A 57,671-nucleotide genomic window follows, 5' to 3' on the forward strand; every position below is an offset into this window, starting at 1 on the left:
CCGGCTTGACGTACAATCAGGTGAAGCAGCTGTTAGGTAAGCAGTATACGGATAAAAAGTAAAAGAAAGCGTCGACTCAGTCGGCGCTTTCTTTCTGTTTGTCTTCTTTTGCTTTTGTTTCCCTTTGAACGTTTAGCTTCTCTTGAATCTTGTTGATTTCCTTACAAGGCTGAGTCAGGCTTACAATCACATCTCCCTGCTCGATCTTCGGTGATGCACCTTCCGTAAAGAATTCTATTCTTCCGGTTGGTTTATGGGCAAACATCAACAGGTTATTTTCATCCCGCTCTTGTAAATACTCTTCAAAGGTGTATTTTTCCGTAATATTCGTTTTCCTGAATACGTCTCCACGCTCGACACGTTTATTCAACTCTTCCCATGTGACATGATTTTGAAAGAGAATGCGTCCACCGATTGTATGGACCATATCTTCCAGGTCATCATCACGCTTGCTTCTAAGGCTCAGCTGGAAGAGGTTGTTCCGTCCGACCTCAGGTACGAATGTCGTACAAACGAGGGCGTTATAGGAATCGAGTTCCGTTGCTGCGATCATATATTCATAAGGGGTCGTATCCAGATGGTACTCGGTTTGCTCAGATAAAATCTCTCCCCTGTAAAACGGGATCCCGGCTTTTCTGACCGAAAACAATCGCTGCCAGGAAGAATCCGTGATCAGTACCGGAATCTTCATATTCTGAAGGGTTTTGGCGAATTCGGTACTGAATTTACTTCCTCCGACAATCATGACACCAGGCTGATCGCTGATGGCCAGGTCAAGTTTCTTAGCCAGCCATTTAATTGAAAATCCGTGTGCACATACGGTTGAGAATACAAGGGCAAAGGTTAGGGATGTAAGGATGGATGCGTCCTTAAAGCCCTTCTCCAACAATACCGACGCAAAGTAACTTGAAACGGTCAAGGCGACGATTCCCCTCGGTGCGATCCATCCGACAAGGAACTTCTCCTTGACGGAGAGGTCCGTCCCTATCGTCGAAAGCCAAATCGAAATCGGGCGTACGATGAATAGCATGAGCAGGACGAATGCTATGATATTCCAATTGAAGATCTGGAACAGGGTGTCGACGGTTAAGGATGCAGTCAGCATAACAAATATAGTCGATATGAGCAGCACCGAAATATTTTCCTTGAAGTGACGCATATCACCGATGGATGAGATATGCATATTAGCCAGCGTCATACCCATGGCCGTTACAGCAAGAAGGCCGGTTTCATGTGTGATTTGATCTGATATCGTGAAACAGGCAAGGACCAGTGAAAACACTACAGGTGACTTAAGGAATTCCGGAACTTGTCCGTTTTCAAAGATAAAGCCGGTGAACTTCCCGAGTGCCCATCCGAATACGACGGCAAATAGGGAAGCGGCAAAGAAAAGCAGTAATGATAGTCCTGTTACATCGTCACTAATCAAAAAGTTGATGATTTCAAAGGCAAATACAGCAATCAATGCGCCGAATGGATCGACCACAATCCCTTCCCATTTCAGGATCGCTGCAGGTCTCGGTTTAAGCTTCGCCTGCCTTAAGAGCGGCAGGATGACCGTAGGACCCGTAACGATGAACAATCCACCGATCACGAAGGCAACCGCCCATGATAATCCTGCAACATAATGGGCTCCGAGGGAACCAAGGATCCAGGCGAGGAGGGCTCCGAACGTCACGATCCTGAAGAGCGGTTTCCCGAGTCCCCTCACTTCGCGGAAATCAAGATTCAGGCTTCCCTCAAAGAGGATGATGGCAACAGCCATCGATATGATGGGTTTAAACACTTCCCCGAAATCATCCTTTGGATTGATGAGGCCGAAAATCGGACCTACGAGCAGTCCGGCAATTGACATGATGACGATGGCCGGCAGCCTGAATCTCCAGGCAACCCATTGGGAAGCGATCCCGAGTACTCCGACTAACATGATATTGAATAAAATAGAATCGATCATAGATTTCTCCTTTGGAGGTTATGAAATCAGCCATCATAACAGCAGATTGGTATGTAGGTGTTACATATTACAAATAGAATAAAAGGTCCGTCCCTCCTATTGCAAAACAAATGCCTCACGCTCGCACATTTGTTTTGTATAGTTTACATTTTTATGGCTGATTTTAACCAAAGAGTCGTTTCCAATTCCCTGCAGATGGTCACGTAGTGGAGCATGGTAATCAAGACGGCTCCTGCATTCATACCGAGGATGACGCCTTCCATTCCAAAACGGGAACCCAGCAGGTAAATGAGTGAAAACGAAAAGACACTCGACCAGATGGTATGAAGGAGAGCATCCTTCACCAGTCCCAGCCCGATCAAAAAAGCTTGGAGAGGAAATACCAAAAAATGAAACAGGAAGTACGGCCAGAGCAGCTTTAAATAATAGGCGGAGGAAACAGAGTGAAAAAATGTCTCTGTTATATAGTCCCCGAGAGTATAGTAAATCAGCACGGCCGGAACACCGTAGCCCAATGTCAGCCACATCACTTGCTTAAGATGGGTCAGGATCCCAACAAAATCCTTCGATGATACTTTTTCCGATACGGTCGGGATCAAAACGATCAACATCGAAAAAGCAATGAACGAAGGAAAGAACCCGATGGTGAGGGCAATTCCCGCCAGCATCCCGAAATGTTCATTCGCATCCACTGCCCCCATCCCCGAAAGGACGAGCGCCCATTTAATCAGAAAAGGCTGGATGGCATGGGTCAGTGCATGAAAGATGCGAAGGACCGTGGTCGGAATCGAAACAGATAGCACTGACTTTCTCATTTCACCTGTTGATAGTCTAGCATGGCTGTTCTTTCTTTTACCCTTAATTTCAAGAACGTAAGCATGAATCAAATATACAAAAACCACCACTTCACTGGCAATTAACGTTCCAAGGGCAATGAAGATGGATGTATCGATGCCAAAGGATAAGAATTGATAGATTGACACTAATAAAAATAACTGGATTCCTTTACGCAGAAAATTAGCGGCCGCAATTTTCCCCATCTGCTGGATCCCCATGAAATATCCTCTTGTTATCGAAGTGAAGGCCACAATCGGGATTACAAACAGGACAAGCCAGCGAATCCCTGAGTGATATCCTTGAAATAAAGGAGTCCAGGCATAAACCATCACCATGATCACTAAAAGAATACACGTCGTGATCACCGCAAATCTGAAAGCATAGTGAAGCATCCCCCGGTGATACCTTTCCTCTTTTTCCGCAAAATACTTCGAAAGGCTGATCGGCAGTTCCATGCTCGATAAAATGACGATCAGGAATACCGTCGGGAGAATCGACATGTATGTGCCAAGCCCTGCTTCCCCCAGCTCCCGGGCCAGGATCATATTAATGATAAACTCCAGACATTCCCCTAAGAAGGCCGTCACCACCAACACCAATGTACCCCTTAAAAACAGACTCATATGCTTGTACCCTGCCTTTATGTAAGATGGTCTATTCTATGATGGTTGTCCGGGGAATATGAGGAGGGGTGTGGATGGATCATGGGGGCGTGCTTAATACACAAAAAAGCAGTCCCCCAAAAGGACTGCTTTCCAACTAACGAATAATAAAGGTGGCAATCGAATGCAATGGGAGAGTCGTATTGAAATTCCCCTTATCTATTGCAAGCGAGATCTCTTCCTCACGGTCATTCGCATTTATCACAATGACGACGATCTCCCCGTCTGGATTTTCAAAGGAAGTAGCCGATACAGTGTCATTGGAAATCCGGCATCCGATCCGTCTTGCTCCCTCTTTGATATATTTGCTGAAATGCCCGATGTAATAGTACGAACTGTTGTAACGGACGTCGTCATTCACAGTGTCGACGATCACCGGTGCATCGCAATAATTCCCGACATGATTCGGTCCGCCTTCTTCGTTCAGTACGATATTCCAATCGATCCACGCTTCAAGATAATTATTCAAATCACCGATGATATTACGGCCATAGCGTTCACCAGTATCCCAGGCGCCGGGCCTGACCCCGCCTTCGATACATCCTTCTGTAAAGATCAAATGCTTATCAGGGAAGTCGTGATGCACCTTAGAGAGATTTTCAAATTCCTCTGATACGTACCAGTGCACACCCGTCCCCCACACATACTTGGCCGCTTCCGGGTCCGATAACACTGCCTTCGCACGTTCATGAATCACATCACGATTATGATCCCAGATGATGACCTTCACATCCCCGTGGCCATGTCCAACGAGGGACGGACCCAGATGATTTTTAATGAAGTCCCGTTCTTCTTCTCCGGTGTACAGGCATGAATCCCACACCTGCTTCGCTTCCGGTTCATTCTGGATCGTCAATCCCCAGATTGGGATCCCCTCTGCCTGCATTGCCTCTATGTACTTCGAGTAATAGTCTGCCCATACGGATTGAAACTCGGGCAATAGTTTTCCTCCGTTGTTCATTTCACCGTTCGTTTTCATCCATGAAGGAGGACTCCACGGAGAAGCCACGATGGAAAGTTCCCCTCCGGCCACTTCCTTTGCTTCCTGAATAAGGGGAATCACGAGCTTCTTTTCCCGATCGATGGAGAAGCTTTCTAACGAAGTATCCCCATCTTCCACATACGTATAGTTCTCCAATGAAAAATCACAGCTGTTGATATGCGTCCGGCCGAAGCGGTAACCAAGTCCTTCTGACGGATCGAAATAACGGTGAATGATTTCTTCCCTTTTTTCGGGGCTGATGAGGGAAAGGCTGTGAGCCGCCGCTTCAGTGAATGCACCGCCAAATCCCAACATTTCCTGATATTTGCGCTCCGGATCGAGTTGGATGTGGGTAGAAGCACGCCCACCCGAAAAAGAAACCGGTTCTTTTTCAGAGAACCGATCTCCTGTTTCTTTGGCTGTCAAAATCACCTTCATATTCATTGCGTTACTTCCTCGGCATTGGTATGAAGGCCATGCTTCTCTTTATGGTCCCGGATGACTTCAGCATAACGGAAGGCACTGTCTTTCCAGATCCGCTCCTGCGTATCGAAATCGATATAAAGGATACCGAAACGTTTATCATACCCGAAGCTCCACTCAAAGTTGTCCATCAGCGACCATAGATAATATCCTTGAATGTTCATGCCTTCTTCATTAAGGTCAGAAACCGCTTGAAGATGCAGATTCAAGTAGTTGACGCGTTCGTGATCATGTACTCTTCCATTTTCAAGAACATCGTCATACGCCGCTCCGTTTTCCGTGATATAGATTGGCAGATCCGTATAATCTTGTCTCAGGCGGCGGATGAGGTCTTTGAATTCATTCGGCGCGATGTCCCAGCCCATGCCTGTTTTTTCATAATCGGAATAAGCTCCCTTATGCATGAAATCATTGGCGGCACTGAACTCGACGATTCCTCGGCTATAATAGTTGATGCCGAAGAAATCACATTCCGTTGAAATCAGTTCCATATCCCCTTCTTTAATGAAGTCATACGTATGAACATATTTCGAGAACAGGTTCATCATGTCTTTCGGGTATTCCCCTTTGAATACTGGATTTAAGAACCAACGATTCGAATAGCCGTCCGCATTGTTGGCAGCAAGAAGATCATTCACTGAATCCGTGTTTGGATACACAGGTGACAGGTTCAATGTGATGCCGATGTCGGTTTGAGATTTGAATTCTTTCTTCAGCAGCTCAACCGCTTTTCCGTGGGAGAGAAGCATATGGTGGACCGCTTTCACCGCTTCATCCAGATTGGTATGACCCGGTGCGTGGACCCCTTGATGATAGCCAAGGAACCCTGCACACCAAGGTTCATTATGGGTGATCCATGAATCAACGACCCCATCAAGTTCCGCGAAGCAAGCTCTTGCGTAGTCCAAGAACCATTCTACAGATTCACGGTTGACCCATCCGCCTTCTTCATGGGCCCACATCGGCAAGTCCCAGTGATACAATGTCACAGCAGGCTTGATGCCTTCTTCTTGAAGTCTTGCCGCCAATTTTTTATAAAAGTCCATCCCCGCCTGATTATACTTCCCCTTCTCAGGAAAGATTCGTGGCCAGGCAATGGAAAAACGATAGGTGTCTACACCAAGACGCTTGATATGCTGGATATCTTCTTCGAATCGGTGATAGTGGTCACATGCGACATCACCATTATGCTGCTTATATACTTTCCCTGGAATGTCACAGAACATATCCCAAATGGATGGAGTTCTTCCTCCTTCATTATGTGCACCTTCGATTTGATACGATGATGTGGCGGTTCCAAAGGTAAATGTTTTATCAAATTTCATAGGTCATTCTCTCCTCTATTCTTTGATTGATCCTGCTGAAATGCTGTTGACGATATATTTAGACAGGAATAGGAAGGCAATCATGATTGGTACGACTGAAATCGCAATCCCTAAGTACATTGAACCTAAATTTTGCGCTACTTGGGATCCCTTCAAGAATCCCATCAAGACTGGCAGCGTATATTTCTCAGGTGAGAACAGGATGACGAGTGGCATGATGTAGTTATTCCATGATCCGATGAACGTGAAGATCGACATCGTCGCAACTGCCGGCATCATGATCGGGATCGCCACCGTATGGAAAATCTTGAACTCACTTGCTCCATCGATGCGGGCAGCTTCGATTAAACTCGGATGAAGCGTCGTCTGGATGTATTGTCGTAAGAAGAATACGACGAACGGACTTGCAATTGCCGGAACGATCAGTGGAATGAAGGAATCGAGGATCCCCAGATTCTTACTCAGCTCGTAGAAGCCGATCAGCCCCAATTGTCCTGGAACCATCATCATTACAAGCATGAAGACGAACATGAAATTCTTCCCCTTGAATGTGTAAAAGGCAAATCCATAAGCAGTCAATGCTGAGAAATACCCTGATAATAAAGTCGTAAGGACAGAGATGATCAGGCTATTCTTGAACCCCGACCAGATGTTTACGTACTCCATCATCGTCGTGTAGTTTTCAACTAAAGAACTCCCCGGTATCAAGGTGAATCCTGACAGGATCGCTTCATTTGATCTTGTTGCATTCACAAGCATCATCAGGAATGGAATGAAGCAGACAATCGCCATCAACACAAGTACGATGTAGATGATGCTCTTCACAATGGTATTTCTGGTCTTCAGTTTGGACTCATGTGGCAGAAGTTCAGGCTTTGACTTTTCAACCTTTTGAGTCGGTACATTTTTTTCTACCGCTGTTTTTCCCAACATGCTTTACACCTTCCTTGCTTGTTTGCGTTCATTTCCATACATCCCTTTGAAGACAATCGCCGAGAAGATCAAGGTAATGACGAACAATCCATATGCGACAGCTGAAGCATATCCATAGTTATTGAACTTGAATGCCTGATTGTACAGATACAGTACCATCGTATTCAGTGATCCATCGGGAGAACCGATTCCATCTGTCAAAAGCATTGGCAGATCAAATAATTGAAGACCGCCGATCAGGGAGGTGATCATGATATAAAGCAAGATCGGTTTTAATAAAGGAATCGTGATTTTCGTAAAAGTCTGCCATCTGTTTGCACCATCGATCAAAGCAGCCTCATAGTAGTCCTTCGAAATTCCGGAAACCCCCGCCATGACGACTATGAACGAATGACCGAACCACATCCAGGTAAGGATCAGGGATACAGATAGCTGTGCAGTCGCAGGCTCGTTCAGCCAATTAATCGGTTCTGATATAAGACCTATATTTAATAGAAGCATATTTAATGATCCGTGCTGCCAGTCCAGTAGGATACCAAACAACAGGGCGACCGAACTAATCGTGATTAAATTAGGTAAATAAAAGATCGATCTGAAAAACGCCAAACCTCTCAACTTCATTCTCATATCAGAGAAGATTAATGCGAGTACAAGGGCAAGACCAATTTGCAGGGCAAAGTTGATTCCCCATATTTTCCATGTGTTAAAAAATGCTTCCACAAAATAACTGTCCGTGAGTAAACGGGTATAGTTGGCAAGACCGATGACTTCCGCTGTCCCGCTTCCTGAATAGTTTGTAAAACTGTAATAGAATGTAAGAGCAACAGGATAAATGCTAAATATTAAAAAGATGATCCAAAACGGGGCGATAAACAGATAACCAAATCGATCTACTTTCTTCATTCCCCAGCCCCCCTAGTTGATTAATAGATTATCGGCAGGCGACATGAAGCCACGCCGCCTGCCAATGAATTTTTACTTGTTTAGTTTTTTGGTACTTTTATGTCAGGATATGCGTTTTGTACTTTTTTATAGAAGTCTTTGATGGCATCGTCTTTGGATTTCTTTCCGTCCACATACTGCTGAACAGCGTTTCCATAGAACGTGTCAAGCTGTTGGTCATACTTCGTTACAATACCAGGCTCGATTTCTTTCGCCTGCTCAAGGAAGAATTGATAGTTGTTCTGTCCGCCAAGGAATTCACTGCTAAAGTCATCCTTGATCGCATTTGTTACAGGATTGTAGGCGAGGACATCGCCCGTTTCTTTCGCCCAATCTGTCAGGAATTCGTCATCCTGAGTCATCATTTTCACAAAATCATAAGCAAGTTCTTTGTTTTCAGATTTGTTGTAAACCCCTAACCATGTTCCACCCCAGAAGTACGGGCTTGGTCCACTTGTAACGGCCCAGTCACCAGCTGTTTCCTTTACATTCGTTTTCAGAACGCTGTGAAGCCCCCAAGTCGGAAGAACATAGGAGAATACTTGTGTTTCTTTCTCTTTACCGTTTTCTTTCATTTTGATCGGCTTATCCATCGCTTCGAACCAAGATGGAGACCATTCAGCAGCAAGAGCTGTATAGCTGTTTTCACGAAGTTTCTTCGCTGATTCCATATATTCGATCTTTTCATCTGTCAGTTGAAGCTCATTCTTATCGTTCACCCAAGGTTGTGGATTATCTCCTTGAGAGAACCAGCGGATAGAACCCTCATCCGGGAACATGCTGTACCCTTTTTCCTTCATCTTGTCAGCCACTTTGAATACATTATCCATTGAGTTCATCATGTTTCCTACTTCAGTTGGATCATCTGTACCAAGTACTTCTTTCGCGATGCTCCTTCTGTAGAAGATTCCACCAGGAGTCGTTTGCCATGATAACGCTCTTACATTTCCGTCTTTATCTTTACCTAAGTCGAATACATAAGGTACATATTTATCTTTGATTTCATCTACATTGTATGGTTTTTCTGATAAGTTTTCCCAGTAGCCTGCGTCTACCCACTGCTTAAGGAACGCGATTTCTCCTGTGAATACATCAGGTGCCCCAACGCCACTTTCAAGAACAGGCTTTAATTTCGTCGGGTAATCGGCAATCGGTACAATCGTCAATTCTACTTTCACACCATTTTTCTCTTCAAATTTCGTGATCGGTTTCTTCAGTTCGTCCGTGAAGGACCATATCTTTAAATCTACGTCTTTATCTTTTGACTTGCCCGATGACTTGGAATCTCCCGAACAGGCCGAAAGTACCCCCGCAACCAGTATAACCGTCATGAATATTGCCAAAATCTTCTTCATCTTAATCCCCCTTTTTCATTTATAAATATAGAGACGAAAGCGGTTTCGGTTTTCTTCAATTAAAATTTCGAAACCGGTTTCGAAATCCCCAAAAAAATATAAGATTATTTCTTTTTTTCTTTTTTTACCATTGTACAAGATTCCCTGATAATGAGTTCTACCGGGATGACTTCTGTGGTTAACAGTTTCTTCTTCTGGATGATTTGTTTCATAAGCAATTGACCCGCCCGTGCACCGATCCGGTCAGTGTCCTGTCTGACCGTGGTCAGCTTGGGAGTGAGGTACGATGACATTTCGATATCGTCATACCCGATGATGGAGATATCCTCAGGAATTCTTAATCCCTTCTCTTTGATGGCTTCCATGGCACCGATGGCCATGTGATCACCTGCAACGAAGACTGCTGTTGGGACTGTATCCAGCGCGAGAAGCCTTTCCATTGCAGCCTTTCCTTCTTCAATCGAGAACATCCCGCCGTTAACAAGATACCCATCAAGAATTGGGAGATTCTGCTCCTCCATACCCTTCGTGAAGCCTTTGATCCGCTGTGCTCCCGCATCAATTGACGGATCCCCTGAAATATGAGCGATTCTGGTATGGCCCAACGAATGCAGATGTTTGACAGCCAATTTTCCACCCTCAATATTATCGGAATAGACTACACTGCAGTTCTGATTGCTCATATCGATCACGACAATCGGCAGGTGACTATTGATCATATCTTGAACCTGCGGGTCGTTTGGATCTGAGCAGATCACGACGATTCCATCTACGGCACGATATAAGAAATGCTCAAGATAACTTGTGTCCCGATTCCGGAGGTTCCGTGAAGCAAAGATCAAATCATAGCCTTCCCGCTCCACATACTTGCGGAAACTTTCAATAAGGGCGCTGAAGAAAGGATGTTTCAATCCGACCTCATTGTCCTCTGCAAACATGACCCCGATCGTCCAGGATTTCTTCGTTGATAAGGACTGGGCATGAGCATTGGGTAAATAACCCATTTCAGCCGCTGCATCGAGGATTTTTTGCTTCGTCTTTTGACTCACATCTGTATAATTGTTAAGAGCTTTTGAAACGGTCGTACTGGAAAACCCAGTGCGTTTTGCTAAGTCATAGATTGTAACCATTGCTGTCTCCTCTTCATCGAAAGCGCTTTCGTTAATTGTTATTATAGTCCAGACTTTTGATGGAATCAATACTATTTTTAGAAAACTTTAATAATTTTCTGAGATTTCCTCTTGCCGCAGAGTTAATGAGGGTGGGGTGAACGGAAACCAGCCGATATGGGTTGTAATCCCGCCGTTTCGGGTGAAATTCCAGCCGATATGAGCAGAAATCCGGCCGAAACTGGACGGAATTCAGCAGAATTAACAGATTATCCAGCCGTTTTACATATTTTGGAACCACCAACCATCATCCTCTCGCCCACAAGCGCTCACAAATTAAAAAAACAGCCCCCTGGAGGACTGCTTTTCTCTCAAACTATTCTTTCACTGCTTTACGCTTACGCCTACCGATCTTCCCTTTGATTTTCATCAGGATTTCATACACGATCGGTACGATGACGAGCGTTAAGAGGGTCGAGCTGGTCAATCCTCCGATAACGGTGACACCGAGGCCTTTCGAAATCAGTCCGCTTCCTTCAAGACCGAGTGCCAGTGGGAACAGAGCTCCGATTGTGGCAATGGCTGTCATGAGGATCGGGCGGAGTCGGGTTGAACCGGCTTCGAGCAATGCTTCCCGTGTGGACAGGCCTTCGTTTTCCTTATGAATCACACGGTCGACAAGAACGATGGCATTGGTCACAACGATACCGATCAGCATCAGTGCCCCGATCATAGAAGAAATACTGATCGTTTCTCCTGCAATCAATAGCGCTACCAACGCTCCGATAATCGTGAATGGCAGTGAGAACAGGATGGCAAATGGTGCAAGACCGCCACCGAATGTGACGACAAGGATCAGGTAGACAATCGCAATCGCTGCAAGCATCGCTAATCCGAGTTGTGTGAAGGATTCTTTGATGTCTTCTGTTACCCCGCCCATGTTCACGTCAATGCCGGACGGAATATCCATATCCTTGATTTCTTTCTGGATATCCTGAGATGCTTTCGACACATCATCGGTGTTCAGTTCTCCACTCACTTGAGCAAACACTTTTCCGTCCCGTCGTGAAACGGTATCGGACGTTTTACCTTCCTGAACCTCAACGACGTCTTTAATCGGAACTTCCATGCCCAGTGGTGACTGGATGGTTTTATCCGTTAAGTCGTTGATGCTTTCATACTTTTCTTTTTCAACATCCAGATAGACATTCACTTCTTCCCCATCTTTTTCAATGGTCGTGAGGACCGGACGCTGACGTGTCTGACCAAGTTCCATGGCGATTTGACCTGCCGTCAGGCCAAGCTCGCTCAGTTTATCCTGATCCGCGACGAAGGAGTATTCGTCATAGGATTCGGAAATGCTTGATCCGACTTTTTTGAAATCTTTCTTGTCTTTCATCATGTCTTGAATATCGTTGACAACAGGTTCGATGTCTTTCAGGGTTTCCCCGTACACGTAGACGACAATTTCATTGCTGCCGGCACTTGCGGAGAAGTCCTGTGATGCCCATTCGCCTTTGTCAGTTGATTTCTGCAGGTCTTTGATGACCTTTTCTTTTTCTTCAGAGAAATTTTCTGTATCGTCATTATACTGAACGTAGAAGATCGCATTGTTTGAACTTCCCGGACTCATCGGATTTTCCCCGCCGACAGAGTATTGAATCGTATCAGCGTCTTTACGTCCCTGGAAGTATTCCTCTGCATCCTGTGCGATTTTCTCCACATCTTCTTCGGTTTGACCGGGATCTGGTTTATAGGTCGCCATGACCATCTTCTCTTCATCGGATGGAAGGAAACTTACCCCAATAAGCGGAACAAGGAACAAGCTTCCGACCAACATGGCGATGGCAAGGATCGACGTGATGATCTTATGGTTCAACGTCCAATTCAATACACCTTTATACCAAATCGCTAAACGGCTCTTCTTTTCTACATGTTTCTTCCCTACACCCTTTTTAAACATGGAGTGGGCAAGCATCGGTACGATTGTGACCGCAACAAGAAGTGACGCTAATAAAGCGAATACGATCGTTAAGGCGAACGGTAGGAATAGCTCACCGATCATGCCTTGAACCAATCCTAATGGAAGGAACACGGCAATCGTGACGATCGTGGAGGACGCGATCGGGACGAACATTTCTTTCGTTGCTTCCCGGATCAGGTCTTTCCCTTTCAGCAGTTCACCTTTCAGTGACATCCTTCTATAGATGTTTTCCACGACGACAATCGAATCATCGATTACCCTCCCGATGGCCACGGTCATCGCTCCAAGGGTCATGATATTCAACGTGATATCCATTTGTTTTAAAAGTAAAATCGCGATTAATAGCGATAACGGAATCGATACGACGGAAATCAGCGTCGATTTGATATCCCGTAAGAACAGGAGAATAATGATGACCGCGAACACGGCACCGAATAATGCCTTGTTCAGCATCGTACTGACTGATTCCTCAATCGGCTCCCCCTGGTCGAAAGTAGAAATGATTTCTACTCCATCGATGTCTTTTTCGAACGTTTTGACTTCTTCTTTTACCGCATTAACAACGTCCACCGTATTGGCGTCCACTGTTTTAACCACTTGAAGCCCGATGGATTCTTTTCCATTCGTTCTTGAAATCGATTCTGCTTTCCCGATCAGTTTGATATCCGCAATGTCCGATAATTGAATCGTCGGGATCTTCATACCGGCGGGCGCTTGTCCGGCCGGAGGCGCTTCTGGTGTCTTGGCTTGTCCTTGAGGCTCCTGTCCCTGTGCTCCAGCTCCACTTGGCGTCACTGGAATCTTCATTTCTTTTAAATCTTCAATCGTTGTAATATTCCCATCTACCACAACGGATTTCTGACTATCTTTAAACGTATACAATCCTAACGGAGTTGTCACATCCGAGCCTTTAATGATGTTCTGAACCGTTTCTTCCGTCAATCCATTTTGTGCAAGCTTGTCTTGATCAAAAATCAGCTGAGCTTCTTGCACTTGCTGGCCTGATGCCTGGACAGAAGCTACCCCGTCCACTCCCTCAAGCTGGGGAATGATCGTATCTTCCACCGTTGAAGTCAGCTGGGCTAAAGATTGGTCTTCATTCGCTACACTGAGAGCGATGACCGGGAAGGCGTTAAAGCTCAGTCGTGATACTTCCGGCTCGTTCACCCCGTCTGGAAAAGAGAGATCCGAAAGAGCCTCTTCGACCTCGGTCTTGGCTTCATCCATATCTTTAGAAAACTTGTATTCTATCTGAACGGCTGAAGCATTCTGGTAGGAAGTCGAACTGACGACATTGACCCCATTTAAATTCTGCAACCGTTTCTCAATTGGTTGTGATACCTTGTCTGCTACATCTTCAGGCGTAGCCCCGGGATACACAGTGGTCACACTGACAATCGGGGTATTGATGTTAGGCAGGGTTTCGAGTTTCATATTAAATCCTGAATATAAGCCTGCAATAATGACGATAATCGTCATCAGCCACACAGCAAACTTATTCTTAAGTACGAAATTGATAATACTGTTCACGTCGTATTCATCCCTTCTCTCTTTATCTGACCGACTAGTCATAACATATTCTAATATAACTGACCGAACAGTCATAAGTCAATGAACTCATAAAGAAAAGGTTTATTTTTTGTGACCAATCGGTCATAATATAGAGAAGGAGTTTATCAAGGAGAGGAACGTATGAAGGAAAAAGAAAAATTAATCATAGAGACATCCATTAAACTGTTCGCCACGAAAGGATTCAACGCCACCTCCGTTCAGGAAATCGTGAATGAATGTGATATATCGAAAGGTGCCTTTTATTTGTATTTCAAATCAAAGGAAGCTCTGCTGCTCGCCATCATGAACTACTATTTTAAAATGATCACCGACAAAGTGAACGAAATCGAAAACGAGGATCTTCCTCCTTATGAGAAATTCCAAAAGCAATTAGAATGTCAGCTCATTGAAATCTGCAAGCATAAAGAGTTCATCATCATGCAGATAAGAGAGAACGCCATGCCGTTCAACGATGAAATTCATGATCTCCTCAATGAAATGAAAATGAACACACACCGCTATTATAAAAGAAGACTATTCGGGATTTACGGTAAAAAGATCGAGCCCTATTTCTGGGATATCACGATGATGATTCAAGGCTTTTTCCATTCTTATTTAGAGTTAGTGATGCTGGATAAAATCAATCTGGACTTTTCTTATTTATCCCATTTCATATTGAAACGGACGGATGATTTAGTGGAAGGTTTGCTAAGGAGTGGAGATAAGCCGGTTCTTTCCTTTGAAAAGCTGGATGATCTGGTCAAGGATTTCACCACTTCCACCAGAATCAATGAGTCGACACTCATTCATATGATCCAGGATGCGCTTGAGGTGGCAGAGGAAGAAAATATCCGGATTTCCCTGGAAGTCATTAAAGAAGAACTACAAAAAGACGAAACCCGTCCCGTCGTCATCAAAGGAATGCTTGTGAATTTAGATGAAGACCCTTCATTGAAACATCTTGTGAATGCCTTGAGACATTTCTATCAAATACAATCATAATGAAAGACCCGCTTCTGTCGCGGGTCCTTCATTGTTTCCCCTACTTCCTAAAACTCTTGAATCTGTTCCGATTCATGTATGGTGACTTCTTCACTGTACGTACCTATCGCCGCCCGGTACATGCCATAGGCAACCTGTTTGCCTGGAATGCTTCTGTATCGTTTCAACCTGCCTACCATGACAGGGCGGACCGCTCTCGAGAAGATTTCTCCCGCTTTTTCACCCAATCGGAACTCCTGCCTCTCCCCCAATAAAAGGGATGGCCTGAATATATGGAGGGAAGGATAATGAAGCTCCTTCAATTCCTTCTCCAAATTCCATTTGACCTGACTATAAAAGAACGGTGATTCCGGCTTTGCACCGATCGAGGAGATGACGAGATACTGTCTTGCTCCATGTTCTTTCCCGAGCTTCCCGAGTTGAATCGGATACTCGTAGTCCACTTTCTTAAAAGCATGTTTCGTCCCGGCTTTCTTAATCGTGGTTCCGAGGCAGCAAAACACATCATCAATTTCTTCATGGGGTAAAAGCTTCATCCCATCAAATGAAATGATCCGTTCATCCAGCTTCTCATGCTTCATCCCACTTTCTCTTCTTACAAAGGAAATCACCTTGATATACTCCGGGCTCTTAAGGAGTATTTCACTCAGATGAGAACCGACCAGGCCCGTCGCCCCTGCGATTAAGGCTACTCTAGACACATGATTCCCTCCTTTCTTTATGATGCTCTTTCTTTAGTATAATGCATTTTCGTATAAAATCCTTATGTAACCACTACTAGTCTTTTCCCTATAACCAGGGGCCGGTTCTAACTGCAAAGGCGTTAATCAACGTTTGGTGATTAACGCCTTTCGGTTACCCCTACAGCTCTTCATCTTCAAAAAACTGCTGAAATTTTTCTTCTTGTTCAGGACTTGCTTTCTCTGAGGCATAGGGGTTATCCTTGACCCCTCTAGTATCCATATTTGTTTTGATGGCGAAAAATGGACCTTTTGGTTCCTCGGCTATGACACGGTCATTCAATTCATTGAAGTCCGGCATATCTTTATTTCCTTTATCCATCTTATCTTGCCCCTTCCCGGCTTCTATCCATATTTTTATAAGCAATCAAAACGATGTCCTCCGCAGATTGCTGACGAAGTTCACTTTCCATACTCTTCACTTTATTCAAGGCATCTTCCGACAAATCTGCTACGGGATATTCTTTCATATTCAAAGCTGACCCCTCCTATCCATTCTCATTCGATTGACCGATCACTTTCTCTGCGATGACCCCGTTCCCTTCTTCAACGGCATGATGTTCTTCCAACGATTCTCCCGGAACGTACACCTGGCTCGGATTGCGCAGCCGGTCATTCATAATGAATTCAGGATTCAACGGAGTGTCCATAAATAGATCTTCTGATTTCTTGTCGTTACTCATTTGTACCACCTCCACTATTTAGTATGGCTAGTGGCAGGGGAATCATTCCAATCAAAAAAGCGTCGAGCAACCACTGTTGCTCAGGCGCCATTCATCATGTTAAACCCATGTATAATCCTTCCCCCAACTTTCCCCTGCAAGGATCTTGATTTCGTCGACAATGTCATTCTCCACTGCAAATGCATCACCCTGCTCATACGGATTGTAGTGGAAGGCATAGAGCCGGGAGACAAATTCGTGGAACGGAAGGGAACATTCTCCTTCCAGTTCCCCGTTTTCCATGACGGAAGGTTCAATCCCCTGGCCCCAATTCTGTGAACCGTCGTTGTTCGGATTATAGAAATAGATCCGGTACTCACCCTTGGGATCCTGTGTGATCCGGAGAATGGATACGGCGTGGAATCCAAGGAGCTTCCCGTGGACATTGGTAATGAAAATGCCTACTGGATTCGGATAAATCAAACCGTAATCATCATTGTATTCCGGATGATGGGTAGCGTAAAACAGCCTGACAAAACCATGATAATCAGATATGAGCCCGGTCAACGGATCGATCACCGTGCTAAACCCCTTTTGGACCCAGTCACCATAAAACTCCGGATTCACCCAACGATGTCCATCTTCCCCTCTGAGGGAAACCCTTCTCATCATTTCACTATAGATACGATCAAGATGCGGGACAAGAACGAGTGAAACGGGATCAAGCTCCTGATGAAGCTCTGGCGCCAGTCCTCCGCTCAAGTCCTTGGAATGAACGGGTGTACCTTCAAACATGATATCGATGTCTCCGTCCCTTGCCGCCCTCGGGATCAGTTCAAGCAGATACCCGGGAGCATGCTGCGCCCACAGGCTGATTCCCCGCGCTGTTTGACAGGTTGGGTTCAGACCTTGTCCGATACCGATGGGCTGCCCGAGGACATTGATGACACCGGCCAGAAGTACGGAGTTTGCTGTAATGCCATCTCCCGTTTTACATGAATTCAGAAGCGTCTTTCTTACTTCGGCCCTGATATCGAGTTCGATCAGCCTTTTGAGTCCCGGGGAGACAGGGGGATAGGAAAGAACCCCTCGTTCAAGCATGAGAGCAAGGCCGTATACAGACTGCTTCGTGGCCGGATAGATCGCAACTTTCACAAGTTGAAATACAAGCTCGGTGTTTTCATCCAAGTTTGCTTTACCTTTATCATTTAACTGAAGAGCGGTCGGTACAACACCCGGAAACTTTCTGCATAAATATCTCAGAAGAATGGCGTGCTGGGGAGCCACTAATCCCGTCTCACGCATGGACCCGGCAAAATGCACCGCCTCCTTCTCCAGTTCTTCTTGGGATAGTTCCAACAACTTTTTGCGGTATTCCGCCGGTTTCACAATACTTTTACTCAACGGGGTCGGGCCTTCAATCGCCGATACGTATTTCTCCAGCACCAGACGTTCCGCGGCACTAAGATCGGAGTGAAGCATTTTCTTGGCTGTCTCGATCATGGAAACGGTACGCTTCACCATGATGGGGCGCTGAGCCGTCAACCGTTCGATTTCTTTGATCAGCGTAGTGGTAAGGGCTTGGTAAGACAACTTATCTGAAAGAAAATGAAACAACTCTGTAGCCCTTTCACTCTGCTCCCCACCTTCAATCCGCGCCGCTTCCGTCGCTTCAGGGAAAAGCAGGTTCAGGTTCAGCACCATTACTTCGTTCAGGAAATCCTGCGCCATCTCTGCCGTGACATCAGTATGCTCATATTGAGCTTCTGCAATGGAAAGCATCCTGAGCTCACTCAGGATTTCAATAATCGAAGGCAGACCCTTCGCCTGCAGGGATCCCGCCACAAGAGGCGGTTGAAGCTTGGATGCTTTTTCCCATGGTCCATCCTGGAATACCCCTGCTTTTTCAAAGCGGCTTGCGCTTTGGTATAAAATCCCGAGCCCTTCGTCAGTGTCCAGTAATCGTTGAGCTTCCTGATAGACGTCTGTTTGATACATTGATTTCGCAAATGAAGCTGCACTTTCCAATTCATTCAGCGCCAGCAAAAATCGTTCTTCCAGCTTAGAAGTTAATTCAAAAGCCATTTCAAAACTCCTTTATCGAGCAGAATATCGGATAGGTTGTTCAGGCAAAAGACCAGCCTATATATAGAAATTAAATTGTTCGTATTCCTTTAAGAGGTCCCTCATCACTTCGCTGTCTTCCCCATAGAAGAAGATGGTTCCGTAATGGTTCCCAAAGCCGATTCGCTGAGCCACTTTTCCCTGTGCCGGACTGAACATATCATGTTTTTCGAAATAAGGATGATTCTCAAGCTCGTCAGGTACCTCGAGCTTTTCTACATAATTGACATGTGGGTGAACCATTAAACACCCGGCATGAGCCTTTGCTTTCTCACCTGTCGAAGGGAAGAATTCTCTCAACTCTTCTTCCGTTGTGTTCGGATCTCCGCAAAGAATCTGAGCCTGGTACGCATTAAAACCGTAAGCCCGTTCAATCAAATCAAAGATATGCCCGCCAGGCACCCTGGCAGCGACTTCACCGAAATGAAGGGTCCCATCGGAGGTGATGAAATATTCAGGATGGATCACGCCATATTCGATTTCAAATGCATCAATGAGCTGTTGAATCGCCTCACGGATGATCGGACGTTTTTCTTCAAGTGTGGGAGATGCCGGTACGAAATTGGAATATCCCAATCGCACATACTCCGTTATATTTAAAAATTGGATTTTCCCTTTATGAATGAACGCTTCGCATGAAAACTCCTGCCCGTCTAAATGACTTTCCATCAACAGAGGGAATTCAGACTCGGTGAGAGCATCGATATCCTCTGGATTCTCAATGGCACGATGACCGACAGACCCTGCTTTATCAAGGGGTTTAACATGGATGGGATCGTTCTTGTCTCCTTCCACTTTCAAAAGGGCTTCATTTACTCGTTTCAGAAAGCGTCTTACATCCTCCTTATCCCTTGCTTCTTCAAATACGCCTACTTTGATTCCCGCAATTTGGGCTTTACGCTTCATCATCCCTTTATCCCTTAAAAGGAGAGAGCGATTGAAAACGCGCGGCTCGCTGCGGAAACGGGAATTCAAAGCCCCCGCCCACTCCACACATTCTTCATATAGTGGGATGTCCACCTCAGCACCGAGTGACTTCAGCTGCTTATAAAGATGATCTGAACCTTCATTCAAGCGGTCGAAGTCCCATCCGATAAAAGCGATATCATGCTTCTCCGCATATGCTTCGAAATCAGGCGGTCCAACGACGACGAAGGGTCTGTTCAGCTTGGTACACGCCTCGATCGCCGGCAGGCTCCAGCCGATGAGTGCCGTCAAATAAGGTTTGGTTGCATCCTTCACGCTCTGTTCTGCTTGCTGCAATTCAAGTTGATCTAGTCCCATAGTTTCCTCTCCCTCTTTCACGTATTTATTCAGATTCTCCCCTAGCATACCAAAGCACCTTATGATAATGAAGTATTATGCTGAATTTTCAGTCATTTCGACAAATAAAGTGATAAATTGACATAATTAATGATAATCAAAACCCCCGACGCATCCAGCATCAGGGGTCACTTCTACTCTATTATTCACCTAGATCAACGTTATGATATACCTGCTGCACATCTTCCAGGTCTTCAATCGCATCAATCATTTTCTCGAATTGAGCTTGATCGTCTTCAGAAAGTTCCACATCATTCTGAGCAAGCATCGTTAGTTCTGCCACTGTAAACTCGGTGATACCGGCACCCTTAAATGCTTCTTGAACAGCATGGAATTGATCCGGCTCGGCATAGACGATCACAGAATCGTCTTCTTCGATCATATCACGTGCGTCCACGTCCGCTTCCATCAGGATTTCCATTACATCTTCTTCAGATTTTCCTTCGATGCCGATGACGGCTGTCGCATCGAACATGTATGCTACAGATCCACTCACACCCATATTCCCGCCATTCTTACCGAAAGCGGCACGCACTTCGGATGCTGTACGGTTTACATTGTTCGTCAAGGCATCCACGATGACCATGGATCCATTCGGTCCGAAGCCTTCATAGCGCAGTTCATCATAATTTTCTTCTGAACCGCCCTTTGCCTTTTCGATGGCGCGATCCACGATGTGTTTCGGTACGCTATATGTTTTCGCACGTTCAAGAACGAATTTCAACGTTTGGTTAAGCTCAGGATCCGGCTCACCCTGCTTCGCCGCCACATAAATCTCACGGCCGAATTTTGCATATATACGACTCGTATTGGCATCCTTAGACGCTTTCTTTTCTTTAATATTATTCCACTTACGTCCCATATCGTTTCACTCTCTTTCATTTATCTATGGATAGTTTCTGATCATAAAAGGTATATTCGTTTCTATTATACATGAAAAGGACATCTTTTGGCTAAGTGATTCCCTTCCATCCCATCTCGAAAAAAAGCCGACTCAGATGAGTCAGCTTCTTTCCTGGTAAGCACTGATGGCTTCGTATTCTTCTTCCAGCAATCGTGGTACACGAATGAAGATTGGCATGAGTTTAGTATAAGCTTCCGTTGCTTTCGGGTCGGGCTGATGGGAATGGACGGAGCCGACCATTTCCTTCACTTCTTCAAGTGAGTCGATCATTCCGCTGCCGTACATTCCAAGCACCACTGCACCAAGGCAAGAGCTCTCGAAGCTTTCCGGCACTTCCACTTCTTGATCGAACACGTCGGCAAGCATCTGGCGCCACAGCTCAGAGCGGGCAAATCCACCCGTTGCCTGCACCCGTTTCGGCGTACCGATCAATTCCTCCAGGGCAAGTAATACACTGTACAGGTTCATGACGATTCCTTCCAGGACGGCACGGATCATATGCTCTTTTTTGTGATGCATCCCGAGGCCGAAGAAAGAACCGCGGGCTTTTGCATTCCAAAGCGGAGCCCGTTCACCGGCCATATAAGGATGGAACAGGAGTCCTTCTGATCCCGGCTCTATTTTGGCAGCAATATCCGTGAGTACTTCATAGGGATCCTTCCCTAATCGTTTCGCCACTTCCACCTCTCCGGAAGCGAGTTCGTCCCGGACCCATCTGAAGATCATTCCACCATTGTTCACGGGTCCGCCGATCACCCAGTGCTTTTCCGTTAGGGCATAGCAGAAGATCCGTCCTTTCGGATCGGTCACCGGCCGGTCCGTCACAGCACGGATCGCACCACTCGTGCCGATCGTCACAGCGACCACTCCGGGCTCGATGGCATTCACGCCAAGATTCGATAGAACGCCGTCACTTGCCCCTACAACAAATGGTGTATCTGCAGGTAAGCCGAGCATTTCAGTATATTCAAACTTTAACCCAACGAGACTTTCCGTAGTGGATACCGGAGTCGACAACTGATCCTTTGAGACGCCAGCCACTTTCATGGCTCCCTCATCCCAAGTCAGGTTTTCCAAATGGAACATCCCTGTAGCCGATGCAATGGAATAGTCCACGACGTATTTCCCAAACAAACGTTGGAAAACAAATTCTTTAATTGAGATGAACTTTGTTGCTTTTCCGAACAATTCCGGCTTTTCGTCCTTCAGCCAGGCAAGCTTCACAAGGGGTGACATCGGGTGGATCGGTGTACCGGTCCTTCTATAAATCTCCATCCCGTTCATTTCTTTCTTGATTTTCTCCGCCCATGCAGCACTTCGGTTATCCGCCCATGTAATGGAAGGGGTCAACGGCTGATCATTTTCATCCACAAGGATCAAACTGTGCATGGCAGAACTGAACGACACAAACGAAATCGTTTCTTCCGTACTTGAAGCGACTTCCTTGATGCACTTAATGACAGCCTGGAAAATTTCTTCAGGATCCTGTTCAGCCGTCCCGGGCGTTGGTGTATGTAATGGATATTCGATCCCGTGACGCTCGATCGCTTTTCCTTCTTTATTGAATAGTACGGCTTTTGTACTCGTGGTCCCGATATCGACACCAATCATGAATTCTGACATCTTCGTTCCTCCTAAATAAATAGAGAAAAGGAAGAAGCGACATGGCTCTTCCCTCTTCTGCTATTATTCTATCCTAATTTAGCTAATGAATATCCCTAAAATGAACACAACGGCAAATCCTACAAAACCGATGAGTGTCTCCATCACGGTCCAAGATTTTAACGTATCTTTTACATCTAATCCAAAGTAACGGTTCACTAACCAGAAACCACTATCGTTTACATGAGAGAAGACTGTCGCCCCTGAAGCGATGGCAATAACCATCAAACCAAGAACGGGACCCTGCATACCAAGAGTTTCGATCAGCGGGCTCATCAATCCTGCCGCTGTTACCATGGAAACAGTCGCTGATCCTTGAGCGACACGAACGACCATGGCGATCAAGAAGGCAAGGGCGATCGGTGGCAGGCTTGAACCAGCCATCATATTTCCTAATACTTCCCCAACCCCGGAGTCTATCAATACTTGCTTGAAAACTCCACCGGCACCTGTTACAAGGATGATGATCCCTGCAGGTTCAAGTGCTTTCGTTGCAATGTCCTGAACTTCCTGGCGGGAATATCCGCGCTTCGTTCCTAATAGAACGAACGTCAACAATGTTGCAATCGTTAAAGCTACGAACGGATGTCCCAAGAAAGTCAGGATGGAACGAATCATGTTTCCTTCATCCAGGATAACACCCGAAAGCGTATTCAATAGAATCAATACTAATGGGATCGAGATAAGAGAAGCAATCAAAGCGAAACTTGGAAGCTCTTTATCATACTCCATTTCTTCTGCCTGCATATAGTCAGGAACCACTGCATGAATTCGTTTTGAAATCCATTTTGCAAAAAGTGGACCAGCGATGATCATGGATGGAACACCGGCAATCGCACCAAACAGGATGACCCATCCAAGATCCGCCCCGATCAAGTCAGCAACCGCGATCGGTCCCGGAGTCGGAGGGATGAAGCTGTGTGTTACGGCAAGACCTGCAAGCAATGGAATTCCATAGTACAGGAGTGACTTGCCTGTTTTTCTAGCTAAACCGTATACAATCGGTACAAGAATGATGAATCCAACATCAAAGAATACGGGAATGGCAACCAGGAAACCTGTGATCCCAAGGGACCATTGTGCCTTATCTTCCCCAAATTTGTTAATCAGTGTCTGAGCCAGTCGTTCCGCTCCCCCTGATACTTCAAGCATGCGTCCGAACATCGCACCTAAACCAACGACAACGGCGACAAACCCGAGGGTCCCGCCCATACCGCTCTGTATCGATGCCACTACTTCCTGCAGCGGCATGCCGGCAGCGATCCCTACGATTAAACTTACTAATAATAGGGCAACAAAAGCGTGAAGCTTTGTTTTAATAACTAAAAATAATAAAAGAAAAATTCCGGCCAGTGCCACTAAAATGAGCATTTGATCTGACATTGTGTATCCCTACCTTTCTTCCCTCACGGCAGCCCTGCTGCCAATATTTTATTCCATATGATCCTGCTTCTTTGTTCCCGACGGATTCGTAAAGCGTTTGCAAAACACTTTATGTAACTATTACTCTCTTAATTCAATAAGAGAACAGCCTTTTCGAACGAACAAATGATTAGGAAAATTATTTTCTGTCTATCTCTATTATAAAAAATATTTTTCTTTTTGCAACCGTTTACAGAAATTATTTTTATTTTTCTTCGAATCCTTGTATAATGAAACTATGAAAACCCTTACAGGAGTGGTGTCAATGAGTCAACATCAACATTGTTTAGCAAGCATCCGTTCACACTATCCCCAATTCAGTGTGACGGAGAAAAAAATTGCCGATTATATATTAGAAAATCCGAACGAAATCATCCATTCCACGATCAATGGTCTGGCAGAAGATTTAGGAGTGGCCGACTCCACCGTTTTTCGTTTTTGTAAACGAGTCGGCTTTAAAGGCTATCAGGCGATGAAAATCGCTCTTGCCTCAGAAATCGTGACTGGACTTAAGGACATCCACGAACGCATCGATGAAGGCGACACGGCACAAACGATCGCCACAAAGGTATTCAGGTCCAACATCAAAACCATCGAAGATACTTTGATGGTGGTGGATGAGAAAAAGTTAATGAGAGCCGTGGACATGATGAGCACCGCCCGTTCCATCGAGTTCTTCGGAAGCGGTGGGTCCGGTGTCATCGCCCTTGATGCGTATCATAAATTCATCCGGACCGGTCTGCGTGTGCATGCGGCAAGTGACAGCCATATTCAGCTTATGACCGCTTCCCAGATGACGAGTGACGATTGCGCCGTTTTCATATCCCACTCAGGTTCGACAAAGGATATTCTTCAGCTTCTCGACATTGTGAAAGAAACCGGGGCCAAGACCATATGCATCACCAATTTCGCCAAGTCGCCGTTAAGCCAGAGGGTCGACACACCTCTCTTCACCGTTTCAGAGGAAACCGACTACCGTTCAGAAGCTTTGTCATCCCGCATTGCTCAGTTAACATTGATTGATGCTCTCTATGTGAACTTAATGATGATGAGGGAAACAGAAGGACAAGATGCCCTCAGGAAGATGAGGAAGGCCATTTCGGTTAAAAGACTATAAAAAAAGGTTGATCAGTTCTGAACTGATCAACCTTTTTTATTTTAATCCAGGTGACTCATCAGTGATGCTTCGTACTCTGTCACCGCTTCATCCAGCATGTGAAGACCGGCGTCGATCTGCTCTTTTGTAACGGTAAGGGGTGGAATCATGCGGATCACTTCGGAGTGATTTCCGCATAGATAAAATAAAACCCCTTTTTCAAGCGCCCCGTCAAGGATGTCCATCAAGCCTTCCTGATTCGGTTTACCCGTCTTTGGATGGACGATTTCAATCCCGATCATCAAGCCAACCGCCCTGATGCTTCCGATCACAGGATGTTTTTCTTTCAACTTCTCGAGCCTCGAAACGGCGTATGCACCCATCGTCTTCGTATTATCAAGGAGTCTTTCCTCCTTCATGACCTCAAGGGTGGCAAGAGCGACAGAGCATGCGATCGGGTTCCCGCCGAATGTCGTCCCATGGCTTCCAAGCGGCCACTGTTTCATCAGCTTATTGGACGCCACCGTCGCGCTCAAAGGAAGACCCGAAGCAATTCCTTTCGCGATCGCCATGATATCCGGCGTCACATCGAAGGTTTGCGCGGCAAACCAATTACCGGTACGTCCGAATCCCGTTTGGACCTCATCGAAAATCAGTAAAATATCATGCCTGTTGCAAATCTCCCTTACCTTTTTAAGCCAGGCTTTCGGAGGGACGATATATCCCCCTTCCCCCAATACCGGTTCTAAAATGACACACGCCACTTCTTCCGGGGTTACCTGATGATCAAAAAGTGTTTCAAAATCCTTTTCAAGCTTGCTGACAACATACCGGGCTGAATCCTCTCCCTCTGGACACTCCCGTTCATTCGCGTACGGAATCTGATACGTTAATCCTGAAGGCTGCATGAACTTTCGATACTTACTTTTTGAAGTCGTTACACTGAGTGCCCCCAATGAGCGCCCATGAAAACATCCCGTAAAGGAAATGACATAAGGACGCTTCGTTACATATTTAGCAAGCTTGATCGCCCCCTCGATCGCTTCAGTCCCGCTGTTGGCAAAGAAGAAACTATCCAGGTCCCCGGGTAGGATCTCTGCCAGTTCATCAGCCAGGCGAAGGATCGATTCATACATGATGACGCCTGAAGGACCGTGCATCAGACCGTCTGCTGCATCTTTGATCGCCTGTACGATTTTCGGGTGACGATGACCCACATTCGTCACGGCGATGCCAGAGGTGAAGTCAAGATACTTCCTTCCGTCCAGTCCGTAGTAGTAGCACCCTTCCTCTTTCACTACCGGTAAATTCGGATGATCCTTTGCCATGCTCGGTGCCAGACGATCCGGCATCCCCTCAATAAGCTGTTCAAACGTTCGTTCCATTTCAGTACCCCCATTTATTCTTATAGTATAATGCTAGATTGTCGAGGTTTTACTTAAAGCAGTTGTCATAACTTTGTTGTTAAAAGGAAAGTGCTGGTTGATTTCCGCTGCAGGTGCTCGCTTTCCGCGGGGCGTGAGTTGAGCCTCCTCGGGCTTTGCCCTGCGGGGTCTCAACTTTCCCGCAATTCCCGCAGGAGTCGAGCACCTTCCGCTTCAATCAACTTTATAAGCTTACGTTTCTTAAATGACTAATTTCAAAACCGACTTTCCACGTATGGAATTGTTATTAGCATACGACAGTCAAAAGTTTCTGTAATCGAAATCCTGTTCTTTCCATTGATTTTCATCACTACTGAGCTCTGTCACACTCACCTTGTTTAGATGGTGGTGGGAACTGCGTAGACTCCTGCGGAAAACGGGCGTGCCGAGACCCCGGAAGCGAAAAGCTGAGGAGGCTCGGCCGTACGTCCGCGGAAAGCGGAGCAGTTCCCATCACCATCCTGCACTTACAAGTTGACAGAGCTTAGGCATATTCTGATTTCGACGTAACAACATCTGCGAAAGGTGTCCTACATAAAGAAAAAGTGCGCCAGTAATGCGACGATTGGTAGCGTGATGATGGTTCGTTGGATGAAGATGATAAAGAGATCCAGGAAGCTGATGGGAATTTTGGATTTGATTAATAGGATCCCGATTTCAGACATGTAGATTAATTGAGTCAAAGACATGGCTGCGATCACAAATCTCGTTAACTCGCTTTCGATCCCGCTACCCACCACTGCAGGCAGGAACATATCGGCAAATCCGACAATCATCGCAGGGGCAGCATCAGCAGCCTGCGGGATTTGCAATAGCTCAAGAAGAGGTACGACCGGGTAAGCCAGCACATCAAACACTGGGGTATACTCTGCCACGACTAAAGCAAGCGTTCCAAGGGCCATGACGAGTGGAATGAGTCCGAACCAGATATCAAATACGTTCTGCAGTCCTTTTTTGGTCACTTCACCGACACTTTTCACTTCAGATGCTTTTTCCACGGCTTTTTCGAAGCCCCATTGAAGACGGGAAACATTTTCAGGTACCGTTTCAGAGATTTGCATTCCGACCGGCTCATAATACGTATCTTTTTTGCGGGAAAGAGGCGGGATGCGCGGGCAAATCACCGCTGCTGCGATCCCGGCAATGACGACCGTTCCGTATAATTGCACAAACATGGATTCCAAACCTATGAAACTGACGATCACGAGACTGAAAGCAATCGATGCAACGGAGAAGTTTGTGGCAATGACCGCGGCTTCCCGTTTTGTGTAATAGCCTTCTTCAAATTGTTTCGTTGTAATGAGGACACCGACTGTCCCACTCCCCATCCAGGAAGCCAGGGCATCAATGGAAGACCGTCCCGGCAGCTGGAATAAAGGCTTCATGATTTTCTGCAGCAGGGTCCCGAAGAAATCCATAAGTCCAAAATCTAATAAAAGTGGCATCAATAAACCTGCAAATAAGAACCATGTGGTCAGAACAGGGACTAACGAATACAGCACCGTTCCCCCTGTATAGTCGGATATGATCCACTCCGGACCGATCCCGTTGACGGTCATAATGGCAAAGACTGAACCTATGACACGGATCGTGATCCAGAACGCACCTACATCAAAAAGCCCTTTTAAAAATGGTTGCGTGACGATCCACTTAGGTTGAAGAAGTTTTGTATAAATGGCCATGAGAGCGGATATCCCAAATATGATCGTCATGAATAATGGCAATACTCCTTCTAACATCCCCTGAAAATAAGAAGCAAAGATCCCGACCCCGATGGTCATGTTCCCTTCGTATGTCACAGGGACCAAAAACAGCAATACTCCTATCAAGGAAGGAATGATAAACTTCATTGCTTCCCTGGCTGATCTCCCGGACCGGGTTTGTAACTGACTGACATTCTGTTTTCCAACCTCCATTGTCAAACACCCCTTTGAAATGATTCAATTATCCTTCTACTCACTAAAGAACTTGCAAATATCATGCCAACTTTTTATCCAATGTTGTACTTTTTCATTTTTCTGACTACTGAAGGCTGACTGATCCCAAGGTTTTGTGCCATTACAGTCGTCGTTTTATACTGCTGCCTCGCTTTCTTCAGCACCTGCTCTTCCACCGCTTCAAGGATGTTCTTCAGTGATTGTCCTTCACGGTCCAACCCGGAAAGATCCCCACTATGCTTTATGTATCGCCCTGGAAGGTTCTCCATTTCAATGATCTGCCTGGAAGATGTGACAATCAGTCTCTCGATCAGATTCATCAACTCCCTGACATTCCCTTTCCACTCCTGAATGAGAAGCTGATGGATCACCCCTTCATCCAATGTCCTCCGGCGCTGATATTTTTCACAAAAATAACCTATAAAATAATCGATCATCGTAATAATATCCGATGTCCGCTCCCTTAAAGGCGGGATCGTTATGGGAACGACATTCAGACGAAAGAATAGATCCTGCCTGAATTCCCTGTTCTCAACTGCCATCTCCAAATCCCTGTTCGTCGCTGCCAGGACCCGGAAGTCCACTTTCCTTTGCTTCGTACCGCCGACCCGATAAAATTGTTTCTCTTGGATGAATTTTAAGATTTTCACTTGATTAGGTTGTGACAGCTCCCCGATTTCATCGAGAAACAGAGTACCGCCTTCTGCAAGTTCAGCCAATCCTACCTTCCCCTTGCGATCTGCCCCGGTGAACGAGCCGGGTTCATAACCGAAGAACTCAGCTTCAAACAAGGATTCCGGTATGGCACCGCAATTGACCTCAATGAAAGGTCCCCCTTTTCTTTGGCTTTTATTATGGATGAATTTCGCAATATGGGACTTACCGACACCTGATTCCCCTAACAATAGGACATTCACATCCACTTCTGCCACCTGCAGGGCAATCTGGAGAACCCTCTTCATCTCATCACTTGTGGCAATGATCCCTTCCGAATAATAATGACGGCTCCTGAGGATTTCGAGTTCACTTTTCACCCTTTCCATCTCATCTTCCATGTCCTCTAAATATTTCTTCATATTCAATAATTCTGTTACGTCATGTGAATAGCTGACGACCCGCACAAGTTCTCCATTTTCATGAAAAACCGGAATCCCTGTAACCAGGAGCTTTTTTCCTTCTTTACTTGTCTGAACCAGCGTAATTTTCTTTTTTTCCTTTAATACCAATGGAGTTAAAATCGGAGTGAAGATTCCCTCTTTCTCAAGATCATAGACGGATTTCCCTACCATATCCTCTGATTTCACATTATAAATACCACCAGTCGCCTCACTGACTTTCAAGATGATTCCATCTGTATTCGTTACCAAAATATCGTCCTGCAATGAGTGAAGGATTGCTTCGTTTTCATTCCAACTTTTTTTCGTCTCAGTCACCCTGGTCACTCCTTTCATCTTCACCGGATTATTCAATGATGAATAATCTCACTGAATTTTATTATATTAATCCATTTATACCAGACTATTTTGACTTTTTATACATTTTTGAATAATTTATTTAAAAATGCATAAAAACCACCCCTCTTACAAAACAATTATTTTACTATTCAAATCATTTCGATTATCATTTTGGTAAGACTGTTAAAGGTGGGATAGGGATGACACATGCATTAACGTTGAAACACGCCAAAGAGATGGATAAACGGGATACGCTTGCCCATTTCCGAAAGGAATTCTACATAAAGGAAGATCATTATTATATGGATGGGAATTCCTTGGGCCTGCTATCGAAGCGAGCCGAGGAATCGCTTTTGACCTCATTGAATGATTGGAAGGAACATGGAATCGATGGCTGGATGGACGGGCAGGAGCCGTGGTTCTATTATTCCGAGAAGCTCGGAGGAATGACAGCTCCTTTAGTGGGTGCAGAAAAGGAAGAAGTCATCGTGACGGGTTCCATCACGACGAATCTTCATCAGTTACTGGCCACCTTCTATCAACCTCAAGGAAAACGAACGGGGATCCTGGCAGATGAACTGACTTTCCCTTCGGATATTTACGCGGTTCAAAGTCAGCTTGAATTAAAGGGGTATTCCCCTGACGAGCATCTGGTCCAGGTGAAAAGCAGGGATGGGTATACCCTGCGTGAGGAAGACATTATTCATCAAATGACCGATGAGATCGCCCTTATCCTCCTACCGTCCGTCCTTTACCGAAGCGGGCAGTTGCTGGATATCAAAAGGTTGACGGAGGAAGCCCACAAACGGGGCATTGTCATCGGATTCGACCTCGCCCATTCGATCGGAGCCCTTCCCCATCAGCTGCACGAAGACGGTGTGGACTTTGCGGTGTGGTGCAATTACAAATACTTAAACAGCGGACCGGGTGGTGTAGGGGGATTGTTCGTTCACAACCGGCACAGGGGGAAGAAGCCTGGTCTTTCCGGCTGGTTCAGTTCCCGTAAGGATGCGCAGTTCGATATGGATCATACGCTCACTCATGCTGATTCTGCCGGAGCATTCCAAATCGGGACCCCCCATATTTTGAGCAGCGCCCCCCTCCTCGGCTCTCTTCAGTTGTTTGAAGAAGCCGGGATCGAGAATCTGAGACAGAAATCCCTTTCTCTTACAAGGTTCATGATGGACTTATTCCAGCAGGAGCTTAACGGCTATGGATTTACCATCTGTAACCCCCTTGAAGATGAACGCCGGGGCGGACATATCAGTCTGAAGCATGAGGAAGCGGCAAGAATCTGTAAAGCCTTGAAAGCAAACAGGGTGACACCTGATTTCCGGGCACCGAATGTGATCCGCCTGGCACCCGTGGCTCTTTATTCGTCGTACGAAGATGTATGGGAAACGATTCACATCTTGAAAAACATTATGGAAAAAGAAGAATATAAGCAGTTTGAAAATACACGGAATGTGGTCGCTTAACACAGAAAGGATGAGGCAATCATGAAAATGATCGATATTTCAAGACCCCTGCATAATGAAACTCCTGTTTGGCCCGGAGACACGCCATTTTCCTTTTCCTTGAATTGGACGAAGGAAGAAACGGGATCCGTCAATGTCGGCCAGCTGACCATGAGTTCCCATACCGGGACCCATGTAGATGCCCCCTTCCACTTTGACAGTGACGGGAACCGGATCCTTGATATGTCCCCGGAACGTTTTATGGGACCGGCCATCGTCGTTTCCTTGGAGGGTGCGCCTGACATCAGTCCTGAACGATTAATGAAGATCGACTTTACCGATGTCAAAAAAGTTCTGTTTAAAACCAATGCCTGGAGTGATCCAAACCGATTCCCCGGGCATATTCCCCCTATCACGAAAGAACTTGCCCCTTTTTTAAAGGAAAAGGGCATTGATCTGATCGGGGTGGATCTTCCCTCTGTTGATCCTTTGGACAGCAAGGAATTGCACGCCCATCACTCACTGCGGGAACATGACATCGGGATTCTCGAAGGGATCGATCTTACCCATGTAAACCCTGGTATATACGAGCTGGTGGCCCTCCCCCTTCCCCTTAAAGAAGGGGACGGATCTCCGGTTCGTGCCGTTTTGATTGACCGAACGTAAAATAGCGAACCTTTTTGTCCTTCGGGTCGAATATATCTCCACTCCTTTTTCATAGACTGATAGTAGACGTATAGAATCATGTACAGGAAAGAGTCAGAAAAAAGGAGTGGGGCTTATGGGAATCACCATCACCATCGGTTTTATTGTGATCCTTGGAATAATCATGGGTATTCTTATTTATTTTTTAAGACAGGCTTTGGATTCGAATGATTCGAAGAAGGTTGATTCACGTGATGATCATTTTTCGCAGTGAGGGATCGGTTTATTGATTGACATGTGTATTTGCAGCATTTGTTGATTTTTTGTAGAACGGTCTATAAACCGCAAAAAAGCCCCGGCGTCCTTCACTTTCCAGGACGCCGGGGCTTTTTTTATTCGATAATGTCCTTTTCTCCCAGTTTCATCGGGCTTGAACAAAGGGGACAAATCTTGGATCCGGTATCTTCATGGGTTTCCGGCCTCTGCCAGGCAATGCACTCAGAGCTTGTGCACACCCAGGCAAGAATCTTACTCACCTTTCCACTTCTCACCTTTTTAGATGGTTTCGGCTCCGCGTGTGGTGTCTGTTTGAATAGATCCGCAATAAAACGCGAGCTCTTCCGCTGTTCCCCTTGATAATAGGCCGGGGAAGAAATGAACAATTTCTCTTTTGCCCTTGTGATGGCTACATAGGCAAGGCGCCTTTCTTCCTCCACTGCACCCGTTGCCTTCTCTTTTTGGTTCGGGTCCTTGTAGACCTTATCCTCGAGCTTATTGGCATTAAGGGCTGAACTGTGGGGAAGATTCCCTTCGATGGCCCCGATTAAAAACACGACGGGGAACTCAAGGCCCTTTGACCGGTGAATCGTCATAAGGGATACACTGTCCGTATCCTTGCTTCCTCTTTGATTCGAATAGATTTCCTCATACTTCGCTTTCATCTCATCAATAAAGGTAATGAAGCTTGAAATCGTATCAAAGCGCTTGGCCGAGCCTTCAAGCTCGTCCAGCATTTCTTTAATGAGCTCCTTCTGTTCGGTCACCACGTGAGATTCCTGGGCGTCGATGTACTGGTGATAGAATTCCTTCCTGATACGTTTGATGGCACTTTCCGGAGATTGGTCACCGATCTCCTTCAGGAACTTCATCCGTTCTTTCACATTCTTCACCTGAAAAGGCTTCAACCCGGATAAAGTCGTTAAGTGAATGAGGGGATACTTCTTCCGCTCTTTCTGTTCTTCTTCCAGGATGTGAGCCATTCCCCGGTCTCTTCGGATAAAAAGTGTGGGCAACAGCGATTCCATGGCTGAGAAATTTCTTGGGACGATCGATAATCTCAAGTAATCCACCACGGGCTTCACGGTCCAGTTATCATAGAAAAGGGAATCCTTCTGATTGTATGGTGTGAAGGGGATCTCCTTTAATAGGAGTTGCTCAAAGACGGCACGCCCACTGCTCATCGTACGGTGGAGAATCGTCATATCTCCATAACCATAGCCTTCATCTCGTAATCTCTGAATCTCCTCTGTGATCCAGACGGCTTCTTCATCAGCTGTGGCGGGTCTTGAATAGAGAGGCTTCTGTCCCTCCACTTTTGTAGCGATCAGCTCTTTCTTCCTCCGGTGGTCATTCCGCCCGATGACTTCATTCCCGAGTCCGATGATATAAGCGTCTGACCGGTAGTTTTCTTTTAAGGTCACGACTTTGGCATCGGGAAACTCCTCATCAAAATCCAAAATGAATTCGTTCCGTGCGCCGTTAAAGGTGTAGATCGTTTGATCATCATCCCCGACCACGAACAAATTACGATGAGCCGCTATCAGTTTAATAAGCTCATATTGAACCAGATTCGTATCCTGGAATTCATCGACCATCACATACTGGAAACGGTGCTGAAGGGAAGTCAGCAGATTCGGATTTCCCAATAGTAATTGATACGCCTCTGTCAAAATATCATCAAAATCCATCTTATGATTCATGCGCTTCCACTCTTCATATTTTAAGAGGATGCTTCGTACTTCTTTTTCTGACTTTGACTTCTCAGGGAGCTCCCGTATATCCTTTTGATTCAGCTTATAATGAGAAAGCTTGGCAAGGAGCGTCTCGGCGTCATACGGATCATAAATATTCATTTCTCTCTGGATCTGTTTCAAAATGATTTGTTTATAGCGCTCGTTCCCGATCACTTCCTGTGTGTAATGACGGGATCTGAGTAAATAAAGGAACAGGGCATGAAACGTGCTGGCATGAACCTGTGCACCATGCTCTGCTCCCGGAAGTCTCGCGATCCGCTGTTTCATTTCTTCTGAGGCTTTCTTGGTGAAAGTGACCAGCAAAATATTTCTCGGCTGAATATCTTTCACAGCCATCAAGTAGCCTGCACGGCAAACGAGAACCGTCGTCTTTCCCGTGCCCGCACCGGCAAGGGTCAGGCAGGGTCCTTTCACATGACGGACCGCTTCAATCTGAGCCGCATTCAGATGAATGCCCGCTTCTTCCATCGTCCGAAAGAAAAAAGCATCCTCGTCATGGGAGGATATCAGCTGCTTCGTGGTTTCTCCCCTATGGAGCGGGGCCACGGGGATCTCCTTCTTATCTGCTTCATATGGATAAATGGAATAGTTGGATAATACTTTATTCAAAGCTCATTCTCCTAGCTTTTCTTTGCGATTCATAACCTTCTCATCATAACAAGAGCCCTTTGTGAATAGCAATGACAATCTCAGGACGAAAGAGATGCACGACTGGATATGTAAATACTGTTAAACGATTGTTTAATCCCCCGAACCCTAGTAAAATAAATGTTTTGAAACATTAAACAAACGTTTGTTTAAAATTAATCAAACGTTTGTTTAAATCGGATATGCTCCCGGAGGATTAATATATTGAAAGAAAAGGTAATAGAACATTAGGTGATAAACAATGAAACTAACAAAATGGGGCTTTACCCGCTTCAACAGCATAAAAGCAGAATTCGACCAATTCCCCCACTCCCTGGTAATACTAAGGAAAATCAGAAACTACTACTTCGTCAACAAAATCCACTGGTCTGCACTCGACCCCGTAGTAGAAACCCATCATCTAGAACAAATGGAATTGCTGGTGAACAGGGAAATGGATCTGGAGGAGAATTACCTTAGGAGGAGATTGGATTAAAAGCTGTTACTTTCTCAATTATTATTTTTCAAAAAGAAAATGCTTTGCCAATGAAAAAGCACAGAGTGGATTGAAGCGGAAGGTGCTCGACTCCTGCGGGAGGTGCTGGACAGGTGAGACCCCACAGGGCAAAGCCCGAGGAGGCTCACCGCCAGCCCCGCGGAAAGCGAGCACCTGCAGCGGAAAGGAACGGTCTCCGTCTTTTTGGAATCAGATTTCCGAAGCTACTACTCCAAAGATCTTTTAAAAAAACAAGAAAAATTAAGATAAAGTAAGATAACCGCCCATTTCAATTCAAAAACCAGCCAAAATCGCACTATATTGATTATTCTGAACATTTGCATTAATTTTATAATTTGTTAATATATAATTAATAAATGATTCACAAAACAATCTTTAAAGGAAGGCGTGATTCCAATGAAGTGAGTTAGCAAAGCATGTCAGCATCACATCTCGCTTTTGAGATCGGCCCGTGAAAACTGATTTCAAGATGTGTGGATATGCGGGAATGCGCAATCTTATTTCAGGAGATGATTCCAATGAAGAGTGTAAGCGAAGCATGCTAACATCATGGTACGCAAGGAGATAGCCCGTGAAAACTATCTTCGTAACATGTGGGCGTGTGGGAAAATCAGCGGCAAATGAAAATAAACTAATAAACCATGCAAGACCATTAATTTAATGTTAAATGAATGTTAAGTATGTGTATTAGTAAGAAAGGATAGTAAAGTTAATTGAATAAGATTTACTTAAGTTAAGGCGCTGTTTATGTGGTATAGGCATAAGCAGCGTCTTAAATTTGTGTTCAATATTCTTCTTTTAATAAAGAGCAAACAGCCGCATCACAAAAAACGCCTTTTTCAAATGCTGCTTTTCGCAATACGCCTTCAAACGTAAAGCCGGCTTTTACGAGGCTCCTCTTCGATGCCACATTTTCCTGATCGTAATACGCTTCAATCCGATTAAGATTCATTTCTTCAAAGCCGTATCTCAGGATCGGCTGTAATACCTCTGTGATAACCCCTTGTCTCCAATAGGATGGATGAACCTCAAACCCCACCTCGGCTTTAAAATGTTCTTTCTCCCATTGATGAAACCCGCAGCTTCCGATGATCCCGTCGGATTCTTTCAGAGCAATCCCCCAACGGATCCCTTCATTTAAATGAAACCTCTCGTTCCACTTCTCGATGATCTCTATTGCCTGTTTTTCCTCTTGAAACGATTCCAGATCATAATATCGGGTGACTTCATCTTTTGAGAAATAATCAAAAACACGGGGAGCATCCCCTACTTTCATCTGCCGTAAGCGAAATCTTTCTGTTTCCAGTGCCGGAAAGGTTCGTGTCAACATTCTCATTCTCCTTTTCTTCTTGTTCTCCTTATGTATTCAACACGGGATTTTCCAATGCCTTCTTGTCAGGTAAAGTTTTTATTCATTCACCGTTTGTGTTCTTTCCTTCATCTGGTTACAATCGATGTAACAGATGAAAAAGGATGGGGATGACGATGAAGGCCCATAAAATACTGGTAAGCACTGCCCTATTCACCGGGAATGCAACTTCTCCCATCGACGGCTTCGTGGCAGTAAAGGATGATGTGATCATTGGGGTCGGTCCCCGTTCGGAGATGGAGAGTTTCATAGGACCCTCTACGGACGTGAGGGATGCCGGAAACCGCCTGGTGACGGCAGGGTTCCATGACTTTCATCTTCATTGGTTTTTAGGAGCGATGTTTGAGGGGTTTTGTCAACTGACTTTTGGGACCACAGAGGATATGACGGCGAGAATGGTGGCTGATTATGCCCGGGAACATCCCGATGAGGAGTGGGTACTTGGATTTGGATGGCATCATGTCCGCTGGCCGGACCAGACCATTCCCACTCGCCACTCACTGGATCGATACCTGCCTTACCGTCCCGTCGTTCTGCTCAATGAAGAAGCACATAGCGCATGGCTGAATACGGCTGCCCTCGAAAAATTGGGGATCCACCGGGATACTCCCGAACCTCCTTTCGGTAAAATTGAAAAAGATGCAAACGGTGATCCAACCGGATTTTTATATGAGACAGCAGTACAGTATGTAGCGGAAGCTTTTACATTTGAAAAGAAAATAAAGGACAGATTGATGAACGGAATGCTGAAGAAGACAGCATCCTACGGGATCACTTCCGTTGCTGACATGCTGCCTCTTCCCGGTTATACATTGGGAGATCCCGGATTTTATAGGGAATTTGAAGAAAAAGGGGAACTGACGACACGCATTCACTTCCTGGACGTGCTGGATGGTGATCTCAGGCGTGGTATTCAATTCAGGGAGAAGTATCAATCGGATAAGCTTCAGTTTTCAGGTTTGAAGCAGTTCCTCGATGGTGTCCCCCTGACGTATACAGGCTATTTGCTTCAGCCATACACGGACCGGCCGGCAGAAATTGGCGGGACCATTTATGAACCACATGTATATCAAAAATGGATCGAGGAGGCTGACCGGGAAGGGTTCAGGATTCGCCTGCACGCTTGCGGGGACGCCGCTGTCCGTTTGGGCCTGGATGTCTATGAGAACGCGAGGAAGGTCAATGGTACAAGGGACTCAAGGCATACTATTGAACATATTGAAGTATGCGACCCACAAGATTTCGAGCGATTCAGGGAGCTCGGAGTCATTGCATCCATCCAGCCGGAGCATCTCACGTCGGGTTCGATGGATTCCCATGCGTATCTGGACAGACTCGGTATGGAGCGGGCACGCTATACATGGCCGATCGGTTCATTGGAGAAGCATGACGCAGCCATTGCATTCGGAACGGACTTTCCGATTGTAGACTTGAATCCGATGCTCGGCCTGTACAGGGCCGTCACACGGAAGCACGAAGACGGTTCTCCTCAGGGCGGATGGAATCCTCAAGAGAAAATTTCGTTGGCCCATGCCCTGATCCATTACACGAAAATCCCTGCTTACGGAAACTTCAGGGAACATGATTTAGGAACGATCGAAGTCGGGAAGAAAGCTGATTTAGCCGTTTTAGACCGGAATCCTTTCGAAGTTGATACGGAGGAACTCCTTGAGACGAGTGGATGGATGACTCTGATGGACGGCAAGATTGTGTATGAAAAATAGCGGCAGCTTAAAAATAAATAGAGGTCCGTCCCTCACATCCGGGGACGGACCTCTATTTTTATTTGGTTTCCGGTTGTTGCAGTCCGCCACCGCGGATGGTTTTTTCCTTGAATGGGAGGTTGAGTTCGTTGCTCAGTTTTTCAAGGAAGCTCAGTTCACGCTTGGATACGAGGCAGATGACGGTACCTTCTGCACCCATACGTCCGGTTCTTCCTGAACGGTGGATGTACTGCTTCGTGTCACTCGGGAAATCGAAATGGATTACGTGTGTGACATCCGTGATATCGAGTCCGCGTGCAGCCACATCCGTTGTCAGAAGCATGGACACCTTCCCGGAGCGGAAACGGTCAAGGGATTGCTTACGCTCCATTTTGTTCGAGTCTCCTGCGAGTACTTCAAGCTCGACTCCCTTGTATTTAAGCTTCTCTTCCATTTCAGAGAGTTTCTCTAATTGATTGAAGAATACAAGAGCCTTGATTCCTTTGAAGTAAGAGATGCTTCTGAGGGCTTCCATTTTGTCCCGCATCTCACTATAAACAAAGACATGGTCGACTTTTGGATTGTCGAGGTTGGCTTCCATTTTGACAATTTCATGGTTCTGTAAGAGAGATTCTGCTACTTGTTCCGTTTCATCTGATAAAGTTGCAGAGAAGAAAAGCACCTGACGCTCTTTCAAGGTCGATTTGATGATATCCTTTACTTCCCGGATATGTTCTGAAGAAATCATTAAGTCAAATTCATCGACGACGATGGTTTTCACTTCATGCATCTTCAGTTTTTTCATTTTCATCAGTTCGATCAGGCGACCTGTTGTGCCGACTACGATAAGCGGCTTTTTCTTCAGCTTTTCGACTTGTTTCTTGACGTTCGCCCCACCGATGAACGCAGCACTCGTTATGTCCGTGCCCTTGGCCCATTTCTGAATTTCCTGGTGGATCTGCATGACCAGCTCTCTTGAAGGTGCAAGAATGACAGCCTGTGCCTGTTTTCTTGATGGATCGATTGTCTGGATGATCGGCAGTAAATATGCCAGGGTTTTCCCCGTCCCCGTTGGTGATTCACATACGACATCTTTCCCCTCCATGATAAGGGGTACGACTTTTTCCTGTACGGGAGTGAATGCAGTAAACCCGGATTCTTCCCAGTTTTTCTGTAGTAATGGTGAATGGATGATGCTTGAGATTGAATTCATTCGTTTCGTCCTTTCTTAATCGGCAAAGGCAGAAGGATTCTCATCTTCCGCAGGTGGGTAAACTGATTTCAACTGCCGTTCCTTTTTCTTTTTCACTTTGAAAATGTATATGTCCTTTATGGCGCTGGATGATTTTTTTGCATACGGCAAGTCCGAGGCCCGTACCTTTTTCTTTCGTCGAGTAAAACGGTTCTCCCAGATGTTCGATTCTTCCTGGCTCCATGCCGACTCCATTATCCTTCACGATTACCTGTGCGTTTTTGCCCTGCTCTTCCAAAGTGATCGAGACCTTCCCATCCCTGGATGGGGGGATGGCTTCCACGGCATTTTTAATGATATTGATGAAAACCTGTTTAAGCTGATTTGACTCGCCTAACACATACAAAGGTTTTGCAGACAGGTTCTCATATGTAATGGACACATTATCAAGGTTAGCCTGTGCTTCCATCAGGACAAGGACCTGCTGAAGAATCTCATCGAGTCTTTCATGACGGAAGTGGGTTTCTTGTTGTTTTCCAAGAATCAGCATCTCACCTGAAATCAAATCAATTCGATCCACTTCAGAGAGCATTATATCCAAATGATCGTGGTTGATGGTATTGGTCGTTTGCATAAGTTGGATAAATCCCTTGAGAGATGTGAGCGGGTTTCGAATTTCATGGGCAACGGCAGCAGCTAACTGACCAATGACGGAAAGTTTCTCCGATGCGACGACCATTTCTTCGTTTTCCCGATTCAATGTGATATCCCTTGCGATTGCGAACATTCCTGTCACCTCTCGATTAATGAGAATCGGAACAAGGGAGCACCTGAGGATCTTTCCTTTATTATCGCCGATATGGATCTTGGTTTCAAAGGTAGATGCGATGCCTTTGAACGTAGCGAAAAAATAGCCTGTCACCCGCTTCATTTCTTCTTCATCCAGGAACTTGCTGAATTTCACTTCCTTTAACTCTTCATGGGTGAATTCAAGCAATCCCTCGGCTTCTGCGTTTACAGATACCACATGCCCATCTAAACTCAGCTCTAAGACGGCATCGGGGTTTTGTTCGAACAACGAATGGTAATGCTGATTCCTTATTTGCAGCTGCTTCTCTTTTTTTGAAAGTTTATCGTTGGAGACAATCAGCTCATTGGTCCGGCGGTATATCAGGAAAAATATGATGATACCTGTTACAAACGTAAATAGCCAGCCCTTATAGCGCTGAAAATAAATATACATACTAAGCTTTTCATGTGCAATGATCATGGAAACATAATCTGAAAACACAATCCATAATGCGCCTAATAATACATAGGTGACGGATATTTTTAAGGCAATATCTTTAGCTTGTTTCATGATGTGAAGTTCACCTAAATTCCAATAGTCTTTTCCCCTATGATTTCTCAGTTCTTACTCATTTATCAAAAATACTCATAAGACTGAAATATGAGAGTATCTTCATCCGTTTCATTTACTTTCACAACACACATAATAATAACATAGGGAACCTGTATGAAGAGAGTAAATAATAAGATGGACCAACGGATTTCACAGGATTCTTTCCTTCTATAAGCCCCCTCCACCCTATCACACTGCTGACAATCTCCTTTTCATCCTTCTATCCTCCCTATTCCGTCCAAGAACCCCCGCCATTTTTCCTAATTTTTCAAATTGGTGTTTATTTTTCTCAGGGAAGGTAAAAAGAGAACAATATGATAGTGAAGGCAGGTGATGCGAATGTTAAGTATGATGTATGAGAGCAAACCTTTCAGTAAAAGCGGTACAATCACTCTTCCCCATAAGTGGAGGGAGAAGTTTGGACTGCTGCCGGGAAAACTTGCAGAGCTCGTCTATCAAAATAATTGCCTCTATATTAAGCAGGCCACGCGGGACTCCACCCATAACAAACGCTACATCTCAGAAAAAGGAACAGTCCACATCCCAAAGGAACTCCGGAAAGAAATGGGCATGACGTATCCATCCTCCTACTGCATGCACGTCAACGAAAAAGACAACTGTTTTATGATCACAACGGAGAAATAATAAAATGAGGTCCGTCCCTCTCCGCTTTAAAGCGATGAGGGACGGACCTTTGGTTGTTGGGTGATGATGCTGCTGCCCGTTTGGGAGATGGATAGTTTGCGGACGTCCATGGTCGGGAATGATTGTTCGAGCTGGCGGAAGAGCCATTCACTTGCTTCCCGTTCCACAAAGCAGGCAACCGTTGGGCCGGCCCCGCTTAAAGCGACGCCGAAAGCACCGAATCGATCCGCCACCTTTTCAACAGCATCGTAATGGGGAAGAAGCTTTCTCCGGTGAGGCTGGTGATACCGATCCCGCTTCATCATCTTCCCGACCATTTCCCAATCACCGGTCAGGAACGCCGCCACTAATACATTCGATATCGCTCCGGCCCCAACTGATTCTGAAAACGATAGAGTGGACGGAAGGACATTTCTCGAATCCGATGTTTTCAGCTCTGCTTTCGGGATGACACATACCACATCAATCGGAAGGTCAGGCACCGTTATCAAGTTGACACCCTTCTCGTGCTGACAGCTGACGACAAACCCTCCGTAAAGCGACGCCCCGACGTTATCGGGATGACCTTCGAAACGATTTGCCAGAACCAGCTTCTTTTCCTGAGTCAAGTTGAGGTCGCATAATGCATTGGCGAGCTCGACCCCTGCAACGACGGCCGCTGCACTGGACCCCAGCCCCCTCGTCAAAGGGATATCACTTGATACGTACAAATGACACGGAGCAGGCTTCCTCCCATATTCAGCTGCCACTTCCTTGACGACTTCTACAATGAAATGCGACTCATCTGCAGGGAATACCTCCAGGGCCGCTGACAGAGGAATCACCTGCCAATCGTCTGCTTCATAAGTCTCCACCGTTAAAAAAACATCCAAAGCCAAACCTAGTGAGTCAAACCCGGCTCCTAGATTAGCTGTGCTTCCCGGGACGATGATTTTCCACGAGCGCGGTTCCCGGCCCTTCATACCCCGATCGTTCCCTTAATATAGTCCTTCACCATTTCACGATCGTTTGGCAGCTTAACAGGCGTAACCGGGCTGCACTCCATGGCTGTAACCGGATCTTTCAAGCCATTCCCCGTCAATACCGCTACTACCTTCGAGCCTTGTTCAAGCAGCCCTTTTTCCAATGACTTCTTAATCCCTGCGATGGAAGCGCATGAAGCCGGTTCTGCGAAGATCCCTTCTTTCCTTGCCATCAGCTGATAGGCTTCCAGGATTTCTTCATCCGTCACTTCATCTATATGTCCGTTTGATTCCTTCAGCGCATCGACTGCCAATGTCCAGCTCGCCGGGTTCCCGATACGGATGGCAGTGGCAATCGTTTCGGGCTGGGGAAACACGCGGTCGTGGACGAGAGCCGCTGCCCCCGATGCCTCAAAGCCGAACATGCGGGGAAGCGATGAAGCGCTGCGTTCTGAATATTCCTTGAATCCTTTCCAGTATGCTGAAATATTCCCTGCATTCCCGACAGGTATCGCAAGCACATCAGGGGCTTCCCCTAATCCTTCTATCACTTCGAAAGCCGCCGTTTTCTGTCCTTCCAGCCGATACGGATTCACAGAATTCACAAGTGTGACGGATTCCGTTTTACTCAACTCCCGGACAATCTCCAGAGCTTCATCGAAATTCCCTTCGATTGAAATGATCTCGGCCCCGTACATGACGGCTTGAGCCAATTTCCCTTGAGCGATTTTCCCTTCCGGAATGACGACGATGCATTTGATTCCCGCCCTTGCCGCATAAGCTGCAGCTGATGCAGAAGTATTGCCTGTCGAAGCGCAAATGACCGTCCGACTGCCGGACTCCACCGCTTTCGCTACGGCAAGGACCATTCCCCGGTCCTTAAAGGAACCTGTCGGGTTCGCCCCCTCCACCTTTGCATAAAGCTCGATGCCCCATTCCTCGGACAACGACTTCAGCTCGATCAATGGAGTGTTTCCTTCATTCAAGCTTAAAAGGGGAGTATCTGCATTTAATGGAAGATGTTTTCCATACTGTTCCAGTAGTCCTTTCCATCTCATCCTTTTTCTCCTCCTTCTACGCGGTATGAGCTTTCAATCGAATGAACCGCTTCATAATCCTTCAGCTCCATCAGAATATCTTCGTAATGTTCAAGAGATGCCTTATGAGTCACCAGTACGATTTCAGCAAACTCATCACTGTCCAGGGGATTCTGAAGTATTTTCTCGAAACTGACACCGTGACTTGAGAAGATGGAGGTCAGTTTGGCTAATACGCCCACTTCGTCCTGTACATGAAGCCGCAGGAAATATTTCGAATAGATTTCATCAGGTTCTTTCAGTTTCTTCGGGAACTGCGGGTTCACGGCACTCTTCCCATTCACCCCCAGTCTCATATTCTTCATGATTCCCACCATATCGGATACGACAGCAGTCGCTGTAGGAAGACTCCCTGCACCGGGACCGTAAAACATCGTTTCTCCCACCGCTTCGCCGTACACGTACACGGCGTTATATTCATCATGTACAGACGCGAGGGGGTGCTCATTTTGCAGCAGGGTCGGCTCCACGCTTACCTCGACCTTCTCCCCTTCCCGGTGGGCATAACCGATGAGTTTCATCGTGTAGCCGAACTGCCCCGCATATTGGATGTCCTCACCCGTTACTTCCGTGATGCCTTTCACCTTCACATCCGCCAGGTCCACATTCATGGAAAATCCCAGGGTGGACAGGATCGCCATCTTCCTCGCTGCATCCAATCCACCGACATCTGCCGTCGGATCCGCTTCTGCATAGCCGAGGTCCTGCGCTTCCTTTAGGACATCATCGAAGGTCCGTCCCTCTTTCGTCATCTTTGTCAGAATGAAGTTCGTTGTCCCGTTGACGATCCCCATCATTTTCGTGATGCGATCTGAGGCAAGTCCGTCTACCAGACTTCTTAAAATCGGTATGCCTCCTGCAACGCTTGCTTCGTAGAATAAGTCACAGCCATTTTCTGAGGCAGCTTTTAATAATTCAGGTCCATGGAGGGCCATGAGATCTTTGTTTGCCGTGACGACATGTTTACCCTCGTTTAAAGCATGAAGGAGATGCTCCTTCGTTGCTTCGATTCCACCCATGACCTCGACCACAATATCAATTTCAGGGTCAAACAGGACTTCCTCAGGATTTAAGGTCAATATGCTGTTTTCGATCTCCAGTCCTCTGTCTTTTTCTAAATCCTGAACGAGGGCTTTTTTCACCGTCACCGGGCAGCCGATCTGATGAGACAATTTATCCTGATGATTCCCTACGATCTTCACCACTCCGGCTCCCACCGTTCCGAGTCCTAAAAGTCCGATTGAAATTGATTCCATAAACCGAAAACCTCCATTTGTTTATTTCGTGTGTACATTTGTATTTACATAGTGGACATTATAATTGAAAAAATTACCTATTACAATAGGTTTTTGCGTATTTTCAGAATGTAAGAGCTTACAATATTTATTGATTGTGATGGTTCTGGATCATTCTAGTTATCTCCACGAATGATTTATGCTGGATTTGTACTTTTTCTAGGATCACCTCTGATTTTTTGATCTTTTTTTCGGATTGTTGTGGTGCTTTTATCTGTTATGGCGGCACTTCCTCCGGTTGTTGCGGAGCTCCCTATCCCGACGTGTAGATAATTGCGTCATTTTAGTGAGGAATCGCGTCATTATAAAGTTTATTGCGTCATTTTCTCGATAATTGCGTCATTTAACATAGTAATTGCGTCTTTTACCATTTATAGGAAAACTAAGCAAATCCCATAACAAATGGCTAAAAACAGAGGACCGCCCCCAACTACTCACGCAGTTAAGAGCCGTCCCATCTTTACACAATATGATGCACCTGTCTGGCCATTTTGGACAAGTCACGATAAACAGGGATTTTACTCGGATCGGCGTTCCCGCCACTGATGACGCAGCCCACCTTCTTACCCTGCACCTTGACTTTTTGACACATGGCTGCCGCCAAGGATGCGGCACCCGCTCCTTCGACCAGAGTTTTCTCCCGTTGAAGCATGAACATGATGCTATAGGAGATTTCTTCATCCGTCACGGTGACCATGTCGTCCACATATTTCCGGATGATCGGAAACGTAAGCTCCCCAGGTTTCTTCACAAGAATCCCGTCTGCAATGGTATGAACATGCTCAAGGGATCCTTTATTGCTTCCCGTGAAAAAGTTATACGTGGCCGGTGCTCCAAGAGCCTGCACGCCAACAATTTGTATGCGGGGATTAAAGGCTTTCACGGCCAGTGCCATCCCTGCCAGGAGACCCCCTCCACCGACGGGGACGAGAATCATGTCTAAATCACTGAGCTGTTGAAGCATTTCCAGTGCGACTGTCCCTTGTCCAGCCATCACTTTATGATCATCAAATGCATGAACATACGTCGAGCCTTTTTTGATTTTCTCCTCAAGTGCTGCCCCGTAGGCTTCCTGATAGGTATCTCCTGTCAAAACGATTTCAGCTCCGTAATGTTTCGTTGCCGCAACTTTAGTAGAAGGCGTCCGCTTTGGCATGAAGATCTTCGAAGGGACTCCGCGCTTAGAAGCAGCCAGTGCCACTCCCTGGGCATGATTTCCTGCCGACGCGGCAATGATCCCCTTCCCTGCTTCTTCTTCAGACAATGACATGATTTTATTCATGGCGCCCCTTACTTTGAAGGAACCTGTCCGCTGCAGGTTCTCCATTTTCAAATAGATATCTCCACCAGTGAACGCATTCAGCGTCGATGATTGCTTTAACGGTGTTCGATGCACCTGATGACTGATTCTTTCCATTGCTTCTACCACTTCAGTGTTATCCATTAAATTCCCAAGTCACTCACCTCATATTTTTTTTCGTAGTCTTCGATATGTTCACCATAATGCAACGTTAAATCGATTTCATCCAGACCCTTCAGAAGCATCGTTTTCCAATAAGGATCAATGTCAAAGGAGACACGCAGCCCCTCAGAATCACAGATAGTCTGGTGCTCAAGGGACACTTCGATTTTATATAAATCCACTTGACTCTCATTTTTCATAAGAGCATCGACTGTTTTTTCATCCAGTTGAATCGGCAGGATCCCATTCTTTAAACAATTGTTTAAAAAAATGTCCGCGAAGCTCTTCGCGATGATCACCTGAAATCCATAGTCCTGAAGGGCCCAGGGTGCATGTTCCCGAGAAGACCCGCATCCGAAATTCTTTCCGCCGAGAAGAATCTCGGAATCCCGGTATTTTGGGGTATCCAATAAAAAGTCATGTCTCAGTGACTTCCCATCGTCTTCAAACCGCCAATGATAAAATAAGAACTGACCGAAGCCTTTACGCTCGATCCTTTTCAAGAATTGTTTCGGTATGATTTGATCCGTGTCTACGTTGTCTCTCCTGAGAGGAAATACACTGGCTTCCACATGATTGATTGCCACCCTTTTCACCTCCTATGAAATCGGCATTTTTTCAAGCTTACGTACGTCAGTCAATTTTCCGGTCACGGCAGCCGCTGCTGCCATGGAAGGACTCAGTAAATGGGTTCTTGATCCATTTCCCTGCCTGCCTTCAAAGTTCCGGTTGGAAGTCGATGCACAGCGTTTGCCGGGTGGAACGATGTCGTCATTCATGGCCAGGCACATGCTGCAGCCCGCTTCCCTCCATTCAAAACCAGCTTCCTTGAAGATCGTATCCAAGCCTTCCTCTTCTGCCTTTTTCTTCACTTTAAACGAGCCTGGAACAACCAAAGCGGTGACGCCCGGCTTTACCGTGTGTCCTTTCACCACTTCAGCCGCCGCCCTCAAGTCACTCAGGCGTGAATTCGTACAAGAACCGATAAATACATAATCAACCTCGATGTCCTCGATTCTCATTCCGGCGTCAAGCCCCATATAATGAAGCGCCCGCTCTACCCCTTCCCTTTCAGAAGGGTCCCCGTACTCGTCCGGGTGAGGGACGGACCTCGAAATCCCGGACCCCATCCCCGGGTTCGTCCCCCATGTCACATGAGGTTCGATTTCTTCACCCTTCACCTCAATTCTATGATCATAGGTGGCGTCATGATCGCTTGTCAGGGATTGCCACTCTTCTTTGCACTGTTGGAATGATTTATTTTTAGGAAGGTATTCCCTGCCCTCTAAATAGTCAAAGGTCGTTTCGTCGGGACTGATCAATCCGGCTTTCGCACCTGCTTCAATGCTCATATTACAGACGGTCATTCTTTCTTCCATGGACAGATTGCAAATCACGTCTCCCGTGAATTCGATGACATATCCGGTGCCGAAACCCACTCCATAGGTGGAAATGATGTTCAGGATCACGTCTTTAGCCGTGACACCGAATCCGAGTTCCCCTGAGACTTCGACTTGAAGGGTCCGGGGCTTCGATTGCCAAAGTGTCTGAGTCGCCAGTACGTGCTCCACTTCACTCGTCCCGATCCCAAAGGCCAATGCCCCGAACGCTCCGTGTGTGGAAGTATGGCTGTCTCCGCATACAATCGTTTTCCCCGGTTGGGTCAGACCCAATTCAGGACCGATGACGTGGACGATTCCTTGATTGGGATGATGGATGTCTGCCAAGGTGACGCCGAATTCTGCACAGTTATTTTTCAACGTCTCCATTTGCAGCCGGGCGGTCTCATCTTTGACAATGTGACGCTCTCTTGTCGGAACGTTGTGGTCCATGGTCGCGTAAGTCAGATCCGGTCTCCGCAGCTTGCGACCTTTCAGGCGCAGCCCCTCGAATGCCTGGGGGGACGTTACTTCATGTACAAGGTGAAGATCGATATACAATAAATCCGGTTTGCCCTTTTCCCTGTGTACGATGTGTTTTTCCCATATCTTTTCGATGATATTTTTCCCTGCCATGAACTCCCTCCTGGTTTGGTGAAATTTTATTTCAATGAAGACTGTTTCGGTTAGCGAGTGTTCGTTGGTTCCAGCTCGGGTCACCCTCGTTATAACACTATGAAATTCTCTATTACAAGTACGCTGCCAGGATGGAAGACAGGGCATGATCCGCTTCCAGACGCTCTACGACCAGCTGACTCATGGCACCCGTTCCGACAACGGTTCCGCGTCCCATCGTCCACAGGTCTCCTGTCCGGTAGCCTGCATTCAGCACTTCCTGGACCCCCATTTCGATCATTTCCGCTTCTTCTTTCAAGCCGAAGGAATGGCGCAGCATCATGGCAACCGATAGAATCATAGCGAGTGGATTGGCTTTTCCTTTTCCGGCGATATCAGGGGCTGATCCGTGAACGGGTTCGTAAAGTCCGAATGAGTCCCCTCTTAAACTGGCGGAAGGAAGCATTCCGAGTGAGCCTGTGATCATGGAGGCTTCGTCGCTCAGGATATCCCCGAACATGTTCTCGGTCACGAGCACATCGAATTGTTTCGGCTGATACATCAGCTTCATGGCTGCGACATCCACAAGCATGTGTTCGACTTCTACATCCGGGTATTCAGCCGCCACTTCATTCACGACTTCCCGCCACATTCGACTCGTTTCCAGAACGTTTGCCTTGTCGACGGACGTTAACTTTTTCTTGCGCTTCTGAGCCAGCTTGAATGCCTTGTGAACGATCCGTTCGATTTCACTTTTTTCATATACCAGGGTGTCGACGGCCACTTCATCCCGTTTCCCCTGGCGACCGGACGGCTGACCGAAGTACAATCCTCCTGTCAGCTCCCTGACAATCACCAAATCTACTTCTTCTACAATCTCCCGTTTGAGCGGGGATGCCCCCAGTAAACTTTCAAATGCCTTCACAGGTCGCAGATTCGCAAAAAGGTCGAACTCTTTCCGGATGGCCAGGAGCCCTTTTTCAGGACGGATTTCTTTCGGCAAATGCTCCCATTTCGGTCCTCCGACTGCCCCTAATAGAACGGCATCGCTCTCTTTACAAAGCTTGATTGTTTCAGGAGGTAACGGTGTACCGAAGCGATCAACGGCCGATCCGCCGATGAATCCTTTCTCCACTTCGAATTCATGACCGAACCAATCACCCACTGCCTTCAGTACTTCTAATGCCCCGTCCATAATCTCTTGACCGATACCGTCTCCTGGTAGTACAGCGATTTTTTTCTTCATTAGAATTACCTCCTGTTTTTTTGGTTTATGAGGAGCCTTGAAATCCTCGACTCCCGTTGTTTATAAGCTGGCTTGCACCGCTTCTTTCTCTCTCGTGTGTGATCGCTGTGCCGACCGGTTCACAGCATTTAAATACGCGCGGGCTGATGCTTCCAATACATCCTGAGCGGTTCCTCGTCCGCTTGTATTTTCACCGTCATACTCCAGTCGGACGTACACTTCGGCGAGGGCATCACGGCCGCCGCCCACTGAGTTGATTTTGTAATCCAACAGCTTTGACTTGCCCGGCAGGATTTTTTCAATGGTATTGTAGATGGCTTCCACGCTTCCTGATCCCGTTGAAGCTAGGCGGGTTACGTTTCCGTCTTCAAACTTCAATTCGATCGTGGCCGTCGGGATATTGTCCATGCCGTATTGAACCTGCATTCTTTCCAGTGTAAACCCGACACCTTCAGTCATTTCTGTCTGTTTATTCGTCAAGATGCTGAAGAGATCTTCATCGACGATTTCCTTCTTCTTATCCGCAAGGTCCTTAAATGTATGAAACGCTTCATTCAACTTCTCATCCGTTAACTCAAAGCCCAGCTCGACGGCTTTGTTCTTGAACGCGTGACGTCCTGAATGTTTTCCAAGCACGAGACGGTTGGAATTCACTCCAATCAGTTCCGGTGTGATAATTTCGTAAGTTGTTTTCTCTTTCAATACGCCATCCTGATGGATGCCTGATTCATGGGCGAAGGCATTATCCCCTACGACCGCTTTGTTGGCAGGTACCCTCATCCCAGTCAGTTTGCTGACAAGTGAGCTTGTTTTCTTGATTTCATCCAGCTTCAGTGAGGTCGTCGCTCCGTAAAAATCTTCACGGATCCGAAGGGCAACCGCGACTTCTTCCAACGCTGCATTCCCGGCACGTTCACCGATTCCATTGATGGTTCCCTCAATTTGATCGGCTCCGTTTTCGATGGCTGCAAGGGAATTGGCCGTCGCCATACCCAGATCATCATGGCAGTGTGCCGATAGCTTTACCCCGTCGATATTCGGGACATTTTCTCTTACGTATCGAAACAATTCACCGTATTTATGAGGGGTGATATACCCTACAGTGTCAGGAAGATTGATGACGGAAGCTCCTGCAGCTATCACCCTCTCCATGATCTTCACCAGGAAATTCAGATCCGACCTGCACGCATCTTCCGCCGACCACTGAACCACCGGGAAAAATTTCTTCGCGTACTGAACGGCCCTGACAGCTGTATCGATGACCTGATCCGGTGACATCTTCAGCTTATGTGTCATATGAACAGGCGACGTTGCAAGGAAGACATGCAGCCTTGGTTCCGCCGTTCCTTTAAGGGATTCCCAAACGGCATCGATGTCCCGCTGCTGCGCCCGCGCAAGTCCTGTTACCGAGCTGTTCTTGATGGTGGAACCGATCCGCTGCACGGCATCGAAATCCCCTTTTGAAGCTGCAGGAAATCCAGCTTCAATGACGTCCACCCCAAGTCTCTCCAGCTGCTTCGCTACCTCGATCTTTTCAATCGTATTAAGATTTACGCCCGCTGATTGTTCTCCGTCCCGTAGAGTCGTGTCAAAGATCTCAATGGTTCGCACTCGCTACCACTTCCTTTTCTTTAGTTGAAGGTTTCTGTACAAATGGCATCATTTTACGAAGTTCCCTTCCAACGACTTCGATCGGGTGCTGACTTTCACGCTGATTGATGGCGTTGAATTCCGGACGGTTCGCCTGATTTTCCAGGATCCATCCCTTCGCAAATTTTCCTGTTTGGATATCCGTCAGTACTTCCTTCATGCGGGCTTTCGTTTCCTCGTTCACGACCCTTGGACCTGAAACGAAATCTCCCCATTGAGCCGTGTCTGAGATCGAATAGCGCATTCCTTCCAATCCCTGTTCATACATCAGGTCAACGATCAGCTTCAATTCGTGTAAACACTCGAAATAGGCGACCTCTTTCTGATAACCTGCTTCGACTAGCGTTTCGAATCCTGCTTTCACAAGGGATGTAACCCCTCCACACAGGACTGCCTGTTCCCCGAATAGATCGGTTTCTGTTTCTTCCTGGAAGGATGTTTCCAAGATTCCTGCACGTCCTGCACCGACCCCTTTTGCATACGCCAGGGCAAGTTCCGCGGCCTGACCTGAAGCGTCTTGATAAACCCCGAAGAGTGCAGGCACTCCTGCTCCTTCTTCAAATGTCCTTCTTACCAGGTGTCCAGGTCCTTTTGGTGCTACCAGGAATACATCTACATCTTCCGGAGGGACGACTTGATGGAAATGGATATTGAATCCGTGTGCGAATGCGAGTGCTTTGCCTGATGACAGCCCCGGCTTGATTTCTGCCTCATATACTTTCGGCTGATGCTCATCCGGAAGTAGAACCATGATGACTTCCGCCTGCTCACATGCTTCCCGGACGGAATAGACATCAAAGCCGTCCTTTTCTGCCTGGTCCCACGACTTTCCTTTTCTCAATCCCACTACAACATCAAATCCGCTTTCCTTCAGGTTTTGAGCATGTGCGTGACCTTGTGAGCCATAACCGACGACCGCTACCTTCTTTCCTTTTAAAACCTCTTCATTCACATCTCCGTTATAATATACCTTTACCATTTCCCTCATCCTCTCCATTTTTTGAATAATAAGTTTTTTTAGAACGTGAATTTTACTGATACAGCTTTTAATTCACGATCGAATATTGTTTTAATTCCGTAACTGATTTACCGTTTCCCCTGGCGAAAGCTGTAATCCCTGTCCTGGCAATTTCTTTGATCCCATAAGGCCTTAATAGGTCAATGATCGCTTCTATCTTGGAGGTTTCCCCCGTTACCTGGACGGTTACGCTGTCCCTGGCCACATCAATGATGGCGGCTCTGAAGGGTTCTACGATCCCATTTATTTCGGACCTGGTCTGCCCTGTACTTAACACCTTGATGAGTGCGAGCTCCCTGGCGACCACTCCTTGATCTGTGATGTCTGAGACCTTGAGGACATCGATCTGTTTATGGAGCTGCTTCAGGAGCTGCTCGATTTTGCGATCGTCTTCTACATTGACGACAAAGGTCATCCTTGAAATTCCTTCCGTCTCTGTATATCCGACCGAAATACTTTCGATGTTGAACTGACGCTTTGTAAACAATCCGGTCACCCGGTTCAAGACACCGCTCCGGTTATGAACAAGGGCCGTTACAATCCGTTTCCTCATGGTTTCACTCCTAACATTTCGTGTAATCCTTTTCCTGGAGCCACCATCGGGTAGACATTTTCCTTCGGATTCACCCAGCAATCGATAAGTACGGGTTCATCACTCGTTAAGGCTTCTTTTAATACAGAATCGACTTCTTCCTGGGTTTGAACCTTATATCCCTTTATCCCATATGATTCAGCCAGTTTCACAAAATCAGGTTGTGTGGAGAACACCGATTGGGAGTACCTCTTTTCGAAGAATGTTTCCTGCCACTGTCTCACCATTCCAAGTGTGCCGTTATTGAGAAGGACCACTTTCACAGGGAGGTTCAGCTCTTTCAGGAGAACAAGCTCCTGGAGAGTCATCTGGAAGCCCCCATCTCCTACAAAAGCAACCACCGTATTGTCGGGATTGGCCAGCTGTGCCCCGATGGCTGCGGGGAATCCGAATCCCATCGTGCCAAGTCCTCCGGATGTGACCCAGTTATTCGGCTTTTTAAAAGAATAGTATTGGGCCGCCCACATTTGATGTTGTCCCACGTCCGTTGTGACGACGGCTTCCCCGTTCGTCATTTCGTACACCTGCTCAATCAAACGCTGAGGGGATAACACATCATGAGCCTGGTTATACCAGAAAGGATATTCCCTTTTGTATGATTTAAGATGCTGATGCCAGGCATCGAAATCGGGCTTCTCGGCCTCATGTTGAAGAAGTCTGGCAAGGGCCTGTTTCGCATCGGCCACGATCGGGATCTGTGTTTCTACGTTCTTACCAATCTCAGCAGGGTCGATGTCGATATGAACCACTTTGGCCTTTGGTGCAAAGGTAGCAAGATTCCCTGTTAAACGGTCATCAAACCGGGCACCGATATTAATGAGCAAGTCACATTCGTGGATGGCCATATTACTTGCATAACACCCGTGCATCCCTGCCATGCCAAGAAAAAGGGTATGGTCTGCAGGGAATCCCCCTAATCCCAATAAGGTGTGAATCACCGGGATGTCATATTGTTCAGCGAACGTCTTCAATTCCTCGGTCGCCTTCCCGTGAAGCACTCCCGCACCCGCTAAGATGACGGGCTGCTTCGACACCTTGATCGCATCCACCAGTTTTTTGATTTGGAGAGGATTAGGTTGGAAATTAGGCTGATACCCAGGGAGATCCATCTCCACTTCATGAACGGGATATGCTTGCTGCAGAGTCAAATCTTTCGGAATATCTACGAGTACCGGTCCCGGCCTCCCGGTTGACGCAATGTGAAAAGCTTCCTTCACAATCCTCGGTAAATCTTTGAGATCCCGTACCTGGTAATTATGCTTTGTGATCGGCATCGTAATCCCTACCACGTCCGCTTCCTGGAATGCGTCGGTTCCGATTACCCCTGAAGCCACCTGCCCCGTAAAAACGACCAGCGGAAGTGAGTCCATCATGGCATCTGCGATCCCTGTCACGAGATTCGTTGCACCGGGTCCCGAAGTGGCGATGACCACACCCGGTTTTCCCGAGACCCTTGCGTATCCTTCCGCCGCGTGGATGGCCCCTTGTTCATGACGGGCGAGCACGTGCTTGATCGGGGCTTTATATAGAGCATCGTAAATCGGCAAGACCGCTCCTCCAGGGTACCCAAACAGAATCTCAACCTTTTCCTCCTTCAAAGACTTCATGAGCATATCAGCACCGTTGACATATTCCGCCAGTGTCTGTGAAGCCAGTTCTGCCTCTACCTTCGCTCTCATTGCCTATCTCCTCCTTTTTTAAAAGCGCAGGCGGCTTGGTCAGGCCCGACAAGCATAAGGCAAGGTCGCTGAAAAGGCGTTCTTTGCCTTTTTGGCGAGATTGCCTTATGACCTCGAGGGACTAGCCGCCGGAGCTGGATATAAAAGTCGCAGGTTATGAACCACCTGAGCTATTTTCAAACAAAAAAGACCTTTCCACCCACCACGACAGAGTTCATCTTTCGCAGGGGCGAAAAGGTCTTACATCCTTTCCACGGTACCACCCTAGTTCAGAGATGATCGATATCATCTCCCTTGGCAGGCTGATCGATTTCACCAGCCTTTGTTTTTGTAACGAGTATCATCTACTCGATCGTTCCTACTTACACGGTTCAGAACGATACTCAGAGGGGATGTCGGTATTGGTTGTATTACTGGTTTGCAGCACCACCAGCTCTCTGAAAATACGGTTCCCAATCCTTTTACCTCTTCAACGCTTTCACTTATTCCGTTTTCAAGATTCCACCTGTACTAGCTGATGTAACAAGTTTTGCGTATCTTGCAAGATACCCTTTTTTGATTTTCGGAGGAGGCTGTACCCACTCCTGTTGTCTGAACTTCAACTCTTCTTCAGAAACCATAAGGGAAATCGTCCGGTTCGTGAGATCAATGAAGATGGGATCTCCATTTTCCACCACACCAATCGGCCCTCCTTCAGCTGCTTCAGGGGAGACATGCCCGATTGAAATGCCCCGGGATGCTCCTGAGAATCTGCCGTCTGTCATGAGGGCGACTTGCTTCTCAAGCCCGCGTCCTGCAATGGCTGCCGTCGGTGCAAGCATCTCCGGCATTCCCGGTCCGCCCTTTGGACCTTCATACCTGATTACGACAACATGACCTTCTTTCACTTCTCCGCTTTCGATTCCGGCAAGGGCATCATCCTGGGATTCATATACAATCGCTTCACCCATGAATGTTTTAATGGATGGGTCGACTGCCCCTACCTTGATAACACCGCCATTTGGAGCAATATTCCCGAAGAGGACGGATAATCCTCCGACTGGACTGTGGGCATTTTCCCTGCGGCGGATGACATCATCATTTTGAATATGAGCATCCTTCACGTTTTCATAAAGGGACTTTCCTGTAACGGTGATGCGGTCTTTGTGTACGGCTTCCATTTCACATAGCTCTTTAATGATGGCGCTGACCCCTCCTGCATTATGAACATCCTGCATGGAGTAATCTGAGGCCGGGCTTATTTTAGATAAATAGGGGACTCGTTCAGCAACTTTATTGATCCGGTTGATGTCATAATCGATTTCCGCCTCATTGGCAATCGCGAGCGTATGGAGGACCGTATTCGTTGAACCTCCCATCGCCATGTCCAAGGCGAATGCATCATCGATGGTATCTTCCGTTATGATATCCCTCGGTTTGATATCTTTCTTTACCATTTCTACGAGGTGTTTTGCTGCATCCTTGATTAATTGGTGACGCTCATTAGAAGTAGCCACAATCGTCCCATTCCCCGGTGGAGCCATTCCAAGCATCTCCATCAAGGAATTCATGGAGTTCGCCGTGAACATCCCAGAGCATGACCCACAGGTCGGACAGGCATTGGCTTCGATGTCGAGAAGCTGTTCTGCCGTCATCCTTCCTGACTGATGGGCTCCGACTCCTTCGAAAACAGATACGAGGGACAACGGCTTTCCGTCGCTCGAAACACCTGCTTCCATCGGGCCACCCGATACAAAAACGGAAGGGACATTGGTTCTGACTGATGCCATTAGCATTCCCGGTGTGATCTTGTCACAGTTCGGAATGTAGAACACTCCGTCAAACCAGTGAGCGTTGATGACGGTTTCTGCTGAGTCGGCGATCAGTTCCCGACTCGGGAGTGAGTACCTCATCCCGATATGCCCCATGGCGATCCCGTCGTCAACACCGATCGTATTGAATTCGAACGGGATTCCCCCCGCTTCCCGGATCGCTTCTTTCACCACCTGGGCGAATCCGTTTAAATGCATATGACCGGGTATGATGTCGATATAAGAGTTACACACCCCGATAAATGGTTTTTCCATATCTTCAAGCTTGACTCCCGTCGCATATAGTAAACTGCGGTGGGGAGCCCGGTCGATCCCTTTCTTGATCATGTCACTTCGCACGTCATCACCTCCAACTTAGCCGACTTGAGCATTTTGTTTGTAAACTTTTCTTCCATCCTGCGTGACAGTGTTTCTGAATTCCTGCAATAATTGATTCGTATACTTCCCAGGTTTCCCGTCTCCGATGACACGTCCGTCAACTTTTACAACGGCGATGACTTCAGCGGCTGTCCCTGTTAAGAACACTTCATCTGCCGTGTATACATCATGCCGGGTGAAAACTTCTTCTTTCATCACGAAACCTGATTTTTCGGCGATTTCGATGATGGCATTCCGGGTGATCCCTTCCAGTGCCCCTACATATCCCGGCGGCGTAAGGATTTTTCCTTTTTTCACGATGAAGATGTTATCTGCAGATCCTTCTGCTACATATCCCTGATCGTTCAACATCAAGGCTTCGCTTACGCCTGCAAGATTCGCTTCAATTTTAACGAGAATGTTATTTAAGTAGTTTAATGATTTAACTTTCGGTGACAGGACATCCGCACGATTTCGCCGGCTTGCAACGGTAACGATATCGATCCCAGTTTCGTATAAGCTTTTAGGGAAAAGTGCCAGCTGTTCTGCGATGACGATGATCTGTGGCTTTCTACAAGTGAATGGATCCAATCCCAAGTTTCCAACACCCCTGGAAATGACCACCCGTATGTAGGCATTTTCCAGCTGATTTTTTTTCAATGTATCAACAATAATGTCGCTCATCTCTTCTTTAGAGAGCTCAATGTGCAACATGATGGATTTTGCAGAGTCATAAAGGCGATCAACATGTTCTTCCAGACGGAACACGTTCCCATCGTACATTCGAATCCCTTCGAACACTCCATCTCCATATAGAAAACCATGGTCGTACACAGATACAACTGCGTCTTCCTTTTTTACGTATTGTCCGTCTAAGTAGATCCACTGTTCGTTCATGTTAATCATTCCTTTCCAGGTTAAGATTTATTTGACTATTCAGAAATTTATTTTTGCAACGAAAGTACGTTGACTGTAAGCCTGTTGAGAGGGGCTGAATCGGTTTATGACTGCCGCTTCCCGCCGGCTCAGGTTTTTATATTGAGGACAATAT

General features: G+C 46.5%; 47 protein-coding genes and 1 other annotated feature (1 of these 48 only partly in view). Of the genes, 9 read left to right on the plus strand and 38 right to left on the minus strand.

What is annotated here, in order from left to right; translation table 11 throughout:
• On the plus strand, nucleotides 1–62 hold the end of the coding sequence (locus ACSQ2E_RS20305) for a hypothetical protein (protein ID WP_435993606.1). Its footprint begins 73 nt before the window's first position; 62 of the gene's 135 nt are visible here — the last part of the coding sequence; the start codon falls outside the window, past its left edge; the stop codon is at nucleotides 60–62.
• 14 nt (nucleotides 63–76) lie between these two features.
• Here the strand turns inward: ACSQ2E_RS20305 and ACSQ2E_RS20310 are convergent, their stop codons facing one another.
• The 9 genes from ACSQ2E_RS20310 to ACSQ2E_RS20350 all read right to left on the minus strand — a co-directional run bounded on the left by ACSQ2E_RS20310 (nucleotide 77) and on the right by ACSQ2E_RS20350 (nucleotide 14,096).
• Nucleotides 77–1,954, minus strand: coding sequence for a cation:proton antiporter (locus tag ACSQ2E_RS20310; RefSeq protein WP_435993608.1), 1,878 nt, complete (start codon nucleotides 1,952–1,954; stop codon nucleotides 77–79).
• Nucleotides 1,955–2,097: 143 nt separating this feature from the next.
• The gene (locus tag ACSQ2E_RS20315; protein ID WP_435993610.1) at nucleotides 2,098–3,414 is read right to left on the minus strand and encodes an oligosaccharide flippase family protein; all 1,317 of its coding nucleotides are present in this window, start codon (nucleotides 3,412–3,414) and stop codon (nucleotides 2,098–2,100) included.
• 136 nt (nucleotides 3,415–3,550) lie between these two features.
• Nucleotides 3,551–4,879: a glycoside hydrolase family 30 protein gene (locus tag ACSQ2E_RS20320; RefSeq protein WP_435993612.1), complete on the minus strand. Its 1,329-nt coding sequence runs from the start codon at nucleotides 4,877–4,879 to the stop codon at nucleotides 3,551–3,553.
• Nucleotides 4,876–6,243, minus strand: a complete 1,368-nt coding sequence (locus ACSQ2E_RS20325) for a GH1 family beta-glucosidase (RefSeq protein WP_435993614.1) — start codon at nucleotides 6,241–6,243, stop codon at nucleotides 4,876–4,878. The genes ACSQ2E_RS20320 and ACSQ2E_RS20325 overlap by 4 nt, the downstream gene beginning before the upstream one ends.
• Before the next feature lie 15 nt (nucleotides 6,244–6,258).
• Complete coding sequence (locus ACSQ2E_RS20330; protein ID WP_435994663.1) at nucleotides 6,259–7,035, minus strand: carbohydrate ABC transporter permease; 777 nt, start codon at nucleotides 7,033–7,035, stop codon at nucleotides 6,259–6,261.
• Nucleotides 7,036–7,179: 144 nt separating this feature from the next.
• On the minus strand, nucleotides 7,180–8,079 hold the full coding sequence (locus ACSQ2E_RS20335; RefSeq protein ID WP_435993616.1) for a carbohydrate ABC transporter permease: 900 nt from the start codon (nucleotides 8,077–8,079) through the stop codon (nucleotides 7,180–7,182).
• Nucleotides 8,080–8,159: 80 nt separating this feature from the next.
• The gene (locus tag ACSQ2E_RS20340) at nucleotides 8,160–9,473 is read right to left on the minus strand and encodes an ABC transporter substrate-binding protein (RefSeq protein WP_435993618.1); all 1,314 of its coding nucleotides are present in this window, start codon (nucleotides 9,471–9,473) and stop codon (nucleotides 8,160–8,162) included.
• 104 nt (nucleotides 9,474–9,577) lie between these two features.
• A complete protein-coding gene (locus ACSQ2E_RS20345) occupies nucleotides 9,578–10,603 on the minus strand; it encodes a LacI family DNA-binding transcriptional regulator (protein WP_435993620.1) in 1,026 nt (341 codons plus the stop codon).
• A 355-nt stretch (nucleotides 10,604–10,958) separates the two neighbouring features.
• Nucleotides 10,959–14,096 carry an efflux RND transporter permease subunit gene (locus tag ACSQ2E_RS20350; RefSeq protein WP_435993622.1) on the minus strand — a complete coding sequence of 1,046 codons (3,138 nt, stop codon included), beginning with the start codon at nucleotides 14,094–14,096 and terminating at the stop codon, nucleotides 10,959–10,961.
• Nucleotides 14,097–14,258: 162 nt separating this feature from the next.
• Here ACSQ2E_RS20350 and ACSQ2E_RS20355 point away from each other — a divergent pair, with 162 nt between their 5' ends.
• Nucleotides 14,259–15,119, plus strand: a complete 861-nt coding sequence (locus ACSQ2E_RS20355) for a TetR/AcrR family transcriptional regulator (RefSeq protein WP_435993624.1) — start codon at nucleotides 14,259–14,261, stop codon at nucleotides 15,117–15,119.
• 47 nt (nucleotides 15,120–15,166) lie between these two features.
• Here ACSQ2E_RS20355 and ACSQ2E_RS20360 read toward each other — a convergent pair whose 3' ends face one another.
• From ACSQ2E_RS20360 to ACSQ2E_RS20400, 9 genes are all read right to left on the minus strand, one after another.
• Complete coding sequence (locus ACSQ2E_RS20360) at nucleotides 15,167–15,820, minus strand: NAD-dependent epimerase/dehydratase family protein (RefSeq protein ID WP_435993626.1); 654 nt, start codon at nucleotides 15,818–15,820, stop codon at nucleotides 15,167–15,169.
• A 160-nt stretch (nucleotides 15,821–15,980) separates the two neighbouring features.
• Nucleotides 15,981–16,181 carry a hypothetical protein gene (locus tag ACSQ2E_RS20365; RefSeq protein ID WP_435993628.1) on the minus strand — a complete coding sequence of 67 codons (201 nt, stop codon included), beginning with the start codon at nucleotides 16,179–16,181 and terminating at the stop codon, nucleotides 15,981–15,983.
• A 1-nt stretch (nucleotide 16,182) separates the two neighbouring features.
• On the minus strand, nucleotides 16,183–16,335 hold the full coding sequence (locus ACSQ2E_RS20370) for a hypothetical protein (RefSeq protein WP_435993630.1): 153 nt from the start codon (nucleotides 16,333–16,335) through the stop codon (nucleotides 16,183–16,185).
• Between the two features lie 12 nt (nucleotides 16,336–16,347).
• Nucleotides 16,348–16,542: a hypothetical protein gene (locus tag ACSQ2E_RS20375; RefSeq protein WP_435993632.1), complete on the minus strand. Its 195-nt coding sequence runs from the start codon at nucleotides 16,540–16,542 to the stop codon at nucleotides 16,348–16,350.
• A gap of 99 nt (nucleotides 16,543–16,641) precedes the next feature.
• Nucleotides 16,642–18,606, minus strand: coding sequence for a hypothetical protein (locus ACSQ2E_RS20380; protein WP_435993634.1), 1,965 nt, complete (start codon nucleotides 18,604–18,606; stop codon nucleotides 16,642–16,644).
• 57 nt (nucleotides 18,607–18,663) lie between these two features.
• Nucleotides 18,664–19,929, minus strand: coding sequence for an ATP-grasp domain-containing protein (locus tag ACSQ2E_RS20385; protein WP_435993636.1), 1,266 nt, complete (start codon nucleotides 19,927–19,929; stop codon nucleotides 18,664–18,666).
• A gap of 181 nt (nucleotides 19,930–20,110) precedes the next feature.
• Complete coding sequence (locus ACSQ2E_RS20390) at nucleotides 20,111–20,830, minus strand: YebC/PmpR family DNA-binding transcriptional regulator (protein ID WP_435993638.1); 720 nt, start codon at nucleotides 20,828–20,830, stop codon at nucleotides 20,111–20,113.
• A gap of 141 nt (nucleotides 20,831–20,971) precedes the next feature.
• Nucleotides 20,972–22,483, minus strand: a complete 1,512-nt coding sequence (gntK, locus tag ACSQ2E_RS20395; protein WP_435994665.1) for a gluconokinase — start codon at nucleotides 22,481–22,483, stop codon at nucleotides 20,972–20,974.
• Between the two features lie 90 nt (nucleotides 22,484–22,573).
• A complete protein-coding gene (locus ACSQ2E_RS20400) occupies nucleotides 22,574–23,917 on the minus strand; it encodes a GntP family permease (RefSeq protein WP_435993639.1) in 1,344 nt (447 codons plus the stop codon).
• 304 nt (nucleotides 23,918–24,221) lie between these two features.
• Here ACSQ2E_RS20400 and ACSQ2E_RS20405 point away from each other — a divergent pair, with 304 nt between their 5' ends.
• On the plus strand, nucleotides 24,222–25,073 hold the full coding sequence (locus ACSQ2E_RS20405; protein ID WP_435993648.1) for a MurR/RpiR family transcriptional regulator: 852 nt from the start codon (nucleotides 24,222–24,224) through the stop codon (nucleotides 25,071–25,073).
• 41 nt (nucleotides 25,074–25,114) lie between these two features.
• Here the strand turns inward: ACSQ2E_RS20405 and ACSQ2E_RS20410 are convergent, their stop codons facing one another.
• The 3 genes from ACSQ2E_RS20410 to ACSQ2E_RS20420 form a co-directional block, all read right to left on the minus strand.
• Complete coding sequence (locus ACSQ2E_RS20410; RefSeq protein ID WP_435993650.1) at nucleotides 25,115–26,437, minus strand: aspartate aminotransferase family protein; 1,323 nt, start codon at nucleotides 26,435–26,437, stop codon at nucleotides 25,115–25,117.
• Nucleotides 26,438–27,006: 569 nt separating this feature from the next.
• Nucleotides 27,007–28,392, minus strand: coding sequence for a YjiH family protein (locus ACSQ2E_RS20415; protein ID WP_435993652.1), 1,386 nt, complete (start codon nucleotides 28,390–28,392; stop codon nucleotides 27,007–27,009).
• A gap of 74 nt (nucleotides 28,393–28,466) precedes the next feature.
• Nucleotides 28,467–29,846: a sigma-54 interaction domain-containing protein gene (locus ACSQ2E_RS20420; RefSeq protein ID WP_435993654.1), complete on the minus strand. Its 1,380-nt coding sequence runs from the start codon at nucleotides 29,844–29,846 to the stop codon at nucleotides 28,467–28,469.
• Between the two features lie 221 nt (nucleotides 29,847–30,067).
• On the opposite strand from ACSQ2E_RS20420, the gene kynU reads away from it, so the two are divergent.
• From kynU to ACSQ2E_RS20435, 3 genes are all read left to right on the plus strand, one after another.
• Nucleotides 30,068–31,345, plus strand: a complete 1,278-nt coding sequence (gene kynU, locus ACSQ2E_RS20425; protein WP_435993656.1) for a kynureninase — start codon at nucleotides 30,068–30,070, stop codon at nucleotides 31,343–31,345.
• A gap of 21 nt (nucleotides 31,346–31,366) precedes the next feature.
• The gene (gene kynB, locus ACSQ2E_RS20430; protein ID WP_435993658.1) at nucleotides 31,367–31,990 is read left to right on the plus strand and encodes an arylformamidase; all 624 of its coding nucleotides are present in this window, start codon (nucleotides 31,367–31,369) and stop codon (nucleotides 31,988–31,990) included.
• A 115-nt stretch (nucleotides 31,991–32,105) separates the two neighbouring features.
• Nucleotides 32,106–32,243 (plus strand): hypothetical protein, encoded by a 138-nt coding sequence (locus tag ACSQ2E_RS20435; RefSeq protein WP_179884835.1) that lies wholly within the window; start codon nucleotides 32,106–32,108, stop codon nucleotides 32,241–32,243.
• Between the two features lie 118 nt (nucleotides 32,244–32,361).
• Here the strand turns inward: ACSQ2E_RS20435 and ACSQ2E_RS20440 are convergent, their stop codons facing one another.
• The gene (locus ACSQ2E_RS20440) at nucleotides 32,362–34,611 is read right to left on the minus strand and encodes a UvrD-helicase domain-containing protein (RefSeq protein ID WP_435993660.1); all 2,250 of its coding nucleotides are present in this window, start codon (nucleotides 34,609–34,611) and stop codon (nucleotides 32,362–32,364) included.
• Nucleotides 34,612–34,891: 280 nt separating this feature from the next.
• Here ACSQ2E_RS20440 and ACSQ2E_RS20445 point away from each other — a divergent pair, with 280 nt between their 5' ends.
• Nucleotides 34,892–35,125, plus strand: a complete 234-nt coding sequence (locus ACSQ2E_RS20445) for a hypothetical protein (RefSeq protein WP_435993662.1) — start codon at nucleotides 34,892–34,894, stop codon at nucleotides 35,123–35,125.
• A gap of 805 nt (nucleotides 35,126–35,930) precedes the next feature.
• Here ACSQ2E_RS20445 and ACSQ2E_RS20450 read toward each other — a convergent pair.
• Nucleotides 35,931–36,476 carry a GNAT family N-acetyltransferase gene (locus ACSQ2E_RS20450; RefSeq protein WP_435993664.1) on the minus strand — a complete coding sequence of 182 codons (546 nt, stop codon included), beginning with the start codon at nucleotides 36,474–36,476 and terminating at the stop codon, nucleotides 35,931–35,933.
• A 155-nt stretch (nucleotides 36,477–36,631) separates the two neighbouring features.
• Between ACSQ2E_RS20450 and ACSQ2E_RS20455 the strand changes: the two genes are divergently transcribed.
• Nucleotides 36,632–38,239 carry an amidohydrolase gene (locus tag ACSQ2E_RS20455; RefSeq protein WP_435993666.1) on the plus strand — a complete coding sequence of 536 codons (1,608 nt, stop codon included), beginning with the start codon at nucleotides 36,632–36,634 and terminating at the stop codon, nucleotides 38,237–38,239.
• Nucleotides 38,240–38,297: 58 nt separating this feature from the next.
• On the opposite strand, the gene ACSQ2E_RS20460 is transcribed toward ACSQ2E_RS20455, so the two are convergent.
• Both ACSQ2E_RS20460 and ACSQ2E_RS20465 read right to left on the minus strand, forming a co-directional pair.
• The gene (locus ACSQ2E_RS20460; protein ID WP_435993668.1) at nucleotides 38,298–39,431 is read right to left on the minus strand and encodes a DEAD/DEAH box helicase; all 1,134 of its coding nucleotides are present in this window, start codon (nucleotides 39,429–39,431) and stop codon (nucleotides 38,298–38,300) included.
• Between the two features lie 40 nt (nucleotides 39,432–39,471).
• The gene (locus ACSQ2E_RS20465; RefSeq protein ID WP_435993670.1) at nucleotides 39,472–40,770 is read right to left on the minus strand and encodes an ATP-binding protein; all 1,299 of its coding nucleotides are present in this window, start codon (nucleotides 40,768–40,770) and stop codon (nucleotides 39,472–39,474) included.
• 381 nt (nucleotides 40,771–41,151) lie between these two features.
• On the opposite strand from ACSQ2E_RS20465, the gene ACSQ2E_RS20470 reads away from it, so the two are divergent.
• Nucleotides 41,152–41,457, plus strand: a complete 306-nt coding sequence (locus tag ACSQ2E_RS20470; protein WP_435993672.1) for an AbrB/MazE/SpoVT family DNA-binding domain-containing protein — start codon at nucleotides 41,152–41,154, stop codon at nucleotides 41,455–41,457.
• Nucleotides 41,458–41,483: 26 nt separating this feature from the next.
• Here ACSQ2E_RS20470 and thrB read toward each other — a convergent pair whose 3' ends face one another.
• From thrB to ilvE, 13 genes are all read right to left on the minus strand, one after another.
• Nucleotides 41,484–42,419 carry a homoserine kinase gene (gene thrB, locus ACSQ2E_RS20475; protein ID WP_435993674.1) on the minus strand — a complete coding sequence of 312 codons (936 nt, stop codon included), beginning with the start codon at nucleotides 42,417–42,419 and terminating at the stop codon, nucleotides 41,484–41,486.
• Entirely contained in the window at nucleotides 42,416–43,477 is a 1,062-nt protein-coding gene (thrC, locus tag ACSQ2E_RS20480) for a threonine synthase (RefSeq protein ID WP_435993676.1), read from the minus strand. Before thrC ends, thrB begins: the two co-directional genes overlap by 4 nt.
• Nucleotides 43,474–44,772, minus strand: a complete 1,299-nt coding sequence (locus ACSQ2E_RS20485; protein WP_435993677.1) for a homoserine dehydrogenase — start codon at nucleotides 44,770–44,772, stop codon at nucleotides 43,474–43,476. Before ACSQ2E_RS20485 ends, thrC begins: the two co-directional genes overlap by 4 nt.
• 499 nt (nucleotides 44,773–45,271) lie before the next feature.
• Nucleotides 45,272–46,255: a threonine ammonia-lyase gene (gene ilvA / locus ACSQ2E_RS20490; RefSeq protein WP_435993678.1), complete on the minus strand. Its 984-nt coding sequence runs from the start codon at nucleotides 46,253–46,255 to the stop codon at nucleotides 45,272–45,274.
• On the minus strand, nucleotides 46,255–46,860 hold the full coding sequence (gene leuD / locus ACSQ2E_RS20495; RefSeq protein ID WP_435993680.1) for a 3-isopropylmalate dehydratase small subunit: 606 nt from the start codon (nucleotides 46,858–46,860) through the stop codon (nucleotides 46,255–46,257). The genes ilvA and leuD overlap by 1 nt, the downstream gene beginning before the upstream one ends.
• A 12-nt stretch (nucleotides 46,861–46,872) precedes the next feature.
• A complete protein-coding gene (leuC, locus tag ACSQ2E_RS20500; RefSeq protein WP_435993682.1) occupies nucleotides 46,873–48,288 on the minus strand; it encodes a 3-isopropylmalate dehydratase large subunit in 1,416 nt (471 codons plus the stop codon).
• A 112-nt stretch (nucleotides 48,289–48,400) separates the two neighbouring features.
• Nucleotides 48,401–49,513, minus strand: coding sequence for a 3-isopropylmalate dehydrogenase (leuB, locus tag ACSQ2E_RS20505; protein ID WP_435993684.1), 1,113 nt, complete (start codon nucleotides 49,511–49,513; stop codon nucleotides 48,401–48,403).
• Nucleotides 49,514–49,573: 60 nt separating this feature from the next.
• Nucleotides 49,574–51,124: a 2-isopropylmalate synthase gene (locus ACSQ2E_RS20510; RefSeq protein ID WP_435993686.1), complete on the minus strand. Its 1,551-nt coding sequence runs from the start codon at nucleotides 51,122–51,124 to the stop codon at nucleotides 49,574–49,576.
• Complete coding sequence (ilvC, locus tag ACSQ2E_RS20515) at nucleotides 51,111–52,142, minus strand: ketol-acid reductoisomerase (RefSeq protein ID WP_435993688.1); 1,032 nt, start codon at nucleotides 52,140–52,142, stop codon at nucleotides 51,111–51,113. Before ilvC ends, ACSQ2E_RS20510 begins: the two co-directional genes overlap by 14 nt.
• 67 nt (nucleotides 52,143–52,209) lie before the next feature.
• Nucleotides 52,210–52,734, minus strand: coding sequence for an acetolactate synthase small subunit (ilvN, locus tag ACSQ2E_RS20520; protein WP_435993690.1), 525 nt, complete (start codon nucleotides 52,732–52,734; stop codon nucleotides 52,210–52,212).
• Nucleotides 52,731–54,452, minus strand: a complete 1,722-nt coding sequence (ilvB, locus tag ACSQ2E_RS20525) for an acetolactate synthase large subunit (protein ID WP_435993692.1) — start codon at nucleotides 54,450–54,452, stop codon at nucleotides 52,731–52,733. Before ilvB ends, ilvN begins: the two co-directional genes overlap by 4 nt.
• Before the next feature lie 222 nt (nucleotides 54,453–54,674).
• Nucleotides 54,675–54,934 (minus strand) — a binding site (T-box leader).
• Complete coding sequence (gene ilvD / locus ACSQ2E_RS20530; protein ID WP_435993694.1) at nucleotides 54,935–56,602, minus strand: dihydroxy-acid dehydratase; 1,668 nt, start codon at nucleotides 56,600–56,602, stop codon at nucleotides 54,935–54,937.
• 15 nt (nucleotides 56,603–56,617) lie between these two features.
• Nucleotides 56,618–57,517, minus strand: a complete 900-nt coding sequence (gene ilvE / locus ACSQ2E_RS20535; RefSeq protein WP_435993696.1) for a branched-chain-amino-acid transaminase — start codon at nucleotides 57,515–57,517, stop codon at nucleotides 56,618–56,620.
• Nucleotides 57,518–57,671: the final 154 nt, after the last annotated feature.

The organism is Rossellomorea sp. LjRoot5 (assembly GCF_964253455.1).
Lineage (GTDB): Bacteria > Bacillota > Bacilli > Bacillales > Bacillaceae_B > Rossellomorea.

Excerpts from the sequence above, each read along its gene's own strand:
- ACSQ2E_RS20310 (WP_435993608.1), bottom strand. The coding sequence starts at position 1,954 with ATGATCGATTCTATTTTATTCAATATCATGTTAGTCGGAGTACTCGGG.
- ACSQ2E_RS20315 (WP_435993610.1), bottom strand. The coding sequence starts at position 3,414 with ATGAGTCTGTTTTTAAGGGGTACATTGGTGTTGGTGGTGACGGCCTTC.
- ACSQ2E_RS20320 (WP_435993612.1), bottom strand. The coding sequence starts at position 4,879 with ATGAATATGAAGGTGATTTTGACAGCCAAAGAAACAGGAGATCGGTTC.
- ACSQ2E_RS20325 (WP_435993614.1), bottom strand. The coding sequence starts at position 6,243 with ATGAAATTTGATAAAACATTTACCTTTGGAACCGCCACATCATCGTAT.
- ACSQ2E_RS20330 (WP_435994663.1), bottom strand. The coding sequence starts at position 7,035 with ATGGCGATTGTCTGCTTCATTCCATTCCTGATGATGCTTGTGAATGCA.
- ACSQ2E_RS20335 (WP_435993616.1), bottom strand. The coding sequence starts at position 8,079 with ATGAAGAAAGTAGATCGATTTGGTTATCTGTTTATCGCCCCGTTTTGG.
- ACSQ2E_RS20340 (WP_435993618.1), bottom strand. The coding sequence starts at position 9,473 with ATGAAGAAGATTTTGGCAATATTCATGACGGTTATACTGGTTGCGGGG.
- ACSQ2E_RS20345 (WP_435993620.1), bottom strand. The coding sequence starts at position 10,603 with ATGGTTACAATCTATGACTTAGCAAAACGCACTGGGTTTTCCAGTACG.
- ACSQ2E_RS20355 (WP_435993624.1), top strand. The coding sequence starts at position 14,259 with ATGAAGGAAAAAGAAAAATTAATCATAGAGACATCCATTAAACTGTTC.
- ACSQ2E_RS20365 (WP_435993628.1), bottom strand. The coding sequence starts at position 16,181 with ATGGATAAAGGAAATAAAGATATGCCGGACTTCAATGAATTGAATGAC.
- ACSQ2E_RS20375 (WP_435993632.1), bottom strand. The coding sequence starts at position 16,542 with ATGAGTAACGACAAGAAATCAGAAGATCTATTTATGGACACTCCGTTG.
- ACSQ2E_RS20380 (WP_435993634.1), bottom strand. The coding sequence starts at position 18,606 with ATGGCTTTTGAATTAACTTCTAAGCTGGAAGAACGATTTTTGCTGGCG.
- ACSQ2E_RS20385 (WP_435993636.1), bottom strand. The coding sequence starts at position 19,929 with ATGGGACTAGATCAACTTGAATTGCAGCAAGCAGAACAGAGCGTGAAG.
- ACSQ2E_RS20390 (WP_435993638.1), bottom strand. The coding sequence starts at position 20,830 with ATGGGACGTAAGTGGAATAATATTAAAGAAAAGAAAGCGTCTAAGGAT.
- gntK (WP_435994665.1), bottom strand. The coding sequence starts at position 22,483 with ATGATTGGTGTCGATATCGGGACCACGAGTACAAAAGCCGTACTATTC.
- ACSQ2E_RS20400 (WP_435993639.1), bottom strand. The coding sequence starts at position 23,917 with ATGTCAGATCAAATGCTCATTTTAGTGGCACTGGCCGGAATTTTTCTT.
- ACSQ2E_RS20405 (WP_435993648.1), top strand. The coding sequence starts at position 24,222 with ATGAGTCAACATCAACATTGTTTAGCAAGCATCCGTTCACACTATCCC.
- ACSQ2E_RS20410 (WP_435993650.1), bottom strand. The coding sequence starts at position 26,437 with ATGGAACGAACGTTTGAACAGCTTATTGAGGGGATGCCGGATCGTCTG.
- ACSQ2E_RS20415 (WP_435993652.1), bottom strand. The coding sequence starts at position 28,392 with ATGGAGGTTGGAAAACAGAATGTCAGTCAGTTACAAACCCGGTCCGGG.
- kynU (WP_435993656.1), top strand. The coding sequence starts at position 30,068 with ATGACACATGCATTAACGTTGAAACACGCCAAAGAGATGGATAAACGG.
- kynB (WP_435993658.1), top strand. The coding sequence starts at position 31,367 with ATGAAAATGATCGATATTTCAAGACCCCTGCATAATGAAACTCCTGTT.
- ACSQ2E_RS20435 (WP_179884835.1), top strand. The coding sequence starts at position 32,106 with ATGGGAATCACCATCACCATCGGTTTTATTGTGATCCTTGGAATAATC.
- ACSQ2E_RS20445 (WP_435993662.1), top strand. The coding sequence starts at position 34,892 with ATGAAACTAACAAAATGGGGCTTTACCCGCTTCAACAGCATAAAAGCA.
- ACSQ2E_RS20450 (WP_435993664.1), bottom strand. The coding sequence starts at position 36,476 with ATGTTGACACGAACCTTTCCGGCACTGGAAACAGAAAGATTTCGCTTA.
- ACSQ2E_RS20455 (WP_435993666.1), top strand. The coding sequence starts at position 36,632 with ATGAAGGCCCATAAAATACTGGTAAGCACTGCCCTATTCACCGGGAAT.
- ACSQ2E_RS20460 (WP_435993668.1), bottom strand. The coding sequence starts at position 39,431 with ATGAATTCAATCTCAAGCATCATCCATTCACCATTACTACAGAAAAAC.
- ACSQ2E_RS20465 (WP_435993670.1), bottom strand. The coding sequence starts at position 40,770 with ATGAAACAAGCTAAAGATATTGCCTTAAAAATATCCGTCACCTATGTA.
- ACSQ2E_RS20470 (WP_435993672.1), top strand. The coding sequence starts at position 41,152 with ATGTTAAGTATGATGTATGAGAGCAAACCTTTCAGTAAAAGCGGTACA.
- thrB (WP_435993674.1), bottom strand. The coding sequence starts at position 42,419 with ATGAAGGGCCGGGAACCGCGCTCGTGGAAAATCATCGTCCCGGGAAGC.
- thrC (WP_435993676.1), bottom strand. The coding sequence starts at position 43,477 with ATGAGATGGAAAGGACTACTGGAACAGTATGGAAAACATCTTCCATTA.
- ACSQ2E_RS20485 (WP_435993677.1), bottom strand. The coding sequence starts at position 44,772 with ATGGAATCAATTTCAATCGGACTTTTAGGACTCGGAACGGTGGGAGCC.
- ilvA (WP_435993678.1), bottom strand. The coding sequence starts at position 46,255 with ATGGATAACACTGAAGTGGTAGAAGCAATGGAAAGAATCAGTCATCAG.
- leuC (WP_435993682.1), bottom strand. The coding sequence starts at position 48,288 with ATGGCAGGGAAAAATATCATCGAAAAGATATGGGAAAAACACATCGTA.
- leuB (WP_435993684.1), bottom strand. The coding sequence starts at position 49,513 with ATGAAGAAAAAAATCGCTGTACTACCAGGAGACGGTATCGGTCAAGAG.
- ilvC (WP_435993688.1), bottom strand. The coding sequence starts at position 52,142 with ATGGTAAAGGTATATTATAACGGAGATGTGAATGAAGAGGTTTTAAAA.
- ilvN (WP_435993690.1), bottom strand. The coding sequence starts at position 52,734 with ATGAGGAAACGGATTGTAACGGCCCTTGTTCATAACCGGAGCGGTGTC.
- ilvB (WP_435993692.1), bottom strand. The coding sequence starts at position 54,452 with ATGAGAGCGAAGGTAGAGGCAGAACTGGCTTCACAGACACTGGCGGAA.
- ilvE (WP_435993696.1), bottom strand. The coding sequence starts at position 57,517 with ATGAACGAACAGTGGATCTACTTAGACGGACAATACGTAAAAAAGGAA.